Source organism: Nocardia caishijiensis NBRC 108228, assembly GCF_001612825.1.
Lineage (GTDB): Bacteria > Actinomycetota > Actinomycetes > Mycobacteriales > Mycobacteriaceae > Nocardia > Nocardia caishijiensis.
In genome coordinates, this window is sequence record NZ_BDBE01000019.1 from 1 (window position 1) to 46,363 (window position 46,363).

At 68.3% G+C, this 46,363-nt stretch carries 58 protein-coding genes; 42 read left to right on the forward strand and 16 right to left on the reverse strand.

What is annotated here, in order from left to right:
* Positions 1-124: 124 nt before the first annotated feature.
* Positions 125-454 (reverse strand): hypothetical protein, encoded by a 330-nt coding sequence (locus NC7_RS04915; protein ID WP_067979449.1) that lies wholly within the window; start codon positions 452-454, stop codon positions 125-127.
* Positions 455-518: 64 nt separating this feature from the next.
* On the reverse strand, positions 519-1,382 hold the full coding sequence (locus tag NC7_RS04920) for a DUF3109 family protein (protein ID WP_236573118.1): 864 nt from the start codon (positions 1,380-1,382) through the stop codon (positions 519-521).
* 66 nt (positions 1,383-1,448) lie between these two features.
* Here NC7_RS04920 and NC7_RS04925 point away from each other — a divergent pair, with 66 nt between their 5' ends.
* The 9 genes from NC7_RS04925 to NC7_RS04960 all read left to right on the forward strand — a co-directional run bounded on the left by NC7_RS04925 (position 1,449) and on the right by NC7_RS04960 (position 9,835).
* A complete protein-coding gene (locus NC7_RS04925; RefSeq protein ID WP_067979452.1) occupies positions 1,449-2,435 on the forward strand; it encodes a Ppx/GppA family phosphatase in 987 nt (328 codons plus the stop codon).
* Entirely contained in the window at positions 2,425-4,107 is a 1,683-nt protein-coding gene (locus tag NC7_RS04930) for an Rv0497 family membrane protein (RefSeq protein WP_067979455.1), read from the forward strand. The genes NC7_RS04925 and NC7_RS04930 overlap by 11 nt, the downstream gene beginning before the upstream one ends.
* A gap of 31 nt (positions 4,108-4,138) precedes the next feature.
* Complete coding sequence (locus NC7_RS04935) at positions 4,139-4,996, forward strand: sugar phosphate isomerase/epimerase family protein (RefSeq protein ID WP_067979554.1); 858 nt, start codon at positions 4,139-4,141, stop codon at positions 4,994-4,996.
* Positions 4,997-5,079: 83 nt separating this feature from the next.
* On the forward strand, positions 5,080-5,946 hold the full coding sequence (locus NC7_RS04940) for a thioesterase family protein (RefSeq protein WP_067979557.1): 867 nt from the start codon (positions 5,080-5,082) through the stop codon (positions 5,944-5,946).
* Between the two features lie 34 nt (positions 5,947-5,980).
* Positions 5,981-6,799 carry a pyrroline-5-carboxylate reductase gene (gene proC, locus NC7_RS04945; protein ID WP_067979458.1) on the forward strand — a complete coding sequence of 273 codons (819 nt, stop codon included), beginning with the start codon at positions 5,981-5,983 and terminating at the stop codon, positions 6,797-6,799.
* 162 nt (positions 6,800-6,961) lie between these two features.
* The gene (locus tag NC7_RS04950) at positions 6,962-7,225 is read left to right on the forward strand and encodes a helix-turn-helix domain-containing protein (protein ID WP_225278502.1); all 264 of its coding nucleotides are present in this window, start codon (positions 6,962-6,964) and stop codon (positions 7,223-7,225) included.
* 222 nt (positions 7,226-7,447) lie between these two features.
* The gene (locus tag NC7_RS28335; protein ID WP_003402602.1) at positions 7,448-7,549 is read left to right on the forward strand and encodes a 30S ribosomal protein bS22; all 102 of its coding nucleotides are present in this window, start codon (positions 7,448-7,450) and stop codon (positions 7,547-7,549) included.
* 238 nt (positions 7,550-7,787) lie between these two features.
* On the forward strand, positions 7,788-8,822 hold the full coding sequence (locus NC7_RS04955; protein WP_067979461.1) for an NAD-dependent epimerase/dehydratase family protein: 1,035 nt from the start codon (positions 7,788-7,790) through the stop codon (positions 8,820-8,822).
* Positions 8,819-9,835: a lysophospholipid acyltransferase family protein gene (locus tag NC7_RS04960; protein WP_067979463.1), complete on the forward strand. Its 1,017-nt coding sequence runs from the start codon at positions 8,819-8,821 to the stop codon at positions 9,833-9,835. The genes NC7_RS04955 and NC7_RS04960 overlap by 4 nt, the downstream gene beginning before the upstream one ends.
* Here NC7_RS04960 and NC7_RS04965 read toward each other — a convergent pair whose 3' ends face one another.
* The gene (locus NC7_RS04965) at positions 9,836-10,861 is read right to left on the reverse strand and encodes an HAD family hydrolase (protein WP_373861223.1); all 1,026 of its coding nucleotides are present in this window, start codon (positions 10,859-10,861) and stop codon (positions 9,836-9,838) included.
* Positions 10,862-10,948: 87 nt separating this feature from the next.
* Between NC7_RS04965 and NC7_RS04970 the strand changes: the two genes are divergently transcribed.
* The 5 genes from NC7_RS04970 to NC7_RS04990 all read left to right on the forward strand — a co-directional run bounded on the left by NC7_RS04970 (position 10,949) and on the right by NC7_RS04990 (position 16,433).
* Positions 10,949-11,230 (forward strand): glutaredoxin family protein, encoded by a 282-nt coding sequence (locus NC7_RS04970; RefSeq protein ID WP_067979465.1) that lies wholly within the window; start codon positions 10,949-10,951, stop codon positions 11,228-11,230.
* Between the two features lie 206 nt (positions 11,231-11,436).
* A complete protein-coding gene (locus tag NC7_RS04975; protein WP_174550192.1) occupies positions 11,437-12,381 on the forward strand; it encodes a redox-sensing transcriptional repressor Rex in 945 nt (314 codons plus the stop codon).
* Positions 12,378-13,772, forward strand: a complete 1,395-nt coding sequence (locus NC7_RS04980; protein ID WP_067979467.1) for a glutamyl-tRNA reductase — start codon at positions 12,378-12,380, stop codon at positions 13,770-13,772. The genes NC7_RS04975 and NC7_RS04980 overlap by 4 nt, the downstream gene beginning before the upstream one ends.
* Before the next feature lie 58 nt (positions 13,773-13,830).
* Complete coding sequence (gene hemC / locus NC7_RS04985) at positions 13,831-14,865, forward strand: hydroxymethylbilane synthase (protein WP_067979470.1); 1,035 nt, start codon at positions 13,831-13,833, stop codon at positions 14,863-14,865.
* Positions 14,862-16,433 carry a bifunctional uroporphyrinogen-III C-methyltransferase/uroporphyrinogen-III synthase gene (locus tag NC7_RS04990; protein ID WP_067979473.1) on the forward strand — a complete coding sequence of 524 codons (1,572 nt, stop codon included), beginning with the start codon at positions 14,862-14,864 and terminating at the stop codon, positions 16,431-16,433. The genes hemC and NC7_RS04990 overlap by 4 nt, the downstream gene beginning before the upstream one ends.
* A gap of 56 nt (positions 16,434-16,489) precedes the next feature.
* Here NC7_RS04990 and NC7_RS04995 read toward each other — a convergent pair whose 3' ends face one another.
* Positions 16,490-16,771 carry a hypothetical protein gene (locus NC7_RS04995; protein ID WP_067485858.1) on the reverse strand — a complete coding sequence of 94 codons (282 nt, stop codon included), beginning with the start codon at positions 16,769-16,771 and terminating at the stop codon, positions 16,490-16,492.
* A gap of 252 nt (positions 16,772-17,023) precedes the next feature.
* Here NC7_RS04995 and NC7_RS05000 point away from each other — a divergent pair, with 252 nt between their 5' ends.
* From NC7_RS05000 to NC7_RS05070, 17 genes are all read left to right on the forward strand, one after another.
* On the forward strand, positions 17,024-18,202 hold the full coding sequence (locus tag NC7_RS05000; protein ID WP_067979475.1) for a serine hydrolase domain-containing protein: 1,179 nt from the start codon (positions 17,024-17,026) through the stop codon (positions 18,200-18,202).
* A 42-nt stretch (positions 18,203-18,244) separates the two neighbouring features.
* Positions 18,245-19,222: a porphobilinogen synthase gene (gene hemB / locus NC7_RS05005; RefSeq protein WP_067979478.1), complete on the forward strand. Its 978-nt coding sequence runs from the start codon at positions 18,245-18,247 to the stop codon at positions 19,220-19,222.
* Positions 19,219-19,731, forward strand: a complete 513-nt coding sequence (locus NC7_RS05010) for a hypothetical protein (protein ID WP_067979481.1) — start codon at positions 19,219-19,221, stop codon at positions 19,729-19,731. The genes hemB and NC7_RS05010 overlap by 4 nt, the downstream gene beginning before the upstream one ends.
* A gap of 256 nt (positions 19,732-19,987) precedes the next feature.
* Positions 19,988-20,266, forward strand: a complete 279-nt coding sequence (locus NC7_RS05015) for a hypothetical protein (RefSeq protein ID WP_067979485.1) — start codon at positions 19,988-19,990, stop codon at positions 20,264-20,266.
* 84 nt (positions 20,267-20,350) lie between these two features.
* Complete coding sequence (locus NC7_RS05020) at positions 20,351-20,566, forward strand: hypothetical protein (protein WP_067979486.1); 216 nt, start codon at positions 20,351-20,353, stop codon at positions 20,564-20,566.
* A 156-nt stretch (positions 20,567-20,722) separates the two neighbouring features.
* On the forward strand, positions 20,723-22,069 hold the full coding sequence (hemL, locus tag NC7_RS05025; protein WP_067979487.1) for a glutamate-1-semialdehyde 2,1-aminomutase: 1,347 nt from the start codon (positions 20,723-20,725) through the stop codon (positions 22,067-22,069).
* Entirely contained in the window at positions 22,066-22,797 is a 732-nt protein-coding gene (locus tag NC7_RS05030) for a histidine phosphatase family protein (RefSeq protein WP_373861224.1), read from the forward strand. Before hemL ends, NC7_RS05030 begins: the two co-directional genes overlap by 4 nt.
* The gene (locus tag NC7_RS05035; RefSeq protein ID WP_084457974.1) at positions 22,794-23,435 is read left to right on the forward strand and encodes a TlpA disulfide reductase family protein; all 642 of its coding nucleotides are present in this window, start codon (positions 22,794-22,796) and stop codon (positions 23,433-23,435) included. Before NC7_RS05030 ends, NC7_RS05035 begins: the two co-directional genes overlap by 4 nt.
* Entirely contained in the window at positions 23,432-23,659 is a 228-nt protein-coding gene (locus NC7_RS28935) for a hypothetical protein (RefSeq protein WP_133733852.1), read from the forward strand. The genes NC7_RS05035 and NC7_RS28935 overlap by 4 nt, the downstream gene beginning before the upstream one ends.
* Positions 23,659-24,471, forward strand: coding sequence for a cytochrome c biogenesis CcdA family protein (locus NC7_RS05040; protein ID WP_067979490.1), 813 nt, complete (start codon positions 23,659-23,661; stop codon positions 24,469-24,471). The genes NC7_RS28935 and NC7_RS05040 overlap by 1 nt, the downstream gene beginning before the upstream one ends.
* Positions 24,471-26,096, forward strand: coding sequence for a cytochrome c biogenesis protein ResB (resB, locus tag NC7_RS05045; RefSeq protein WP_067979492.1), 1,626 nt, complete (start codon positions 24,471-24,473; stop codon positions 26,094-26,096). Before NC7_RS05040 ends, resB begins: the two co-directional genes overlap by 1 nt.
* 34 nt (positions 26,097-26,130) lie before the next feature.
* Entirely contained in the window at positions 26,131-27,081 is a 951-nt protein-coding gene (ccsB, locus tag NC7_RS05050) for a c-type cytochrome biogenesis protein CcsB (RefSeq protein ID WP_067979494.1), read from the forward strand.
* 142 nt (positions 27,082-27,223) lie between these two features.
* Positions 27,224-27,439, forward strand: a complete 216-nt coding sequence (locus NC7_RS28940; protein ID WP_157101848.1) for a hypothetical protein — start codon at positions 27,224-27,226, stop codon at positions 27,437-27,439.
* 46 nt (positions 27,440-27,485) lie between these two features.
* The gene (locus tag NC7_RS05055) at positions 27,486-27,863 is read left to right on the forward strand and encodes a hypothetical protein (protein WP_157101849.1); all 378 of its coding nucleotides are present in this window, start codon (positions 27,486-27,488) and stop codon (positions 27,861-27,863) included.
* Between the two features lie 268 nt (positions 27,864-28,131).
* Positions 28,132-28,920, forward strand: coding sequence for an ATP-grasp domain-containing protein (locus NC7_RS05060; RefSeq protein WP_067979502.1), 789 nt, complete (start codon positions 28,132-28,134; stop codon positions 28,918-28,920).
* Between the two features lie 194 nt (positions 28,921-29,114).
* Positions 29,115-29,351, forward strand: coding sequence for a hypothetical protein (locus NC7_RS05065; protein ID WP_067979505.1), 237 nt, complete (start codon positions 29,115-29,117; stop codon positions 29,349-29,351).
* A 56-nt stretch (positions 29,352-29,407) separates the two neighbouring features.
* Positions 29,408-29,920 (forward strand): DinB family protein, encoded by a 513-nt coding sequence (locus NC7_RS05070; protein ID WP_067979566.1) that lies wholly within the window; start codon positions 29,408-29,410, stop codon positions 29,918-29,920.
* 30 nt (positions 29,921-29,950) lie between these two features.
* Here NC7_RS05070 and NC7_RS05075 read toward each other — a convergent pair whose 3' ends face one another.
* The 4 genes from NC7_RS05075 to NC7_RS05090 form a co-directional block, all read right to left on the reverse strand.
* A complete protein-coding gene (locus NC7_RS05075) occupies positions 29,951-30,394 on the reverse strand; it encodes an SgcJ/EcaC family oxidoreductase (RefSeq protein WP_067979507.1) in 444 nt (147 codons plus the stop codon).
* 101 nt (positions 30,395-30,495) lie between these two features.
* Positions 30,496-31,146 carry a hypothetical protein gene (locus NC7_RS05080; protein ID WP_067979509.1) on the reverse strand — a complete coding sequence of 217 codons (651 nt, stop codon included), beginning with the start codon at positions 31,144-31,146 and terminating at the stop codon, positions 30,496-30,498.
* Positions 31,147-31,202: 56 nt separating this feature from the next.
* Entirely contained in the window at positions 31,203-31,394 is a 192-nt protein-coding gene (locus NC7_RS05085; protein WP_067979567.1) for a hypothetical protein, read from the reverse strand.
* A gap of 113 nt (positions 31,395-31,507) precedes the next feature.
* Positions 31,508-31,717, reverse strand: coding sequence for a BldC family transcriptional regulator (locus NC7_RS05090; protein ID WP_019049435.1), 210 nt, complete (start codon positions 31,715-31,717; stop codon positions 31,508-31,510).
* 153 nt (positions 31,718-31,870) lie between these two features.
* Here NC7_RS05090 and NC7_RS05095 point away from each other — a divergent pair, with 153 nt between their 5' ends.
* From NC7_RS05095 to NC7_RS05120, 6 genes are read left to right on the forward strand one after another with little or no spacing between them, the layout of a single operon-like run.
* Positions 31,871-32,185 carry a DUF4229 domain-containing protein gene (locus NC7_RS05095; protein ID WP_067979512.1) on the forward strand — a complete coding sequence of 105 codons (315 nt, stop codon included), beginning with the start codon at positions 31,871-31,873 and terminating at the stop codon, positions 32,183-32,185.
* Positions 32,182-33,267: an L-cysteine desulfhydrase Cds1 gene (cds1, locus tag NC7_RS05100; protein ID WP_067979515.1), complete on the forward strand. Its 1,086-nt coding sequence runs from the start codon at positions 32,182-32,184 to the stop codon at positions 33,265-33,267. Before NC7_RS05095 ends, cds1 begins: the two co-directional genes overlap by 4 nt.
* A gap of 52 nt (positions 33,268-33,319) precedes the next feature.
* Entirely contained in the window at positions 33,320-33,862 is a 543-nt protein-coding gene (locus NC7_RS05105; protein ID WP_067979517.1) for a dihydrofolate reductase family protein, read from the forward strand.
* Between the two features lie 54 nt (positions 33,863-33,916).
* Entirely contained in the window at positions 33,917-34,138 is a 222-nt protein-coding gene (locus NC7_RS05110) for a hypothetical protein (protein WP_067484990.1), read from the forward strand.
* Entirely contained in the window at positions 34,138-34,719 is a 582-nt protein-coding gene (locus NC7_RS05115) for a Clp protease N-terminal domain-containing protein (RefSeq protein WP_067979521.1), read from the forward strand. The genes NC7_RS05110 and NC7_RS05115 overlap by 1 nt, the downstream gene beginning before the upstream one ends.
* A gap of 53 nt (positions 34,720-34,772) precedes the next feature.
* Positions 34,773-35,168 (forward strand): phage holin family protein, encoded by a 396-nt coding sequence (locus tag NC7_RS05120; RefSeq protein ID WP_067979523.1) that lies wholly within the window; start codon positions 34,773-34,775, stop codon positions 35,166-35,168.
* Here NC7_RS05120 and NC7_RS05125 read toward each other — a convergent pair.
* The 5 genes from NC7_RS05125 to NC7_RS05145 form a co-directional block, all read right to left on the reverse strand.
* Positions 35,165-36,034: a 1,4-dihydroxy-2-naphthoate polyprenyltransferase gene (locus NC7_RS05125; RefSeq protein WP_067979525.1), complete on the reverse strand. Its 870-nt coding sequence runs from the start codon at positions 36,032-36,034 to the stop codon at positions 35,165-35,167. The two genes, NC7_RS05120 and NC7_RS05125, sit on opposite strands and share 4 nt — an antisense overlap.
* A 22-nt stretch (positions 36,035-36,056) precedes the next feature.
* The gene (locus NC7_RS05130; RefSeq protein ID WP_067979527.1) at positions 36,057-36,521 is read right to left on the reverse strand and encodes an SRPBCC family protein; all 465 of its coding nucleotides are present in this window, start codon (positions 36,519-36,521) and stop codon (positions 36,057-36,059) included.
* 70 nt (positions 36,522-36,591) lie between these two features.
* The gene (menE, locus tag NC7_RS05135; RefSeq protein WP_067979529.1) at positions 36,592-37,716 is read right to left on the reverse strand and encodes an o-succinylbenzoate--CoA ligase; all 1,125 of its coding nucleotides are present in this window, start codon (positions 37,714-37,716) and stop codon (positions 36,592-36,594) included.
* A gap of 259 nt (positions 37,717-37,975) precedes the next feature.
* The gene (locus tag NC7_RS05140; RefSeq protein ID WP_067979531.1) at positions 37,976-38,368 is read right to left on the reverse strand and encodes a VOC family protein; all 393 of its coding nucleotides are present in this window, start codon (positions 38,366-38,368) and stop codon (positions 37,976-37,978) included.
* A 13-nt stretch (positions 38,369-38,381) separates the two neighbouring features.
* Positions 38,382-39,275, reverse strand: coding sequence for a 1,4-dihydroxy-2-naphthoyl-CoA synthase (locus NC7_RS05145; protein WP_067979534.1), 894 nt, complete (start codon positions 39,273-39,275; stop codon positions 38,382-38,384).
* 141 nt (positions 39,276-39,416) lie between these two features.
* Here NC7_RS05145 and NC7_RS05150 point away from each other — a divergent pair, with 141 nt between their 5' ends.
* From NC7_RS05150 to menD, 3 genes are all read left to right on the forward strand, one after another.
* Positions 39,417-39,863 carry a DUF6918 family protein gene (locus tag NC7_RS05150; RefSeq protein ID WP_067485009.1) on the forward strand — a complete coding sequence of 149 codons (447 nt, stop codon included), beginning with the start codon at positions 39,417-39,419 and terminating at the stop codon, positions 39,861-39,863.
* A 379-nt stretch (positions 39,864-40,242) separates the two neighbouring features.
* The gene (locus NC7_RS05155) at positions 40,243-40,518 is read left to right on the forward strand and encodes a hypothetical protein (RefSeq protein ID WP_067979536.1); all 276 of its coding nucleotides are present in this window, start codon (positions 40,243-40,245) and stop codon (positions 40,516-40,518) included.
* Between the two features lie 282 nt (positions 40,519-40,800).
* On the forward strand, positions 40,801-42,432 hold the full coding sequence (menD, locus tag NC7_RS05160) for a 2-succinyl-5-enolpyruvyl-6-hydroxy-3-cyclohexene-1-carboxylic-acid synthase (protein ID WP_067979570.1): 1,632 nt from the start codon (positions 40,801-40,803) through the stop codon (positions 42,430-42,432).
* On the opposite strand, the gene NC7_RS05165 is transcribed toward menD, so the two are convergent.
* Complete coding sequence (locus NC7_RS05165; protein WP_067979538.1) at positions 42,429-42,683, reverse strand: Rv3202a family protein; 255 nt, start codon at positions 42,681-42,683, stop codon at positions 42,429-42,431. The two genes, menD and NC7_RS05165, sit on opposite strands and share 4 nt — an antisense overlap.
* 130 nt (positions 42,684-42,813) lie before the next feature.
* On the opposite strand from NC7_RS05165, the gene NC7_RS05170 reads away from it, so the two are divergent.
* A complete protein-coding gene (locus NC7_RS05170) occupies positions 42,814-43,395 on the forward strand; it encodes a TIGR03086 family metal-binding protein (RefSeq protein ID WP_067979540.1) in 582 nt (193 codons plus the stop codon).
* Between the two features lie 67 nt (positions 43,396-43,462).
* On the opposite strand, the gene NC7_RS05175 is transcribed toward NC7_RS05170, so the two are convergent.
* Complete coding sequence (locus tag NC7_RS05175) at positions 43,463-44,098, reverse strand: TetR/AcrR family transcriptional regulator (RefSeq protein WP_067979543.1); 636 nt, start codon at positions 44,096-44,098, stop codon at positions 43,463-43,465.
* 82 nt (positions 44,099-44,180) lie between these two features.
* On the opposite strand from NC7_RS05175, the gene NC7_RS05180 reads away from it, so the two are divergent.
* On the forward strand, positions 44,181-45,224 hold the full coding sequence (locus NC7_RS05180) for an aldo/keto reductase (protein WP_067979545.1): 1,044 nt from the start codon (positions 44,181-44,183) through the stop codon (positions 45,222-45,224).
* Here NC7_RS05180 and NC7_RS05185 read toward each other — a convergent pair.
* The coding region (locus NC7_RS05185; protein WP_373861225.1) for a diflavin oxidoreductase at positions 45,225-46,363 on the reverse strand (1,139 nt) is incomplete at its 5' end.

The window sequence follows — 46,363 nt, forward strand, 5'->3', positions numbered from 1 at the left end:
GGCGGACTCGAGTGATGCCGTGTGGCTGGGAGTGCGGTAGGTGGCGGACTCGAGTGGCGCCGTGCAGCCGAGAATGCGGTCAGCAACGTCCTCCACCGATCACAACCGCACGGCAATCATCGTGCTAAATAGCACTCCACACAACGCCGAGCGGAGTATCAATCTTCTTCAACGGCACCCAGCCGTAGGCGTCTTCCTGCATGCAGTCATAGATCTCCACATCGACACCATTCCCCCGGCACGCGATCGTCGTGGACGTCCCCTGCGTACTGGCGATGATGTACTTGCCGTTCTTAGTTGCGTCGATGGCCGCAGGATCGGTGTAGCTCACGAAGCTCGAGGTGAAGTCGGCGTACTTCGCCGGGTCCCCGTTGGGCTCGGCGTGGGCGAGCCCGGTCATGGTCATGGTGGCGCCGATCGTCAGCGTCGCCAGGTAGAGCGCTTTCTTGGACATGGGCAGCGATCCAACCCCACCTCGATGACGCGGTGATTGCGCGCAGGTGAACCGGACCCTCGGCTCAGGCGGGATGCTCACCGTGGATGCGTTCGGCTTCGACCGTCGCGGGGTGCACCGCGATCAGGCCGAGGCCCTCGCGGCGGCGGCACAGCTTGGCCAACTCCTCGTACGCGGGGGCGCCCAGGAGTTCACGCAGTTCGGGGGCGTAGGACTGCCAGACCGGCCGCGCCCCGACGTGCGCGTCGGGGGAGCCGGTGCAGTACCAGTCGAGATCGAGGCCACCGGGACCCCAGCCGCGCCGGTCGTACTCGGTGACAACCGTGCGCAGGATCTGCTCGCCGTCGGGCCGTTCCACCCAGTCCTGGGTGCGCCGGATCGGGAGTTGCCAGCACACGTCCGGCTTCACCTCGAGTGGTTCGATGCCTTTGCGCACGGCCATGATGTGCAGCGCGCAGCCGGGCCCCGCCGCGAAGCCGGGGCGGTTGAGGAAGATGCAGGCCCCGTCGAAGCGGCGGGTTCGCAGGGCTGGTTCGTCCTCGAGTTCGTCGAGTTCGAGGTAACCCTTCTTGACGACTTTGCCCTTCTCGGTGGCCTCACCCATCAGCTGCCAGTCCTGGGGCGTGAGCAGCTTCACAGCGCTCGCGAGCCGCTTGCGATCGTCCTTGTCGGCGAGGAAGGCGCCGTGTGAGCAGCAGCCGTCGTCGGGGCGTTCGGCGATGATCCCCTGGCAGGCCGGGGTGCCGAACACGCACGACCAGCGCGACAGCAGCCACGTGAGGTCGGCGACGATCTGGTGCTCGTCGTTTGCTGGGTCGGTGAACTCGATCCACTCGCGCGGGAAATCCAGCTCGACTTCCGGGGCCGGATCGATCTTCCGCCCAGGTCGGAGCCCGGTCTGCGCGGTGGGGCCTTCGCCTTCGGTCACAAGTTCTGACGCTAACAGTTCAGTCGCCTGCCCTGTACTCCCGGATCACCAAGTACCGTATTCGGAGTGCGGCTAGGTGTTCTCGATGTCGGAAGCAATACCGTTCACCTGCTGGTGGTGGACGCGCATCGTGGTGGACACCCGATGCCCATGAGCTCGTCGAAGGCGGCCCTGCGCCTGTCGGAGAACATGGACGGCGACGGGCGGATCACCGAGGCGGGTGAGGCGCGGCTCATCACCACGATCACCGAATTCGCCGATCTCGCTCGCAAGGCCAAGTGTGTGGAGCTGATGCCGTTCGCGACGTCCGCGCTGCGTGAGGCCACCAATTCCGAGGAAGTGCTCACCCGGGTCCGGGCGAGCACGGGGGTCGATCTGCGGGTCCTCTCCGGTGAGGACGAGGCGCGGCTGACGTTCCTCGCGGTGCGGCGCTGGTTCGGCTGGAGCGCCGGACGCATCATGAATCTCGACATCGGCGGCGGTTCGCTCGAGATGTCCAACGGTGGCGACGAAGAACCCGACGTCGCGTTGTCGTTGCAACTCGGCGCGGGCCGCCTGACCAGGGAGTGGCTTGGCGACGACCCGCCGGGCAAGCGCAAGATCGCGGTTCTGCGCGACTGGCTGGAGGCCGAGCTCGTCGCTCCTTCCAAGACCCTGATCGAAGCGGGAAGACCCGACCTGGCCGTCGGCACCTCGAAGACGTTTCGTTCGCTGGCCAGGCTCACCGGAGCGGCACCCTCGGCCGCGGGTCCGCGGGTGCGCCGTACACTGACCAGCTCCGGTCTGCGCCAGCTGATCGCGTTCATCTCCCGGATGACCGCCTCGGATCGCGCGGAACTGGAAGGTGTGAGTTCGGACCGGTCCCAGCAATTGGTGGCCGGGGCTTTGGTCGCGGAGGCGAGTATGCGGGCGTTATCGCTCGACAGCATCGAGATCTGTCCTTGGGCGCTGCGTGAAGGGCTGATCCTGCGCAAACTCGATACCGAACCCAACGGGGGTGGCCCGGTGGCGATGCCGCCGGTGGAACCGGTAGGGAGACAGCATGAGTGGTGAGGATTCCAAACAGCTCTCGGTAGCCGAACTGCTCGCGCGCAACGGTGCGCAGGGCGGGTCGCCGCCGTCCTCCGGTGGCGGCAGGCGGCGCCGCAGCGGTCGCGGGGTGTCGGTCACCGACCTGACCGGCGAGAACGCGGTGATCCGACCCGGCGGCCGCTCGCACGCCGCGCCCACCGAGACCCCGCCCGAGCCACCCGCCTACGAACCGCCAGCGAGCCAGGAGCCCGCGCCCTACCCACCGCCCGGCCCGGCCGAACCGGCGTATTCGCCGCCCTCGGGCCCGATCACCCGCCTCGATCCGACCGCCGACCCGCTCGGCCTGTCGACTCCCCGGTCCGGCTCCGATCCGTTCGGCCCTTTCCGCGCCGAGGCCCGCGACTCCACCCGCCAGAACGGCAGGCTCGGTGTGCCCGGCGGCGCGGCCCAACCTGTCGACCCCGGTATCGCCGAGATGTTCGGTTCGGGCGCGCTGCCCGCGGTCGGTGGTGGGCGTCGCCGTAAGCCCGACGACGAACCCCAGCATCCGGAATCGCCCGCGCCGCCGCCCCCGGTCACCGGTGGCAGGGCCGCGCGTCGTCGTGCCGCCGAGGCCGCCGAGGAAGCCGTCGAACCGCCCGCACCGAGCGGGTACGCGGCCTCCCTGCACGAGTCCGGGATCGACGCGCCGCGCGCGTTCATGGGTCGCCCCGGCCAGACTCCCGGTTTCAACGCGTTCCCGGATCTCGGGTTCGAGGATCATCCGAGCGTCGGTCCGGCGCCGTACGAACCGCCCGCCTACGAACCGCGGGCGTTCGACAACGGATACGCGGCTCCGAACGGTTACCCGCCACCGACGCAGGCCTTCAGCCCCGCCCCCGAGGCGCCCGCCGACCCGAGGCCCTCGCTCGAGCGCAGACGCGACGCGGGCAAGGGCGGTCTGCCGTCGTGGTCGGCGCGCAGGCATCGGCCCGCGCCGGAGCCGGGGCCGGAGAGCGGCGGCCTGCCGACGGCGGCCTGGTCGCCGATCAGCCAGGAACAGCCGCTGCTCGCCGGTGACTCCGTGGCCGCCGATCTGCTGCGTCAGCGTGCCGAGATCGACGCGACCGCCGACGCGCGCACCGAGGTGTACCGCCTCGACGGTGTCGAACCGGCGACCGACGACTACGCCGAATCCGACTACACCGACCGCGACTACGCCGACAACGACTACTCCGACAACGATTACGGCGACTACGACGAGTACGAGGACGACGACTACGAACCCGAGCCGAAACCGAGCCGGGCCAGCAGGCGGGCCGCGACCGCGGCGGCAGCGGCGAAGGTGGCGGGGCGCGCGAAATCCCGTGCGAAGAAACGGGTTTCGTCGTCGCGCGCCCGCACGGGCGCAGGGGGTCTCGCCCGGTTCGCCCCCAAGGGTGCCGTCGACGATCACCGCCGCGAATGGATGATGCTCGGCGCGCAGAGCGTGGGCGCGGCCATCGCCGGCATGTTGCTGTTCAAGGGATTCGAGACGATGTGGGAGACGCTGCCGTGGGTGGCGCTCGCCCTCGCGATGGTGGTGATCCTCGGTCTGGTCGCCCTGGTCCGGGTACTGCGCCGCACCGACGACATCTTCAGCACGGTGATCGCCGTCATCGTCGGCGTCTTCGTGACACTCGGACCGCTAGCCTTCCTCCTCAGTACCAGCTGAATACAGGGAGTGGGCCGTGGGGAACATCGAGATCGGGCTGTCGACGGCGTCGGTCTATCCGGAGAACACCCAGGCGGCGTTCCGCTATGCCGCCGAATTGGGCTACGACGGAATCGAATTGATGGTGTGGGCCGAACCGGCCAGCCAGAGCATCGATACCGTGCAGTCCTATGCCAAGCGCTACGGCGTCCGGGTGCTCGCGGTGCACGCGCCGTGTCTGCTGATCTCCCAACGGGTCTGGGGCGCCGATCCGGTGGCGAAACTGGAACGCAGTGTGCGCACGGCCGAGGCGCTGGGCGCCGACACGGTGGTGGTGCATCCGCCGTTTCGCTGGCAGCGCCGCTACGCCAGGGGTTTCGCCGAGCAGGTCGGTGAGCTCGAGGCGCACCACCCGGTGAAGGTCGCGGTGGAGAACATGTTCCCGATGCGGGCCGACACGCTGTTCCGTGAGGGCGCGGTGCGCAGACTGGAAAAACGCGCGGGACCGGGGCGCGCGCTGAGCGCGTTCAGCCCGTCCTACGACCCGACCGATACTGGATTCGACCACTACACCCTCGACCTCTCGCACACCGCGACGGCGGGCACCGACGCGCTGGAACTGGCCCGGCGGATGGGTGACGGCCTGGTGCACCTGCATCTGGCCGACGGCCGCGGCGCCGCCCACGACGAGCACCTGGTCCCCGGCGACGGCACCCAGCCCTGTGCGCAGCTGTGTGAGCACCTGGTGCACACGGGTTTTCGTGGTCACGCCGTGGCCGAGATCAACACCCAGAACGCACGGACAACGGCCGCTCGGTCGGCGCTGCTGGCGCGCACGCTCGAATTCGGGCGCCGACACCTCACGGGCGCCACACCCGATCCGCAGCCCCGCCACGCCGACCTGCCCTGATCCGAATGTGACGAACTCGGGAATAGGCCGAGCCGCGCCATGCTTGTACGCTGTACGAAAGTGCACCGCGACCAGGAGTGACGATGACGCGAGAACTCGCGACCGATGCGCCGTTCAGTCAGGTCGTCGACCTGACCGAGCTCACCACCACCGATGCCGAGACCGGCCACTACGCCGGTGTCATCGACCCCATCTGGACCATCGGCCCCAAGGTGCACGGCGGCACGATGGTCGCCGCCAGCGCCGCCGCCGCGACCAGGTGGCTCACCGCGGCCGACGCCTCCTTCGCCCGGATGGCACCCATCGCGGCCAGCTCCGACTTCCTCGGCGCCCCTGATCCCGGCAAGGTCGAATACGCGGTGCACATCCGCAAGAAGGGCCGCCAGATCTGCCTCGTCGACGCCGAACTGGTCCAGAACGACCGCACCCTGGTGCGCACCGCGTTCACCTTCGGCCACCTCGACGCCACCGCCACCCGGTGGAGCGGCCCGGACACCGACATGCCCGCCGAGCCGACCGACGACGCGCTGCTGTACACCTCGGATTCGCCGATGGGCAAGATCGTGCACGTCAGCCAGGGCGCGCACGTGCTGCTCGACCCCACCTGGGGCGAATTCCTGCGCGGTGAGACCGGTGATCCCCGGCTGCGGCTGTGGATGCGCCCCTTCGACGGCGACGAAGCCGACCCCCTGGTCCGCGCCGCCTTCGCGATGATGGCCGCCGACATGAGCCCGCCGGTCCCGATGAACCTCGGCCACTTCGGCTGGTCGCCCACGGTTCAGATGACCACCTACCTGCGCCGCGTCCCCGCGCCCGGTTGGTTGCGGGTCATCGCGACCTCCCGCGAGGTGGGCGAGCGCATGTTCGACGAGGACCAGCTGGTCCTCGACTCCACCGGTGCGGTGGTTGCCCAGAGCCGTCAGCTGGCGCTGATCCCCGCCGCCAAGTAACAACCCGGGCCGCCGCCCCACTAACCTTGGCACCATGACGAGAATTGCTGTTGTCGGTGGTGGGCGGATCGGTGAGGCGCTGGTCGCCGGGTTGCTGGAAGCCGGTCGGGCGCCCAAGGATCTGGTCGTCGTCGAGACCCATGCCCCCCGCGCCGCGCAGCTGGCCGAGCGGTTCAAGGTGCGGGTCACCGGATCGACCGCCGACGCCGTCGTCGGCGCCGACATCGTCGTCATCGCGGTCAAGCCGAACGTGGTGGACTCGGTACTCGCCGACCTGTCCAAGGCCGACCTCGACACCGGCCGCGAGCAGGTACTCGTCTCGCTGGCCGCGGGCATCACCACCGGTCACCTGGAGTCGAAGCTACCGGCCGGTTTCGCCGTGGTGCGGGTCATGTCCAACACCCCGATGCTGGTCGGTCAGGGCATGTCCGTGCTGTCGCCCGGCCGGTATGCCGATGCCGAACAGCTCGAGGTGGTCGGGGAGATGCTCGAGGCCGTCGGCAAGGTCGTCACGGTGCCGGAGACGCAGATGGACGCCGTCACCGCCGTCTCCGGGTCGGGTCCGGCGTATTTCTTCCTGGTCGTCGAGGCCATGATCGACGCGGGCGTCGGCCTCGGTCTCACCCGCGAGGTCGCCACCGAGCTGGTCGTGCAGACCATGATCGGCTCGGCCGCGCTGATCGACGAGAGCGGGCAGAACGTCGTCGATCTTCGCGCCGCCGTCACCTCGCCCGGCGGCACGACCGCCGCGGCCCTGCGCGAACTCGAACGCGGTGCGCTTCGCTCGACTTTCATCGAGGCATTGCAGGCCGCCAAGCGTCGATCGGTGGAACAGGGCGCGTCCAGCGAATGACACGCGGGTACCCGGCGTGATAACCGATTTCTCACACCCGTCGCAGTAATCCCACTGGCACCGCTAAGCTCGTAGAAGCACGTGCGTGTCTGTTCCGCCGGTGGGGAAGCCGGCGGCGCGGACGTGCCGGAGGTCAATGGTGCCATGATGTCTGCGAACAGAATGTCCAGTAATTCACCGGCGTCCGGCGGTGGATCGGGGTCACCCGCTCCACGAGTCGGTGCCACTCCGCAACCGGTGATCGGCGGTGGCACGCAGTTTCTCACCGTCGCCGAAGTCGCCGATCTCATGCGGGTCTCGAAGATGACGGTGTACCGGCTGGTGCACTCGGGCGAGCTGCCCGCGGTGCGGGTCGGACGCTCGTTCCGGGTGCACGCGAAGGCGGTGCACGACTATCTCGAGACGTCGTATTTCGACGCTGGTTAGGTTCTCGGCCACCGCGATCCCGGACTGACCGGAAGGGATCGGGGCGGCCGAGAACCCGCGGCACGCGTGCCGCCGACGGCGCTGTAGCATGAACAATCGGTTCGTGTCCGCCTGCCGGTGGCACCGCTTCGTGGTGTCCGGTGCGCCCCGGCGGCGCGGGCACCAGACGACGCACGCGACACCGCGTGTGTATGCCGAGTAGAGAGAACGCGAGGAAACCCTATGGGTTCTGTGATCAAGAAGCGCCGCAAGCGTATGTCGAAGAAGAAGCACCGCAAGCTGCTTCGCCGCACACGTGTTCAGCGGCGCAAACTCGGCAAGTAAGCCTGCGTGCCCGCGCGAGCCCGTCACCTTTTCGAGGTGGCGGGCTTTCGCTGTGAAATGGCCCGGTTTGTAAATCTCGCTGTGCGATAACGGGTCGTCCTCGTTAAAAGCTGGTAGATCGTGTCGGCGGGTGGCGCGAATGCGGCTACTCTGGTACGCGGAAATCATGAGAAGCAGGGGGCTTTGAGTGGGGTCAGGTCCGGGTTCCGATACACGGGAACGTCATGAACCGAAAGTCGTGCTGGTCACCGGGGCCAGCCGCTACTTCGGTAGCAAGATCGCGTCCCGGCTCGCCGCCGATCCCGGTGTCGAACGGATCATCGCCGTCGACACCATGCCCCCCGGCCGTGAGGTGCGCCGCCGGATGGGCCGCACCGAATTCGTGCGGGCCGACATCAGGAATCCGCTGATCCGCAAGGTCGTCGAGAACAACGCCGTCGACACCGTCGTCCACGCGGCCGTACTCACCCGCCCACCCGCGCGCGGTGGTCGCGCGGTGATGAAGGACCTGAACGTGCTCGGGTCGATGCAGCTGCTCGCCGTGTGCCAGAAGGCGCAATCGGTGCGCCGCGTGGTCGTCCGTTCGTCGTCGGCGGTCTACGGGTGCAGCGCCAAGGACCCGGCGAGATTCACCGAGGAAATGAGCGCGCGCACGCCACCGGCAGGTTGGTTCGCCCGCGACATGATCGATATCGAGGCGCTCGTGCGCGCGATGGCGCGGCGCAGGCCCGATATCTCGGCCTCGATTCTGCGCTTGGCGCCGATCGTCGGTCCTCGCCTGGCCGACGGTGGCGTGCAATATCTGCGTTCACCGATCACCCCGACCGTGCTCGGGCGTGAAGCGCGGATGCAATTGCTGCACGAGGAAGACGCGGTCGCGGTGCTCGTGCACGCCGCCTCGCGTGCACACGGTGGCACCGTCAACGTGGCCGGAGACGGCGCGCTGGCGATGTCGCAGGCCATTCGCCGGGCCGGGCGCATCGCCGCCCCGGTACCCCTCTTTGTTTTCCGCACCGTCGGCCGGAGCCTGATGGGCCCGGTCATGCGTGGATTCAGCGGCGAACAACCCGACTACTTCTACTTCGGTTGTGGTCTCGACACCACCCGCATGCGAACCGAACTCGGCTTCACCCCGCGCTGGACGACGGTCCAGGCATTCGACGACTTCATCGCGGGCGCAGCGTTGCGGCCCGTCTTCGATCCGGCATGGATCGACGCCGCGGAACACAAACTGCTCGGCCTCCTCGGGGCCGGTTCAGGAGCGCACACATGAACGAAGGAGCGAAAGTCATCCGTCTCGACGTGAATGTCGAGACCCGACACCGGCCGCCGACCCGGCGCAAACCGGACGTACCGGTCCAACCCGCCCCCGTCACCGCACTGAGCGATCACCGGCCGGGCATGCCGACCCGGCCGCCGAGGTCGCTGTCGGAGACGCTGCGCGACGCACTCGGCAAACAGATCGAGAGCACCGCGGAGTTCGCGCGGCGCAGGCTCACCGGTGACTACCAGATCGACGAATTCGGCTACGACGAGCATCTGCTCGAATCGGTGATCCTGCCCGCGCTGCGGCCGCTGTCGGAGTACTGGTTCCGGGTGGAGACGTCCGGCATCGAGAACATCCCGACCACCGGCGGCGCGCTGCTCGTCGCCAACCACGCGGGCACGGTCCCGCTCGACGGGTTGATGCTGCAGCTGGCCGTGCACGACAAGCACCCCGCCCACCGCGCCCTGCGTCTGCTGGCCGCCGACCTCGTGTTCGAGCTGCCCGTCCTCGGCGCGCTCGCCCGCAAAGCGGGCCACACCCTCGCCTGCCATCCCGACGCCGAACGACTGCTGCGCTCCGGGCACATCGCCGGGGTGTTCCCCGAAGGCTTCAAGGGCGTCGGCAAGAACTACGCCGACCGGTACAAGCTGCAGCGTTTCGGTCGCGGCGGATTCGTCTCGGCGGCGGTGCGCACCGGTGTGCCGATCATCCCGGTGTCGATCGTCGGTTCGGAGGAGATCTACCCGAAGCTGGCCGATATCAAGCCGTTGGCGCGGCTGCTCGGCCTGCCGTACTTCCCGGTGACCCCGCTGTTCCCGCACCTCGGCCTGCTCGGCGCCGTTCCCGTGCCGTCGAAGTGGTACATCGAGTTCGGCGAACCCATCGCGACCACCGCCTTCGAGCCGGAGGAAGCCGACGACCCGATGACGATGTTCGAGGTCACCGACCAGGTCCGCGAAACCATCCAGCAGACGCTGTACAAGTTGCTCGCGAAGCGCAGAAACCCCGTTCTCGGCTAGCTAGTTCTCGCGGTGGCGGGCGACCGCCGCCGCGACCGCGCCGCCCGCCGCGCCGAGCGCCAGCGCGGTCGGGACGCCGATCTTGGCGGCCTTGCGTCCGGTGCGGAAGTCGCGAATCTCCCAGCCCCGGTTCTTGGCCACCTCGCGCAGGTCGGAATCGGGGTTGATGGCCACCGCCGTACCGACCAGCGAGAGCATCGGCACGTCGTTGTGGCTGTCGGAGTACGCGGTGCACCGCTTGAGATTCAGGCCCTCGCGAATCGCGAGAGTGCGCACGGCATGCGCCTTGCCGAGACCGTGCAGGATGTCACCGACCAGGCGGCCGGTGAACTTGCCGTCGACACTCTCGGCGACGGTACCGAGCGCGCCGGTGAGCCCGAGCCGCTTGGCGATCACATTCGCCAGCTCCACCGGCGTCGCGGTGACCAGCCACACCTGCTGACCGGCGTCGAGGTGCATCTGCGCGAGCGCGCGAGTACCCGGCCAGATCTTGTCGGCGATGATCTCGTCGTAGATCTCCTCACCGAGCATCGCCAGCTCGGCGGTTGGGCGACCGGCGATGAAGCTGAGCGCCTTCTCCCGGCCCGAGGCCATGTCGGAGGAGTTCTCCTTGCCGGTGACCCGGAACTTCACCTGCTTCCAGGCGACATCGACCAGATCGGAGGTCTTGAAGTACTTGCGGGCCGCGAGACCCCGCGCGAAGTGCACGATCGAGGCGCCCTGCACGAGGGTGTTGTCGACGTCGAAGAAGGCGGCCGCGGTGAGGTCGCGCGGCACTTCCGGGCCCGCGTCGGTGCCCTGCTCGGCCAATTCCGCGTCGTGCAGCGTGAGGGCGGCGTCGGCGCTGGCCTCACCGGCCAGATTCGCGCGCAACTCCTCCTCACTCGGCCCGAACGGGCTGCGCGGCAACCGCGCGAACTGTTCCTGCAGTTCTTGGCCGAGGCGGCTGGGCTGCCACCGCGCAGGGAACTCGCCGAATCGCCCTGCGACGAATCCGGCCCTAGTCACCTTCGAACGTTCCGGCACCAGTACCCTCCGCTAGTCGCGCGAACATGTCCACAGTAACCGGATTCACCGACATGCCGCGGCGAGCCCGGGGATTAAATAAGAGCCATGACTAATCCCACACCAACCGTGACCCTGTTGACGCGCGCCGGTTGCGGAATGTGCACCATCGCACTGGCCCAACTGGAGACCATCTGTGGTGATTTCGGTCTCCCGGTACAGACCGTGGACGTCGACGAAGCCGCGGCGACCGACCCCGCATTGCGTGCCGAATACGGCGATCGGCTGCCCGTTGTGCTGTTGGACGGCCGTGAACACAGCTATTTCGACGTCGATGAGCCACGTTTGCGGGCCGATCTGAGCCGTTTCGCTGGTCGCGGGGGAAAATGAGGCCAAATTCACCGACTTTGTGAACGCCTGCACAAGCGGTTACGGTGGTGGCACGCATTCCGCACCGCCGCTGACAGCAGCGGTGGTGATCGAGTTTGTACGCCCCCCATGGCACCGGTCGCTGCCTCGAGACGCAGCGGCCCACAACCGGTGAAGCAACGACAGGTACCGGACCGCGATCAGGCCCGGAACGAGGAGCCGACGACGTGACAGAGCAGCACGAGACGCCGACAGGCGCCTCCGGCAAGGCTCTCGGGCGGGATATCCCGCAAGCCACGGTGACTCGTCTTGCTACCTATCTTCGGGTTCTGGCCGGCTTGGCCGACTCCGGTGTTGCCATCGTATCGAGTGAGGAACTGGCTGTCGCGGCGGGTGTCAATTCGGCGAAGCTGCGCAAGGATCTTTCCTTCCTCGGACCCAACGGTGTGCGGGGTGTCGGCTATGACGTAGCCAAGTTGCGCACCAGGATCGAAGACGTGCTCGGTTTGTCGCAGGGACATCGGGTGGTGCTGATCGGCGCGGGCAACCTCGGCCGCGCCCTGGTCGGCTATGGCGGTTTCGGGGTACGTGGCTTCACCGTGGTCGGCATCTTCGACAACGATCCGGCGGTGATCGGCCAGTCGTACGCCGGTCTCGTCGTGCGCGATGTCGACCTGCTCGTCGCCCAGATCCCCGCCCTCGACCCGACGATCGCGCTGCTCGCGGTCCCCGACGAGGCCGCGCAGGACGTGTGCGACCGCCTCGTCGACGCCGGGGTGCTGTCGATCCTGAGTTTCGCCCCGTGCGAGTTGCGCGTGCCCGCGCACGTGCAGATCCGCCGGGTGGACCTGGCGATGGAACTGCAGATGTTGTCCTTCGACGCCGCCCGCAACGACGCGCCGGTACTGCCCGTGGTCGCCCACGCGAGCTCCGGTCGGGTCGCGCGCCGGGTGCCGCCGCAGAACCATCCCGCCCTCAATCACCCCGCGCCGGTCGAACCGGCGCGCGGCAGGCCGCCGCGTCGCACCGCGCCGCACTCGGCCAACCCGCATGCGGCAACGCCAGCCAAGCACCCAGGGATCGGTGATCACCCCATGAGCGAGCGTCAGCGAGCGAACCAACAGGCAGGCGCGCGTGCGCGTGTGACCGAACCGGGCGAGGTGCAGTCATGAGCATTCTGCTGGTCGGGATCTCCCATCGCAGTGCCCCCGTTTCGGTGCTGGAGAAGGTGGCCGTGAGCGAGGCCGACCGGCCCAAGCTGGTCGACCGGTTGCTCGAGTCGAGCCATGTGTCCGAGGCGATGATCGTGTCCACCTGCAACCGGGTGGAGGTGTACGCGGTGGTCGACGCCTTCCACGGCGGCCTCGACGTGGTGGGCGGGTTGCTCACCGAGCATTCCGGGATGGCCTTCGCCGACCTCACCCGGCACGCCTACGTGCGCTACAGCGAGGCCGCCGCCGAGCATCTGTTCGCGGTGGCCAGCGGGCTGGACTCGATGGTCGTGGGTGAGCAGCAGGTGCTCAGCCAGATCCGTAGCGCCTACGCCAGCGCCGACAACCAGCAGGCCGTCGGGCGCACCCTGCACGAGCTGGCCCAGCACGGGTTGCGCGTCGGCAAGCGGGTGCACGCCGAGACCGGCATCGACCGGGCCGGTGCGTCGGTGGTGTCGGTCGCGCTCGACCGGGCGCGTGGCGTGATCGGTGACCTCACCGGGCGCACCGCCGTCGTGCTCGGCGCGGGCGCCATGGGCGGGCTCGCTGTCGCGCATCTGTCGCGGGCCGGCATCGGCCGGATCGTGGTGGTGAACCGCACGCTCGACCGCGCGCAGCGACTCGCCGAGACCGGGCGGACCATGCACGGTGTCGACGCCCTCGCCGTCGAGGCGGGCGGCCTCACCGACGCCATGGCCGGAGCCGACGTCGTCATCACCTGTACCGGCGCGGTCGGGGCCGTGGTGACCCTGGCCGACACCCACCGGGCCCTCGCTGGCCGGGCGGCCACCGGTGCGGCCGAACGGCCGCTGGTGTTCTGCGATCTGGGCCTGCCCCGCGATGTCGACCACGCCGTGGCCGGGCTGCCCGGAGTCGTCGTGATCGACATCGAATCGCTGCAGCGCGATCCGGCCGCCGGTGCCGCGGCCGACGACACCGCCGCCGCCCGCGCGATCGTCGCCGACGAACTCACCAAATACCTTGCCGGGCAACGCATGGCCGAGGTCACCCCAACGGTGGCCGCGCTGCGTCAGCGTGCCGCCGAGGTGGTCGAGGCCGAACTGCTTCGCCTCGACTCGCGGCTGCCCGACCTGGCCGACCCGACTCGCGACGAGGTGGCGCGCACCGTGCGCCGCGTCGTTGACAAGCTGCTGCACGCGCCGACGGTGCGCGTGAAGCAACTGGCGTCCACGCCGGGCGGTGACAGCTACGCCGAGGCGCTGCGCGAGCTGTTCGAACTGAAACCCGGTGCGGTGCAAGCGGTTGCCGCGCCCATGGAGGTCGCCGCGGCCGAGCCCGCGCTGGCCGACGACTTCACCGCGGGACACCTCGGCGACGGGCAGTCGGCATGACCGCCCGCGCCGCAACACACCACCAGCCGAAGCCCGGACGTGCGAAGAAGGGCACATCATGACCACGACAGTGCAGGAAGAGGACACCGTGACCGCAGGAAGCGCTCGTGCGCCCTGGCGGATCGGCACGCGCGGCAGCCTGTTGGCGCTGACCCAGGCGGGTACCGTGCGTGACGCCCTGATCGCGGCGGGCCAACCCGCCGAACTGGTCGTGATCAAAACCCCCGGCGATCTGTCGTCGGACCCGGTGCAGAAGATCGGCGTCGGCGTGTTCACCTCCGCCCTGCGCGACGAGCTCGCTCTCGGCGGTATCGATATCGCGGTGCACTCGTACAAGGATCTGCCGACCGCGCAGGACCCGCGCTTCACCATCGCCGCGATCCCGCCGCGCGAGGACCCGCGTGACGCGCTGGTCGCCCGCGACGGGCTGGTGCTCGGTGAGCTGCCCGCGGGCGCGAAGGTCGGTACCTCCGCACCCCGACGCGCCGCCCAGCTGCGCGCGCTCGGTCTCGGCCTCGACATCCTCCCGCTGCGCGGCAACATCGACTCGCGCCTGCGCAAGGTGAGCGAGGGCGAACTCGACGCCATCGTCATCGCCAGGGCGGGCCTGTGCCGGATCGGGCGTACCGAGGCCATCACCGAATCGCTCGAGCCGGTGCAGATGCTGCCCGCTCCCTCCCAGGGCGCGCTCGCGGTGGAGTGCCGCAGCGACGACCCGCAGCTGATCGAGGTGCTGTCCGGCTTGGACGACGCGCCGACCCGGTACGCGGTGGAAGCCGAACGGTCGCTGCTCGGCGAACTCGAGGCGGGCTGCACGGCCCCGATCGGCGCGCTGGCCGAGGTCGTCGAGTCGATCGACGAGGACGGCCGGATCTTCGAGGAACTGTCGCTGCGCGCCTGCGCGGCCGCGATCGACGGTTCCGACGTGCTGCGGGCGTCGATCGTCGGGGCGCCGGAGGACGCCGCCGAACTCGGGCGCACGCTGGCCCGCGAACTGCTCGACCTGGGTGCCCGCGCCCTGCTGAGCGTCGCCGATGAGCCAGCGCCCGCCACAGACTTCCCTAATTCCAGCCCGATGGAGAACAACCGATGAGCAGCCGAGCCACCAAGAAGCAACCCGGGCGGATCCTTTTCGTCGGATCCGGCCCCGGCGACCCGGCCCTGCTGACCGTGCGCGCTCGTGAGGTGCTCGAGCGGGCGACGTTGGCGTTCACCGACCCCGACGTGGACAAGGGCGTGCTCGCCCTCATCGGTGCCGCGGTGGAACCGGGTGCGGACGGACAGCGCCCGGTGGACGTGCGTCCGGCGCTCGGCGAACCCGCCGAGGTGGCCAAGACGCTGATCGCCGAGGCCCGCAACGGCCACGACGTGGTCCGCATCGTCACCGGTGACCCGCTCACCACCGATTCGGTGATCAGCGAGGTCAACTCCGTCACCCGTTCGCACATGGTGTTCGAGGTGTTGCCCGGCCTGCCCAACGGTTCGGCGGTGCCGAGCTACGCCGGTATCGCCCTCGGCTCCGGGCACACCGAGGCCGATGTGCGCGGGGAAGTGGACTGGGCCGCGCTGGCCGCCGCCCCCGGCCCGCTGGTGCTGCACGCCACCTCCGGGCACCTGGCCGAGACCGCGAGCGCGCTGGTGGAGCACGGGCTCGCACCGCAGACCCCGGTCGCGGTGACGGTGCGTGGCACCACTCGTCAGCAGCGCACCATCGAGGCCACGCTCGCCTCGCTGAACAATGCCGCTTCCGAGCTGGTCGGCCCGCTGGTCGTCACGGTCGGTAAAGAGGTGGAGAAGCGTTCGAAGATGTCGTGGTGGGAGTCGCGGGCGCTCTACGGCTGGACCGTGCTCGTGCCGCGCACCAAGGACCAGGCCGGTGAGATGAGCGAACGGCTCGTCACCCACGGCGCCATTCCGATGGAGGTGCCGACCATCGCGGTCGAGCCGCCGCGCAGCCCCGCGCAGATGGAACGCGCGGTGAAGGGCCTGGTCGACGGCCGCTACCAGTGGGTGGTGTTCACCTCCACCAACGCGGTGCGCGCGGTGTGGGAGAAGTTCGCCGAGTTCGGGCTCGACGCGCGGGCGTTCTCCGGTGTGAAGATCGCGTGTGTGGGCGAGGCGACAGCCGAGAAGGTGCGCTCCTTCGGCATCAACCCCGAGTTGGTGCCCAGCGGTGAACAGTCCTCCGAGGGTCTGCTCGCCGACTTCCCGCCCTACGACGACGTGTTCGACCCGGTGAACCGGGTGCTGTTGCCCCGCGCCGACATCGCCACCGAGACCCTCGCCGAGGGCCTGCGCGAACGTGGCTGGGAGATCGACGACGTCACCGCCTACCGCACGGTGCGTGCCTCGCCGCCGCCCGCGGAGACCCGCGAGATGATCAAGACCGGCGGTTTCGACGCGGTGCTGTTCACCTCGTCCTCTACCGTCCGCAATCTGGTCGGTATCGCGGGCAAGCCGCACGCGCGGACGATCGTGGCCTGCATCGGCCCGAAGACCGCCGAGACGGCGATCGAGTTCGGGCTGCGCGTGGACGTGCAGCCCGAGACCGCGCAGGTCGGTCCGCTGGTCGAGGCACTGGCCGAGCACGCGTCGCGTCTGCGCGCCGAGGGCCTGTTGCCGCCGCCGCGCAAGAAGAGCCGCCGCAGCAGCAGCCGCTAGCCGTCGCAGATACCCCGAAAGCCCGCCCGCGAAGGCGGGCTTTCGGCGTATCCGGATCATCGGCTGTAGCGCAGCAGTGTGCGCACGAGCCGACAGGTGGCATCCGACGGCGCGCGCAGATCGATCTTCTCGGCGGTGCGCCGGATCGTGTCGTTGGTCGCTTGATTCGGCAGGTACACACCGGAATCGAGCAGGGCGATGGTCAGCCGCATGGCCTTGAGCCTGCGGTTGTGCGCGATGTACCACCGGCGCGGCCGACCGGCGGGCAGGCGCTTCTTCTCCAGCGGAACGTAGGGCTCGGTGATGAAGGTCTTTCGTTGTGCGGCAATGGCGTTCATCGGCGTCCTCCCTCGCGAACGGATCACACCGTGTGCGGCGCGATCCTCGAACACGCTTTCGATTGTATCGGGAGGTACCGACAAGTTTCGCCGCCTGCGACCGGAAGTTGTTGTGCTCCTGAATGATTGGAAGTTATCCACAGGGTTGCCGAGGGCGGTTGTGTGCGGTGCGGGTGCGCTGCCGGAGGTGATTCGGCAATTGCTGTCGGACCGCTGTGGTCTAGTGGCGTCACACGAACGGGAGGAGACGCGATGACGCTCGACCCGATAGACCAGCGCCTCGGCGCCCATGTTGGGGCCGACGAACTGCTCGGCCTTGCCTGGCTCGTCGACGATTCGAACACCGTGGCCACCGGTGCGATCGGTCATCTGGATGCCGCGCGCACGACGCCGGTGCGGACCGACACGATCTTCCGGATCTCCTCGATGACCAAGCCGCTCACGGCGGTCGCGGCGTCGATCCTGATCGAGGACGGCGTCATCGACCCCGCCGAACCGGTCGACCGCTTACTCCCCGAACTCGCCGACCGGCAAGTGCTCACCCATCCGGCCGCCGAGATTACCGACACGGTCGCGGCCCGACGGCCCATCACGATCGACGACCTGCTCACCTTCCGGCTCGGGTGGGGCATGGATTTCACCGACTTCTCGCCGAAGCCGTTCGACGCGGCCTGTGCCGAGCTGGGCCTGGGCGCTGGTCCGCCGACCCCGGCCGAGATGCCGCCGCCGGACACCTGGCTCGCCCGGCTCAGCATGCTGCCGTTGCAGTTCCAGCCGGGGGAGCGCTGGCTGTACCACGTCGGCTCGGCGATCCTCGGCATCCTGATCGCCAGGGCGACGGGCAGACCGCTGTCGCGGTTCCTGGCCGAACGGGTGCTCGACCCGCTCGGCATGCCCGACACCGGTTTCAGTGTCGCGCCCGGCAAGCTCGACCGCTTCGGCCCGCACTTCGTCGAGGTCGACGGCGAGCGTGTGGTCTTCGATCCGGTCGACGGCCAGTGGAGCCGTCCTCCGGCGTTCGAAGGTGGCGGCGACGGGCTGGTCTCCACGCTCGCCGACTTCCACCGATTCGCCCGGATGCTGCGCGGCGGCGGCGAACTCGACGGCACCCGGATCCTGTCCGAGCAGTCTGTCGCGGCCCTCACGACCAACCATCTGACGGCCGAGCAAATAGCGCGCGGCGGGCCGGAGCCCGACGGCAGCGCCGGGTGGGGGTACGGCGTCGGTGTCCAGCTGACCGACCGGCCCGAAGGCCCCCGCGCAGGTGCTTACGGCTGGGCGGGCGGCTTGGGCTCCACCTGGTCCAACGACGGTCCGGTGACCGGAATCCTGCTCACCAACCAGATGTGGAATTCGGCCGGACCGTTACCGGTGTTCGCAACCTTCGAGCAGCTTCTCGGCGAACGCGGCCGCCGATCCGACGGGGTGTAGGCGCCGGTGCGGGCGGTATAGCGCAGGCGTATTCTGCGGGCTATGACCGCTTTCGACCGCCCGCGGCGGTTGCGCAGGACACCCGCGTTGCGCCGACTCGTCGCCGAGACCACGCTCGAGCCGCGTCACCTGGTGCTGCCGATGTTCGTGGCCGACGGCATCGACGAACCGCGCGCGATCAGCTCGATGCCGGGTGTGTACCAGCACTCGCTCGACTCGCTGCGCAAGGCGGCCGTCGAGGCGGTGGCCGCCGGTGTGGGCGGCCTCATGCTGTTCGGTGTGCCGCTGCCCGAGGACAAGGACGCCACCGGCAGCCAGGCCAGCGACCCGGACGGCATCCTCAACCGCGGCCTGCGCGCGCTGGCGGAGGAGGTCGGCGACTCGACGGTCGTCATGGCCGACACCTGTCTCGACGAGTTCACCGATCACGGTCACTGTGGTGTGATCGGAACCGACGGCGCCGTCGACAACGACGCCACCCTGCACCGCTACGTGGAAATGGCGCTCGCTCAGGCCGAGGCGGGCGCGGACCTGCTCGGCACCAGCGGCATGATGGACGGCCAGGTCGGCGCGATCCGGCGTGGCCTCGACGCCGTCGGCCGCACCGACACCGCGATCCTGGCCTACGCCGCGAAGTACGCCTCGGCGTTCTACGGTCCGTTCCGTGAGGCCGTCGGTTCGTCGCTCGAGGGCGATCGCCGCACCTACCAGCAGGATCCGGCCAACCGCCGCGAGTCGCTGCGCGAACTCGATCTCGACCTCGCCGAGGGCGCCGACATCGTGATGGTGAAACCGGCGATGTCCTACCTCGACATCCTGCGCGACGTGGCCGACCGTTCGACCGTCCCGGTCGCGGCCTACCAGATCTCGGGCGAGTACGCGATGATCACCGCCGCCGCCGAGCGCGGCTGGATCGACCGCCGTGCCGCCGTGCTCGAATCGCTGGTCGGCATCCGGCGGGCGGGCGCGGACATCGTGCTCACCTACTGGGCGACCGAGGCCGCACACTGGCTGTCGTGATCGTTCCACCGAACAACCCGCAATCCCCGCCCGTTCCCGAGGACGTGGGCACCGCCAAGCAGCTGTGGTTCGCCGTCGCGGGCCTCGGCGTCGTGTACACGGGCGCGAGCGTGGCCGCCATGGCCGGGCAGCGCGGCGAGCTCAGCAAACAGTTCCTCGACGAAATGCACAAGACCGACCCGAATATCCCCGCCTCGACGGTGGATCTCCTGGTGACGGCCGCCCTCGTGCTCACCGTGATCATCGGGGTGCTGTTGGCGGGTGTCACCGCCGCCGTCGCCCATCAGCTGGGGCGCGGCAAGAGTTGGGCGCGCACGGTGCTGACCGTGGTCGCGGTGTGGCTCGGGATCGGTGCTGTGGCCACCATGTTCAGCTTCACCGGCGACACCGGCGTGGCTGTGATGGTGAGCGGTGGCACGTCCATCGTGCAAGGTGTGCTCGCCGTCGGCGCCGCCTACCTGTGTTTCCGACCCGACTCCATCGGGTACTTCCAGAAGAACCGGAGATGAACAACAGGTCTCATTGGCCGCCGCCGCGCCGCCGTGTATCGTGAGGATTGTCACACAGTGGCAGTAACGGTGCTGCCAGGGGAGCGGAGGCAACGATGCGCGTGGTGATCGAGCAACCCCACAGTCTGCGACGCGACTGTTTGGTGATCGGCCTGCTCGTACTACTCGCGCTGACCACCATCGCCCTGGTCCTGCTGCCGAGCGTCGTCTGACCTGTCGGCCGGTGATCGCTCGCGATCCTGGCAGGATTGCCCGTATGAAACCCTGGATCGTCGCGGTACTGGTCGAAATCGGCCTGGCCGCCGTGTGCTTGGCCGGGACCGTCGCCAGCTGGGGAAACGCGCGCCGGGCCACCGAATTCGTCGGTAGCGGTGAGCAATTCGAGTTCGAGGCGGTGCGGTACGTGCCACCGATGTTGGCGCTGTCGACCGGGCTGGCGATCCTGGCCGGACTACTCCTCATCGACGCGGTCGCACGAACCCTTTCGGCTCGCGAACGACGTGTAGCGTCGCACACCGCGCCTCCGATGCTCTGAGGGAAGTCGAATTCCGATGTGCGCGTTGGGATTCGAACACCCGATGCCGGGTCCGTCGACGCGGGCCCACCAGGAGGAAACTCGATGACCAAGTTCACCGCAGGGATATTCGCCGTCGCTGTCGCCACCGTCGCGCTGGCCACGCCCGCCCAGGCCGCCACGGGTCTGCCGCTCACCCCGATGGTCGCCGACCCCGCCGCGGGTGGCTTCGCCCCGGAGACCGGTTCGAGCGGGATCTACAACGGCATCATGTGTCAGCTGCACACCCTGTCGGCCGACGTGCCCTGCATGTACACCTAGTGCCCGCACGGCTGCCGCGACCTGCGCAGCGGGGCGCGGCAGCCGTTGGCAGCATCGCGGCGTGTCGGGCGTGTCGTCGGTGGGTCGCTGCGGTCTGGGTCACTGTGCTCCACCCTGTCGTCCGGCGTGCCGAGGCGAGCTGAGACACTGGAATTCGTGAGTTCTTCTCCGCGCGCGACCACGGCCAGTTCGTCGCAGGTACCGATTTCCGCCCAGCTCTTCGAGCGGGCGGCCTCGGTGATCCCGGGTGGTGTCAATTCCCCGGTCCGTGCGTTCAATTCGGTCGGCGGCACGCCCCGGTTCATCGCGTCTGCCAGCGGCTACACCCTCGTCGACGCCGACGGCAAGGAGTACGTCGACCTGGTGTGTTCGTGGGGTCCGATGATCCTCGGACACGCCCACCCCGCGGTCGTCGAGGCGGTGCGGCGCGCCGCCACCGGCGGGCTGTCCTTCGGTGCGCCGACCGAGGCCGAGATCGAACTCGCCGAGGCCATCGTGGCCCGCGTGGAACCCGTGGAGCGGGTGCGTCTGGTCAACTCCGGCACCGAGGCCACGATGAGCGCGGTCCGGCTGGCGCGCGGCTTCACCGGCCGCACCAAGATCATCAAGTTCTCCGGCTGCTACCACGGCCACGTCGACGCCCTGCTGGCCGACGCGGGCTCGGGTGTGGCGACGCTCGGCCTGCCGACCTCGCCGGGCGTCACCGGCGCCCAGGCCGCCGACACCATCGTGCTGCCCTACAACGACCTCGCCGCCGTGGCCGCCGCCTTCGAGGCGCATCCGGGCCAGATCGCCTGCGTCATCACCGAGGCCGCCGCGGGCAACATGGGTGCCGTCGCCCCGCTGCCCGGTTTCAACGAGGGCCTGCGCACGCTGGCGCACGACAACGGTGCGCTGCTCATCATGGACGAGGTCATGACCGGTTTCCGGGTGAGCGCGTCGGGGTGGTACGGCCGTGAGGGCGTGGCCGGTGACCTCTACACCTTCGGCAAGGTGATGAGCGGTGGTCTGCCCGCCGCCGCGTTCGGCGGCCGCGCCGAGATCATGAACAACCTCGCGCCGCTCGGCCCGGTGTATCAGGCGGGCACCCTGTCGGGTAACCCGGTCGCGGTCGCGGCGGGCCTGGCGACGCTGCGCGCGGCCGACGACGAGGTGTACGCGGCGCTCGACCGCAATGCCGATCGGCTCGGCGGACTCTTCGCGAAAGCGCTCACCGAAGCCGGGGTGGAGCATCAGGTGCAGTTCGCAGGCAATATGGTGAGCGTGTTCTTCGCCGATCGCCCGGTCACCGACTATGCCGCCGCCAAGGCGAGTCAGACCTGGCGTTACCCCGCCTTCTTCCACGCCCTGCTCGACGCGGGCGTGTACGCGCCGCCGAGCGCGTTCGAGGCATGGTTCGTCTCCGCGGCGCTCGACGAGGACGCGTTCGACCGTATCGCCGCCGCTCTGCCCGCCGCCGCCCACGCGGCCGCGGCCGCAACCCCCGAAGGATCGCAAGCGTGAGCTCCGACCAGCCCGACGCACTCCCCGCCCCCGTCGCCGACGACGCGCCGAATCCGGCGCCTGCCGCCGCCCCGCCCGGCCTCGACCACGATCCGTCGAACGTGGAAACCATCGTCCACGTGCTGCGCCACGGCGAGGTGCACAACCCCAACGGCATCCTCTACGGTCGGCTGCCCGGTTTCAGCCTGTCGGTGACCGGTCGTTCACAGGCCGGTGCGGTGGCCCGTTCGCTGGCCGACCACGACATCTCCCTGGTGATCGCGTCGCCGTTGCAGCGCGCCCAGGAGACGGCCGCCCCGATCGCGGCCGCTCACGACCTCATCGTGCGCACCGACGAGAACCTCATCGAAGCGGGCAACACCTTCGAGGGCCTGCGGGTGTCGGTCGGCGACGGCGCGCTGCGCAAGCCCAGGCACTGGTGGAAGCTGCGCGACCCCTTCACCCCGTCCTGGGGTGAGCCGTACCTGCAGATCGCGCACCGCATGCTGGCCGCCGTGAACAAGGCGCGCGTCGAGGGCGCCGGGCACGAGGTGGTGCTGGTCTCGCACCAGCTGCCTGTGTGGACGCTGCGCCGTTTCCTGCAGGGTCAGCGTCTGTGGCACGACCCGCGCAACCGCCAGTGCTCGCTCGCCTCGCTGACCTCGCTGGTCTACCACGGCGACACGCTGGTCGACATCGTCTACTCCGAGCCCGCCGGTGCGTCGGATCCGTCGGTTCACGGCGCATGAATCGTCGCACCGCATCGGGTGACGCCCGCGGCCATCGGCTGCGGGCGCTGACCGCCGTTCTGTCCGCTCTCGTGGTCGTTCTGGCTGCCGTGGGTTGTTCGGTAGGTACCGATGCGGTGGCCACCGGCGGCGGCACGTTCGAATTCGTATCGCCCGGTGGTAAGACTGATATTCGATACGATCCGCCCGCCTCGCGCGGCACGATCGGTAAGCTCGCGGGGCCCGATCTGATGAACGAGGGAAAGACCGTTTCGGTCGACGATTTCCCCGGTCAGGTCGTGGTCGTGAATCTGTGGGGACAGTGGTGCGGCCCGTGCCGCGCCGAGTCGCCCGCGCTCGAGAAGGTGTACGCGGCGACCAGAAACAAGGGCGTCGCATTCCTGGGGATCAATGTGCGCGACCACCAGCGTGACAAAGCCCAGGACTTCGTAGTGGACAACAAGATCGAGTATCCGTCCATCTACGACCCGTCGATGCGAACCTTGCTCGCCCTCGGCGGAAACTTCCCAACCAGTGTTATCCCGACCACGTTGATCCTGGATCGTCAGCACCGGGTCGCCGCGGTCTTCCTTCGCTCGCTACTGGCCGAAGACCTGCAGCCCGTGGTCGAGCAACTCGCCCTCGAGGAGAAGCAGTGAGTCGTCGTCGTCCCGGAAATCTGACCGCGTGCCGCCCCCGCCAGGGTGCCCGCCGCATGGGAGCGGGGTGGACCGTCGACGATCGTTGGGCGGGCATCGCCACCGTCCCGCGCAGCGTCGCCGGTGCAGGCCTGTTCGAGTTCGGTCCGGTCGAACCGGCCGAGACCGAGCGCACCCTGTCGTTGCCCCGCGACGAGCAGCGTGACGAGGACACCAGCGAGTGATGGTGCTCGCCGCAGTCGGGGATTCCTTCCAACAGACCGCGGCATCGGGACCGTTGCTGTTGGCGCTGGGTGCCTGCCTGCTGGCGGGCCTGGTGTCGTTCGCTTCACCGTGTGTCGTGCCGCTCGTGCCCGGCTACCTGTCGTATCTGGCCGGGCTGGTCGGGGCCGAGGCGCCGCCCTCCTCGACCGCCCAGGTGGCCACGCTCACCGAGCAGCGCCGTAGCGCGAAGCTGCGGGTCGCCGGTGCCGCCGGGCTGTTCGTCGCCGGTTTCACGGTGGTGTTCGTGCTGGCCACGGCCACTGTTTTCGGTGTGATCCAGACGCTCAACGTCAACCGCGAACTGCTGCAGCGCATCGGCGGGGTGGTGACGATCCTGATGGGTCTGGTCTTCATCGGCCTGGTGCCCGCCTTGCAGCGCGATACGCGGATGGAACCGCGCCGGTTCACCAGCATCGTCGGCGCGCCGCTGCTCGGCGGCGTGTTCGCGCTGGGCTGGACGCCGTGCCTCGGACCGACATTGTCGGGGGTGATGGCGGTGTCGGCGGGAACCGAGGGCACCACCGCGGCGCGCGGTGTGGTGCTGATCGTGGCGTACTGCCTCGGTCTCGGGTTGCCGTTCGTGGTGTTGGCCTTCGGGTCGGCGGGTGCGTTGCGCGGCGTGGGCTGGTTGCGGCGCAATTCGCGCACCATTCAGGTAGTCGGGGGTGTTCTGCTCGTCGCCGTCGGCGTCGCACTGGTCACGGGGGCGTGGGATCAGTTCGTCGGCTGGGTGCGCGACGGGTTCGTCTCCGAGGTGACCCTGCCGATCTGATGACTGACACACTCACTCCCCCCACCGCTTCCGCCCCGCCCCGCCAGTCGTTGCCCGGTCGCGCCTTGGCGCTGCTCCGCAACACCTGGCGTGGTCTGACCAGCATGCGCACCGCACTGGTTCTGCTGTTCCTGCTGGCGCTGGCCGCCATTCCCGGTGCGCTGCTGCCGCAACGGTCGCTGAACGCGCAGAAGGTCGACCAGTACATCGCCGACCGCCCCACGCTCGGCCCGTGGATGGACCGGTTCGAACTGTTCGACGTGTTCGGCAGTTTCTGGTTCACCGCCATCTACGTGCTGCTGTTCATCTCGCTGGTCGGCTGCATCCTGCCCCGCTGCTGGGACCACTACAAGGCGCTGCGAACCCCACCGGTCGCCGCCCCCCGCAACCTCGGTCGGCTGCCGCATCACTTCGACGAGACCGTCGACCGTGATGCCGACGCCGTGATCGAGCAGGCCCGCGAACAGCTGCGCGGTTGGCGCACCGAGGTTCGCCCAGGCAAGCGCGAGGGCGAGATCACGATCTCCGCCGAGAAGGGCTACCTGCGCGAATTCGGCAACCTCGTGTTCCACTTGTCGCTGGTCGGGCTGCTGGTCGCGATCGCGCTCGGGAAGCTGTTCGGGTACGAGGGCAATGTCATCGTGATCGCCAACGGCGGTCCCGGTTTCTGCACCACCTCGCCCGCGGTCTTCGACTCGTTCCGGGCGGGCAATGTCAACGACGGCACCGGGATGACCCCGCTGTGCGTGAAGGTCAAGGACTTCAAGGCCGATTACCTGCCGACCGGTCAGGCCGAGATGTTCACGTCGAACATCGACTACCAGGCGGGCGAGGACCTGACCACCGACACCTGGCGCAGCACCGAACTGCGGGTGAACCACCCGTTGCGCGTCGCCGGTGACCGCGTCTACCTGCAAGGACACGGTTTCGCGCCGACCTTCACCGTCACCTTCCCGAACGGGCAGACCCGCACCGAGACCATCCAGTGGCGCCCCGACGACGCGCAGACCTTCCTGTCCAGCGGTGTGCTGCGCATCGACCCGCCCGGCGGCATGTACGCCACCGACGAGGAACGCCGCCAGAATCAGATCGCCATCGAGGGTCTGTTCGCGCCGACCGCGATGTTCCACGGCAGCCTGCTCACCTCGTCGTTCCCGAAGATGGACGACCCGGCCGTCGCCGTCGACATCTACCGGGGCAATACGGGCCTGGACACCGGCCGTTCGCAGTCGCTGTTCGCGCTCGACCCGGAGATGGTGAAGCAGGGCAGGCTCACCAAGGAGGCGCGCGTCAATCTGCGGCCCGGTGAGTCGACCACCCTGCCCAACGGCACCAAGGTGACCTTCGACGGGGCGGAGGAATTCGTGAACCTGCAGGTCTCGCACGATCCCGCCCAGCAGTGGGTGCTGGTGAGCGCGCTGACCATGATGGCCGGTCTGCTGGTCTCGCTGCTGGTGAAACGGCGCCGGATCTGGATCCGGGCGTACCCCGTCGAGGCCGGGGCGGGTACCGTGGATCAACGACGAACCGTAGTAGAGATGGGCGGCCTGGCCCGAAGCGATCAAGCGGGCTGGGGCGGCGAATTCGATCGACTGCGGGCACGGTTGCTTGGAGCGGAGAAGTGATGCGGAGCGCACGCGATATCGGGGTGGATTTCTGATGCCGATCGACGACACGCTGGCACGCTACAGCGACTACTCGTTCATGTCGGCGATCGCCGTGTACACCCTGGCGACGGTCCTGCTGATCGTGCAGTACGCCTCGGCACGCGCCAAGCAGGTCGCGGCCCGCGAACACGGCCCCGTCGACCCGTCGCTGCCCGGCCGGATCGCGACGGACGGGAAGACCCGCGCCGAACGCTTCGGCGACATGGCCTTCTCCGTGCTGTCGGTGGGCGCCGTGCTGCACATCGCCTCGATCGTGCTGCGCGGTTTCGCCACCCACCGCTTCCCGCTCGGCAACATGTACGAGTTCACCACCATGGCCACCGCCGCCGCCGTGGTGATCGGCCTGATCTTCCTGCGTGACCAGCGCTTCCGCGCGATGTGGGCGTTCCTGCTCGTCCCCGTGCTGATCCTGATGTTCCTCGCGGGCACCGTCCTCTACGCCGACGCCGCCCCGGTGGTCCCCGCCCTTCGCTCGTTCTGGCTGCCCATCCACGTCACCATCGTCAGCGTCGGCAGCGGCGTCTTCCTGGTGTCGGGCGTCGCCAGCCTCCTGTACCTGTACCGCATGCGCCAACCGGCAGGCGAAGAGTCCTCGAACATCTTCGGCACCATCGCCCGCCGCCTCCCCGACGCCCGCACCCTCGACCAACTCGCCTACAAAACCACCATCATCGGCTTCCCGCTCTTCGGCGCGGGCGTCATCCTCGGCGCCATCTGGGCCGAAGCCGCCTGGGGCCGCTTCTGGGGCTGGGACCCGAAGGAAACCTGCTCCTTCATCGCCTGGGTCCTCTACGCCGCCTACCTCCACGCCCGCGCCACCTCGGGCTGGCGCGACACCAAGGCGGCCTGGATCAACATCGCCGGTTTCGTGGCCATGCTGTTCAACCTGTTCATCATCAACATGGTGATCTCGGGTCTGCACAGCTACGCGGGTCTCAACTGAGGGGCTCTGTGCGGCGTCTGGGGAGACGCAGTTCGAGCTGCGGACCACGGAAATCGGGTCTGTTCGTCGGGCCGCTGTCTCAATAGCCTGGCTCTCGACTCGGGCTTCGGCGGCCCGTGATTCGAGGCAGTAAGGGGTCCCGATGAAACGCTCATTTGCTGTAGCCGCTTTGGCTGGTGCGCTGGCGCTTGCTCCGCTCGGCTCCGCACAGGCGGCCACTGCGCAGCCTGCTGCCCCTGTTGCGGGGTGTGTCGAATTCCCGATCGGCGCACCGGGCGGGTGCGACTTCATCCAGAACATCCTGCAACTGCTGAGCCTCGGTTCGTCCACGTTGAGTGCCGACCCGACAGCACCCTGAAATGCGTTGACTATCCGATCGGGCGCAGCCGCTAGGGTTTTCGACCGTGGAGCATGCGGTCGAATTGGATCGGCGTCGTCGTACCTGTGACGGTTGGTTGCATGAGTGGGACGTTTCGCTGCTGCTCGAGTTCGGGTATATCGACGAGGTTCGACGGCGGGCCGAGCGGGGCGATCGGTTCTGCGCGCACGGTCTGGCGACGATGGAGCAACGGGGCGGGCGCCATAACGCGGCGCTGGGCCATTGTGCTGTAGCGGCCACATATCTGTCCGACCTTCTCGTCTCGATCGGGCGGACCGAGGAAGCGATCACCATCGTGGAACCCGGTTTTCGCCAGGGAGAGAACCTCGAGGTAATGGCAAGGTTGATGATTCGCGCGAGGACGGGTCAGCGAAGGTGTGGCGCTCCTGGATGCCGCTCGTGACGACCCGTGGTCGACGCGGTGAGTGCTAGCCTCCCGTTGGCTCGAAAGGGGTTGTGGCGTTGCTGCGTTGGAGTTGGGATCAGGCTGTCATCTGGACGATTCTGGGTGCCGGAGCAGCCACCGTCGCCATTATCTTTCTCGTACCGATCAGGTCGCGAGCGACTTCGGCCACGGGCAAAATGGTCGGCCGTGGTCGGCGTGAACCCCGCCCACTCGAAACCCTGCCCATCCCCGGTCTGCCCACACCCGGAATGGATGACCTGTAGCAATGCCGACCCTGATCCTGTCACCTCGCTACTCCGAGGATTCCCGCGTCATGCGCACGGCTGCTATTCGCGCCGGGTGGAATGTCACTCGGTTGACGAGTTGGCGTGTTCCCGACAACGCGATCGCGACAGCCATCTACGGCGAAACGATGTTTGCCGAGGTGATCGCGGCACAACTCGGTATCACCTTGCTCGACGCCCCGGACGACTGGCTTCCGAACCTGCCGAAATCACTTCTGCGGCGTCATATTCGGATTTCCACACTGGGTGAGGCTCGACGCCATCCCGATCCGGTGTTCGTCAAACCGGCCGATGGTCGCAAAGGATTCGCGGGTGCGGTCTACCGCGAGGGTATCGGCCTGCCATCACCGGAGGCGTGCCCCGACGACACGTCGGTGTTCATGGCTGAACCGGTCGAATGGCGCTCGGAATTCCGCTGCTTCGTCGAAGACGGCGTGATACTGACAATGTCGCCCTATCTGCGCGACGGCGAGCCCGCCCGCACCGACGATGGTGACTGGCCGACCACACCATCGGAAATCGCCGCCGTCCATGCGTGTATCGAGGAGTTGGTCGCCGAGGCATCTGTCCCGCCGTCGATCGTCATCGATGTGGGCCTGATCGAGGGACGCGGTTGGGCAATCGTGGAAGCCAACTGCGCATTCGGCGCCGGGATATACGGTTGTGACCCACACAGCGTCCTCGACGTTCTCGAAAGAGGTTGTATCCCAAGCGCCGAACTGACCGGCGGCGATGCTCTCTGGGCCAGACCTACCGCTCACCTCGAGTGAGCGATAAAGCCTGAGTACGAGTCCACACGCCTACATCCACGGTTCGAACGTCGCGGATTTCATCACCGCGATGAAGCCGAGGTTACGGCCAGGGCGTCGGTATTGACGCGGGCCCACGGAAGTATGGGCGTTTCACTTCCGCTGATCAGCATTACCGTCTGCGGTATCCGTCCGTGGTTCGAAAGGTTGAACAAATGCGTCGTCTGAGTGTGGTCGCGGCTGTCGTGATGTCGTTGGGTTTGGGTCTGGCGGGTGCTGCGACGGCCGAGACCGTCGCAACGCCCGGTCCGGTCGCCACCGATTCGGGCTCGGCAGGCCCCTTGACAGCTTCCGCTGACCCGGATTCGGGTTCGGCCGCCCTCCCGGGCCTGCTGCTGCGGTGCCTGTCCACAGGAACAAGCCTGTCCATGGGCATGCCGACCTGCGTCTGAGCACTCCCGCGTCTCGGGACGAGATGTTGTCGGTCCGGGCTGGCACCATGTCGTCCGTGACGACGATCGAGCGGCCGACGCCGCCCATGAATGCCGATGAGCGAGCCACTTTGGAAGGGTGGCTCGACTTCTATCGGGCGACGCTCGCGCTCAAGTGCGCGGGGCTCGACGACGCTCGCGTGCGTATCGCCGCCGCTGCTCCCTCGCCGATGACCCTGCTCGGCTTGGTGCAGCACCTGGCCGAGGTGGAACGCAACTGGTTCCGTCGGGTCCTCGCCGGGGAATCCGTCCCGCCGATCCATGATCGAGGCGCCGAAACCGCCGGGCACGACGGTGGATTCGAGGTATCCGAGCACGCCACCCTCGACGCCGCCCTCACCACCTGGAACGCCGAGATCACCCACGCCCGCCGCAACTGCGCCGAACGCCGATTGGGCGACACGAGCCCCTTCATGGGCGGCGAAGTGAGCCTGCGCTGGATCTACACCCACATGATCGCCGAGTACGCCCGCCACTGCGGCCACGCCGACCTGATCCGCGAACGAATCGACGGCACCACCGGCGTCTGAGCTCGATGACTGTGAAGGGAGGCGAGTAGCTCAGTCGGGAACCGGAACGAGGGTGTTCTGCCGTGCCGAAACCCACCAACGGTCGTTTTCCTTGACCAGCACGTACAGGGCGATCATCGCGGGGTCTGTGTCGATCAGGGTTCCGTCGGCGGTCGTGGCCCGGGCCTCCTTGTGGGCGATGGCGACATCGGGCCGAAGGAAGGTGATGTCGGTGACGTCGTAGCGGACGTACTCGTTCGCGAGAAACCCGGCTAAGCCGCGGCGGTTGGCATCAGCGAGGGTGTCGCGCCCACGCAGTACCACGCCTGCCGCGTTGCCGACGACCGCGTTCGCGGTGAAGGGCGCGGTCATCAACTCGGCGTCATTGGTGTTGAACGCGGTCTGGGTATCGGCGACGATCCGGCGGATCGCGGCGATGTCGGCGGTGTGATCCACGGTGTCGTCCTCGACCACCGGTGGTTGCGTCGTGCTCATACGTCCGGACGCTAATCGCTCAACTCAGGTTGAGGTCAAGGGTGCCGAAGACGACTGTGCCCGGGTGCTCGCGTGAGCATCCGGGCAGCGGGCGGCAGCGATCAGCAGTAGTAGCAGATCTTGTTGGCCGGGAGTTCCACGTGGCAGTTCAGGCAGACCGGTTTGCGGACCGGTTCGGGCTTGGGGGTCGTGACGCTGGGGCGGGAGGTGGCGGTGCGCTTGGCTTCGGCGGCTTCCGCCGCCTCGGTGGTCGCCAGATCCTGGGAGGTGCGCTGGCGGATGGCGGCGACCTTCGGGGGGAGGGTCGGCAGGCCACCGTCGGCGGGGAGGTCGGTGGCGTAGTGCTGGTAGCACTGCCAGCGGGCGGCGGCGGCGTGCATCTCGAGGTCGTCGGGAATGGGCAGACCCGCGAGTTCGAGGATGTAGCGGTAGCCGGTGCCGACGGTCTGGTTGCGGCGCACACACAGCGCGCTCAGCGGCGGCTCGTTGTTGTTGTGACAGAACTCGGCGACCCGGTCGAGCACGACCGGCAACCAGTGCTGCCACTTCACCTGGGTGCGGATACCGGACTCTTCCTGCACCAATTCGGCCAGCTCGGTGTTGACGATGAAGTTGTTGAAGCGCGACGCGGTGGCGGCGAGCACGTCGTGTGCCGCGCGAGTCCACGCCGACCGTGCCTCGGTGAACGTCACGGCGCTGCCGTCGGCCGCGCGCCAGGTGGTCGGGATGGAAGCCTGCTGCACATCGATCACCGGAATACGTTATCTACCCAGCTGTTTCGTGCGCAATGGGGGGTATGTGGGTCAGCTCACGCCTCGGGACCGGAATCGTCGCGATGTTGCTTGCCGAGTCGCCACAGGAATTCCGGGTCGTCGTCGGGACCGAGGATCGGCCTGCGTGTGGCGGGGCCGGGATTCGGGCGCTGGCGTTCGGGGCCGAACGCCTTCCAGCACAGCACCGCGATGGCCACGATCGCGATGAGTGCCAACAGGTACGTCACGTCGCTCACCTCCTGCTATCGAGGGTAGCCGTGTCCGCACCGTGTGCACATCGGCAACGGAAGGGAAATTCCCGGCAAACGCGAGCCGGACGGGCTCGCGCTGCCGGTGAGGATCAGCGGGGGGCTGCCTCGGTGGTGAGCGATTTGAGCAGCTGCAGAACCTCGGACTCACGGAATCGGCGGTGTCCACCCGGCGTGCGCAGCGAACCGAGCCTGCCCGCATGAGCCCACCGAGTGACGGTCTTCGGGTCTACGTGGAACATGGCGGCCACTTGGCCTGGTGTCAGCAGAGTGTCCTGGCCGCCGACGGTGATCGCAGTCATAGCTAACCTCTCCGTTCTCGACAGTTCCCTCATCAGATGGCGCCATCGTCGCACTGCGACCCCCACGTAGTCGAACCACCTACTGTTGGTAAAGGGGAAGTAATAGACAAATGCCGCGAACGGGGCCGCGCGCGCCGGGGTTACCCTGTCAAGGTGAGTGAAGCAACTGGTCAGCAAGGTTCCGCGGGGAAGCGGCTGGCCCGCAACCTTGCCCTCTACACGCTGGCCCGACTCGGGCTCGTCGTGGTGATCGCCGCGTTGATCGTCGGCGTCGCCAAGCTCATCGGGGTCGAGGTGCCGATCATCGTAGCGGCCCTGTTCGCCCTGATCGTCGCCATGCCGCTGTCGCTGACGCTGTTCAAGAAGCTGCGCACGAAGGTGAACGAGGACATCGCCGTGGTCGATGAGCGCCGCCGCCAGGACAAGGCGCAGCTGCGGGCACGCCTGCGGGGTGACGACGAGGCGTGAAGTACCTCGACCGCAGCGCGCCGCGTGACTGGGTCGACAACGCCGTGCGGCTGATCGACGCCGACGCCCAGCGTTCCGCCGACACCCACCTGTTGCGGTACCCGCTGGCCGCCGACTGGCCGGTGCAGCTGTACCTCAAGGACGAATCCACCCACATCACGGGCAGTCTCAAGCACCGCCTCGCCAGATCGCTGTTCCTGTACGCGATCTGCAACGGTTGGGTCACCGAGGGCACGACGGTGGTCGAGGCGTCGTCGGGGTCGACGGCGGTGAGCGAGGCGTATTTCGCCAAACTGCTCGGGCTCGATTTCGTGGCGGTGATGCCCGCGAGCACCTCGCCGCAGAAGATCGCGTTGATCGAAGCCCAGGGTGGCCGTTGCCATTTCGTCGAGCGGCCGCCGGAGATGTACTCCGAGGCCAAACGTCTGGCCACCGAATCCGGCGGACACTTCATGGATCAGTTCACTCACGCCGAACGGGCGACGGACTGGCGCGGCAACAACAACATCGCCGAATCCATCTTCCAGCAGTTGGCGCTGGAACAGCATCCGGTGCCGGAGTGGATCGTGGTCGGCGCGGGTACCGGCGGTACGAGCGCGACCATCGGACGCTACATCCGCTACCGCAGGCATCCCACGCGCCTGGCCGTCGTCGACCCGGAGAACTCCGCGTTCTACGGCGGATACGAGACCGGTGACGCCGGATACGAGACCGGAATGCCCTCGCGCATCGAGGGAATCGGCCGTCCACGGGTTGAGCCGTCGTTCATCGGCCAGGTGGTGGACCGCATGATCGTGGTGCCCGACGCCGCCTCGATCGCGGCCGCCCGACACGCGAGCGCCGCACTGGGTCGCCGGGTCGGTGGCTCGACGGGGACGAATCTGTGGGGCGCGTTCCACCTGGTCGCGGAACTGCTTGCGGTCGGTCGCAGCGGCAGCGTGGTCACCCTGCTCTGCGACGGCGGCGATCGCTACGCGGGCACCTACTTCGACGATGCCTGGGTGGCGGCCCAGCACCTCGACCTGAGCGGCCCGAGCGCTGTTCTCGCCGAGTTCGACGCGACGGGTCGCTGGACCGGCTGATATCGAAAACCCTGACCGAGGATGTCAGGTTTCGCTGTCAAGCTCGGTATCCATGACGACCAGCTACTACACCGCTTCCAGTCTCGACGGTTACATCGCCGACCCCGACAACTCGCTGGATTGGCTGATGGCGGTGGTCGACGCCGATCCGGCCACCGATGATGTCGGGGTCTTCCTGCGGGGCATCGGCGCCCTGTGTCTCGGGTCGACGACCTACGAGTGGATGGTGGCCAACAACCCGCCCGAGACCTGGCACGACAACTACGGCGACCTGCCGACCTGGGTATTCACCCACCGGGAGTTGCCCCGGCTGCCGGGTGCGAACCTGCGTTTCGTCGCGGGTGAGGTGGGTCCGGTCCACGAGCAGATGACCGAGGCGGCCGCGGGTCGCGACATCTGGGTCATGGGTGGTGGCGACCTCGCCGGACAGTTCGCCGATGCCGGGTTGCTCGATGAGGTGATCGTCGGCGTCGCACCGGTGACCCTCGGTGGCGGCGCGCCCCTGCTCCCGCGCCGCATTCTGGCCGACCGGATGCGGCTCGTCGAAGTGGAGTGCTTGGGGCAGTTCGCCAAGCTCGTCTACCGATTGAGCTGACCTTGTCGTCAATTTTTGTTGACAATATTCGAAACGTCAATCAAAATTGACAGCATGACCGATGCAACCACGCTCGCCGCGGCGGCGGGCAATCCCGATCCCTCGGTCGGTCTGCGCGCGGTGCTCGCCCTGCGCAGACTGGCCGACCGGCTCGAAACCATCCAGGTGGCCAACGCCCGTGCCAACGGCTGGTCGTGGCAGGCGATTGCCGACGCGCTCGAGGTGAGCAAGCAAGCGGTGCATCAGAAACACAACCGGAAGGGTGGCACCCGCTGATGTTCGAGAAATTCACCAAAGGCGCCAAGGTGGCCGTCGTCGTGGCACAGGAGGAAGCCAAGGAACTCGGCGCGAAACGGATCGGACCCGAACACGTCCTGCTCGGCGTGCTGACCAACGCCGAGCCGCCGTTACGTGCGGTCCTCGACGCCGACGGCATCACCGCCGAGGGCGTGCGCTCGACACTCACCGCCCGCGCGCACGAGACCCCGCTCGGCGACACCGACGCCGAGGCACTGCGCTCCATCGGCATCGACCTCGACGCCGTGCGGGCCAGCGTCGCCGAGAACTTCGGTCCGCAGGCGTGGGAGCAGGCCGAACCGGAGGTGAAGCGGGGAATCTTCGGGCGGGTGAAGGGCGCGAACTGGGGGCACATCCCGTTCTCGCCGCCCGCCAAGAAGTCGCTCGAGCTGGCGCTGCGCGAGGCACTGCGGCGTAAGGATCGCGAGATCGGCAACGCCCACCTGCTGCTCGGCATCCTGCGCGGCGCCGACCCCGCACAGGCCGATCTATTCGGCGGCAGCGACGGCATCACGACATTGCGCGACGACATCAACCGGATGCTCGACCGCGCCGCGTGAACTTGCCGCGCCGGACCCACCGCGATGTCCGATTTCGGGCCTAGCATGGGTCTATGCAGCTAGCCATACGGTTGGTCATCAACGCCATAGCCATCTGGGCCGCGGCGGCGTGGATCGACAAGATCACAATTTCCGTGCCGCCGGAATGGTCCGACGAATGGGGCAACTGGGGCAAGGCCCTGGTCATCCTCATCGTCGCGGTCGTGTTCACCGCCGTGAACGCCGTCATCAAGCCGGTCGTGAAACTTCTGTCCCTGCCGTTCGTGATCCTCACGCTCGGCTTGTTCCTGCTGGTGGTGAACGCGGCGATGCTGTGGCTCACCGCCAAGATCACCGAGCTCACCGACTACGGCCTGCGGGTCGACGGTTTCTGGGCGGCGGTGCTCGGCGGTGTCATCATCACGCTGGTCAACTGGGTGCTCGGCATCATCGTGCCGGACGGCGACTAACCGAACCCGACGGCCAGCGCGCTGAGTGCCGACCACGCCAGCAGCGCCAGACCGGAATCGCGCAGGGCGGGAATCAGTTCCAGCCCGCCCTTGCCCGCACGCACCGGGGCGTTGGCCCGTACTGCCAGCGGAATCGCGAGCAGTCCGGCCAACGCCAGGGGTGTGCGCGCGATCAGCGCGAGACTGACGACGAACGGCACGGCCAGCAACACCAGATGCAGCGTGCGGGTGCGCGCGTCACCGAGTTTCACAGCGAGGGTGACCTTTCCGGATTCGGTGTCGGTGGGAATGTCGCGCAGATTGTTGGCGACCAGCACGGCACTGGAGAACGCGCCGACACCGATCGCGAGCAGCAGCCCGACCCAGTCGACCCGCTCCGCCTGCACGAACTGAGTGCCGAGGACGGCGATCAGCCCGAAGAACACGAACACCGCGATCTCACCGAAACCGCTGTAGCCGTAGGGCTTGCTGCCACCGGTGTAGAACCACGCACCGGCCAGGCACAGCGCGCCGAGGAGCACCAGCCACCAGGCGGTCGTCGCGGCCAGGACGAGCCCGGCCACCGCGCCGACCGCGAGACTCACGACAGCCGCGGTGCGAACAGCACTGGGGGAGGCCAGTTTCGACCCGACCAGCCGCAACGGCCCGACCCGCTCGTCGTCGGTGCCCCGGATGCCGTCGGAGTAGTCGTTGGCGTAGTTCACCCCGACGATCAGGGCGAGCGAAACGAGCAGGGCCAGGAGTGCTTTCCACCAGACGGCACCGTCGATCGAGGCGGCGGCGCCGGTGCCCGCCAGGACCGGGGCGATCGCGTTGGGCAGCGTCCGCGGCCGGGCGCCTTCGATCCATTCCGCAGCTGTAGCCATGAATCGAAGCCTAGTCGCGTGTTCAGGACCCGGCTGATTCGGCGACCGTCTTCAATCTGGCCAGGCCCTTGTCGAAGTCCTTGCCGATCATGTTGTCGATGGGGAACACCTTGCCGAGCACACCCATCAGGCCCGAGTGGGTGCCGGTCATCCGCCAGGTCACCTCGGTGCCGCCGGGCACCGGTTCGAGGGTGAAGGTGACGGTATTGGTTGCCTTGAACGGTTTCTCGAATTCGAGCCGCACGCCGACCTCGCGTTCGGCGTCGGCCTCGATCTCCATCACCCCGGCACCCGCCTTGCGGTTGCCGCGCCAGGCGTAGCGCGCGCCGACGCCGGATTCGGGACCGCTGTAGGTGCGGGCCAGCTGCGGGTCGGAGTCCTCCCACGGCGACCACAGCCGCCACTTCCGGAAGTCGTCGATGAAACCACGGATGCGTGCCGGTTCGGCGGCGATGGTCGCGCGCCTGCTCACCTCGAAGTCGCCCATGGGAGTGAGCCTAGAACCCGGTACCGACAATTTCGCGCCGGACGGCCCGGTGTCATCGAGGTCGGGGCGCCTACCCGGCCAGCAGGTGTGCTCGCACGGCCGCGCGGTCCGGCTTGCCCGGCCCACGCAGCGGAATCTCCGCCAGCACCACCAGTTCCCTCGGTGCCGCGATGGAATCGAGCTCGGCGACGACGTGCGCCCGGATCTCCTCCAGCGTGGGGGCGGCGTCGGAATTCGGCACGATCGCCACGGCCACCCGCTGACCCAGCCGTTCGTCGGGCAACCCGAGCACGATGCACTCCCGGATGCCCGGGTGATTGGCCAGCACGGCCTCGACCACCTGCGGAATAACCAGCAGACCACCGGTCATGATCGCCTCGTCGAGACGACCGCTGATCGAGAGCTTGCCGTCGTCGAACGAACCCGCGTCCTCGGTGCGGAACCAGCCTGGTTCGGCGAAGGCGGGATGGTCGGGCAGGTTGCGGTACCCGCGCGCGATCATCGCGCCGCCGAGCACCACCCGGCCGTCCTCGATGCGCACCCGGGTGCCGTCGAGTGGAACGCCGTCGTAGACGCAACCACCACAGGTCTCGCTCATGCCGTAGGTGCGAACGACATTGATCCCGGCGTCGCGGGCCCGCTCGTACACCGGCGCGGGCGTCGCCGCCCCGCCGACCAGCACGGCGTCGAGCTCGGCGAGCGCCTTGGCCGCGATCGGTGAGTCCAACGACTTGATGAGCTGGGTCGGGACCAGCGCGGTGTAGCGACGCGGTCCGCGCATCGCGCCGACCGCCCCGGCCAGTGCCTCGGGCAGGAATCCGCCCGACACGTCGAGCACGGTCGGCTCGGTACCCGCGAGGATGCTGCGCAACAGCACCTGGATGCCCGCGATGTGGTGCGTCGGCAGGGCCAGCAGCCAGCTGCCGGGACCGCCGAGTCGGGCGTGGGTGGCGTTTCCGCTGGCCCGCAGCGCCTCGGCGCCGAGCAGGGCGCCCTTGGGGATGCCGGTGGTGCCGGAGGTCGTCACGACGAGGGCGACATCGTCATCGATCGGGTCGCCCGGCTTGAGCGCGTCGGAGAGTCTGCGGGCCTCGCGACGGTCGGTCGTCGGGATCGGCAGCCAGGCCGGACCGCTCCCGTCGAGGGCCTGCCGCAGATGGGGAAGTACTTCGCCGACACCGGAACCGGTGGGCATCTGCAGCGTCCGAAGGGTTCTGCTCACGCCACCACCTCCGGAAACAGCAAGCTGTGCGACCTCACGACTTCGATCGTGTCATGCGCGCGACAAGACCCGGCCAACGGGTCGGTTTGCTGTACGGGAAAAAGCCAGGCATAGCGTCTGCGATTCAGTAGATGGACAGAACTCGCTGCGCGGTCCGGACGACGGCGGTCGGGCGCTTGCTCCCCGCCATCGTGCTCGGGCGCGCGCGCATCGGCAAATCGGACGTGCCCGCTCACTCCGGCGACCAGCGCTGGTCCCGCCGGATCGGATGTTCGGCAGGCACCTCGACCAGCACGATCGGCACACCGTCCGGGTCGCGCACCCACATCTCCCACAGTCCCCACGGCTCGAGCACGGGTTCACGGTCGATGGGAATTCCCTTCAGCGCCAGTTCGGCCGCCGCGTCGGACACATCGCGCACCTGCAGCCAGATGGCGCCGTCGAAGGTGCCCGCCTGCCCGCTACCGCCGTGCGCGGCGACCTCGACCAGCGACTGCCCGGCGAAGAACACCGTGCCGCCCGGGTACTCCCTGGCGATCGCCAGGCCGAGCCCGTCGCGGTAGAACGCGAGGGTGCTCGCATAGTCGCTGGGTCGCACGATGATCCGGCTGTTGAGAATTTCCATCGCCCGTCCGTTCTCAGAAGTACCAGGGGTAGGGCGTCCAGTCGGGCTCGCGCTTCTCCAGGAAGGCGTCGCGCCCCTCCACCGCCTCGTCGGTCATGTAGGCCAGCCTGGTCGCCTCACCGGCGAACAACTGCTGACCGACCAGACCATCATCGAGCAGATTGAACGCGTACTTCAGCATGCGCTGGGCCTGCGGCGATTTGCCGTTGATGTCGGCGGTCCACTCCAGCGCCACGGTCTCGAGCTCGTCGTGGTCGACGACCTTGTTCACCGCGCCCATCTGGTGCATCTCCTCGGCGGTGTAGGGCCTGCCGAGGAAGAAGATCTCGCGCGCGAACTTCTGGCCGACCATCTTCGCCAGGTACGCGCTGCCGTAGCCACCGTCGAACGAACCCACATCGGCGTCGGTCTGCTTGAACCGGGCGTGCTCGCGCGAGGCGAGCGTCAGGTCGCACACCACGTGCAGGGAGTGCCCGCCACCAGCGGCCCACCCGTTCACCAGGGCGATCACCACCTTCGGCATGAACCGGATCAGCCGCTGCACCTCGAGGATGTGCAACCGGCCCGCGCGCGCCTTGTCCACGGTGTCGGCGGTCTCGCCGTCGGCGTACTGGTAGCCGCTGCGGCCGCGGATGCGCTGGTCACCGCCGGAACAGAACGCCCAGCCACCGTCTTTGGGGCTCGGCCCGTTGCCGGTGAGCAGCACCGCACCCACGTCCGACGACATCCGCGCGTGGTCGAGCGCGCGGTACAGCTCGTCGACGGTGTGCGGGCGGAAGGCGTTGCGCACCTCGGGCCGGTCGAAGGCCACCCGCACGGTGCCCTGCTCGACGTGCCGGTGATAGGTGATGTCGGTCAGGTCCTCGAACCCGGGGACGGGCCGCCACAGCTTCGGATCGAAAGTCACGACACCGATTATTGCCCTACCGGATCGGGCGAGCCTACGAGGCGGTAACACCGCAGGTCGAGCGGTCGCGCGGTGGTCTCGCACGGGGGTGCGTATAGTTGCGCCTGCTCGTTCATCGAACCGATCCGGAGGAACCTGAAAGTGGTTGCAGCACTGTCTGAATCCCTGCTCGACGACGCCAAGCGTCCGGCTTTCCTTGCTGACGCCGTCGAGGTTCTCGACGCCGAGGTCTCGGACAAAGGTGGTGCGTCCGGCCTGGCTGTGAAGGGTGGTTACGCGGCGGTCAAGAAGATCAGCCCCACCATCGTTCCCGACGCGCTTGCCTCGCTGGCGCCGAAGCTGCTCGACCAGCTCCAGCCGTACTGGGCCGAATTCACCGCCTCGGGCACCGGCACCTTCGCCGATCTGCTGAGCGCCAAGTCCGACGAGGTCGCCGAGTCGCTGCTGGCCGTGACCGACGCCCGCGCCGAGGCGTCGACCCGTCCCGCGCTGCAGAAGGTGTACTCCTCGATGCGCGGCTCGGCCAAGAAGCACGTCATCGAGGCGCTGCCGCGCGTCGGCGACCTGGTGCAGAAGCACGCGGGCTGAGTTTTCCCCGCACCACCGCACACCGAGGGCCGGTGTGGTTCGTCCGCGAACCGCACCGGCCTTTCGCATGTCTGTGACCACTGTCACCACGATGGGTCCGGCCGAGGGGGCGATACCGGCCACGCCCGGTCGCGGGTAAATTCCGCCGCTCGAAGTGTGAGCGAGGTAACCGCGCCGGTGAACGGCGGGAAAATTGCGGGTTGCCGTGAATTCCATCGCTCGCGCGAGCGCCGCGAACGATTGGCTACTGCCGGTCGGAATCGATTACCGTGCCTGTCGAGCGGTTCGGAAAGAGGAATTGCTCGCTGCGGAAATCGCATCTTCCGCTGGGTACAGATGAAATGACTGCATTGCGCAGGTCGAAAGGAAGTCCGGTCACATGATCTCTCGTAAGGCCCTCGTCGCCACCGGTGCCGCCGCCGTCATGTTCTTCGGTCCGGCCGCTCTGGCGAACGCCGAAGACACCGGTTCCGCCAGCGGTTCCGCCGAGCTCGCCGAGCTGTCCACCGGTTCGGCCGACCTGCTCGAAGGTCCCGCCGCCGGTTCCAGCGTCCTCGGCTCGGGTAGCGGCGCCATCGCCGACCTCACCTCCGCCGTCCTCAACATCGTCGACGCCGTCACCGGCATCAAGGACCTCACCGCCCCCGCCGAGTGAGCTGATCGCACCGTCGGCCCTTGTGCCGAAACGAAATCCGGCGACCTGGCATCAGCCTCGTCGCCGGATTTCTTTGTCTTGACGACTTGTTTGCGAACCGATGTATCTCGAACTGATAAACATAGCTATAGCCGTACCTTTCGGGCACTCGGTAGCTAATTATCCGGAACCGCTGAGGAATTGGTCTGTGGCACCAAGACGGCGCCGCAGGGCTGTGGCGGTGACGTAACCAACGCGGGCCGGAGGCAGACGCGCCCCGTCCCGTCTGACAGGCTGGTGATTGTGAATCCGTCAACTGCGCAGGCACGAGTGGTCGTCGACGAGTTCGTGCGCGGCGGCGTTCGCGAAGTGGTGTTGTGCCCCGGATCGCGCAACGCACCGCTCGCCTTCGCCCTGCAGGCCGCCGACGCGGCCGGTCGGCTGCGGTTGCACATGCGCATCGATGAGCGCACCGCGGGATTCCTCGCCGTCGGGCTCGCGGTGTCGTCGGGCCGTCCTGTCCCGGTGGTGATGACCTCCGGCACCGCCGTCGCCAACCTGGCCCCCGCCGTGCTCGAGGCGAACTACGCGCGGGTGCCGTTGATCGTCGTCAGCGCGAACCGGCCCTACGAGATGCTCGGCACCGGCGCCAACCAGACTGTGGAACAGCTCGGCCTGTTCGGCAGCCAGGTGCGCGCGACCATCAGCCTCGGGCTGGCCGAAGCCGAGGCCGGTGAGGCGAACTATCCGAGGCAGAACAGTGTGTGGCGCTCGGCCGTGTGCCGGGTGCTCGCCGCCGCGCGCGGCACCCGCTCGGGCAATGCGGGACCGGTGCAGTTCGACATCCCACTGCGCGAACCCCTGGTCCCGGAGCAGTCCGACGACGCGATCCCCGTCGGCCGGGAGGGGGACAAGCCCTGGACGGCAACCCAGTACGCCACCCTCGACGTGCCGCTCGACATCGACCTCACGCCCGACACCGTCGTCATCTCCGGCCACGGCGCGGGCCTGCGCCCCGAGCTCGCCGCATTGCCGACGGTCGCCGAACCGACCGCGCCCGCGCACGGCCCGGCCCTGCATCCGCTCGCACTGTCGCTGCTGTCGCCGAAGCAGGCGATCATCACCGGTCGCCCCACCCTGCACCGGCAGGTGTCGCGTGTGCTCGCCGATCCCGACGTCACGGTTTACGCGCTGACCACCGGCCCACGCTGGCCCGATGTCTCCGGCAATGTCGTCGGGACCGGCACCCGCGCGGTCACCACCGGAGCTCCCGACCCGGCCTGGCTTGCCCGCTGCGCGGACCTGAACAGCCAGGCCGAAGCGGTCGTTCGCGCCGAACTGGTGAGTCATCCCAAGGCCACCGGTCTGCACGTCGCCGCCGTGGTCATGGACGCGCTGCGCGAGGGCGATCAGCTGCTGCTCGGCGCATCCAACCCGGTGCGCGACGCCGCGCTGGTGTCGAGCCCACGCCCGGGCGTGCGGGTGCTGTCCAACCGCGGCGTCGCGGGCATCGACGGCACCGTCTCCGGCGCGGTTGGTGCCGCGTTGGCCCACCCCGGCCGCACGATCGCCCTCATGGGCGACCTGACCTTCCTGCACGACGCGTCCGGCCTGCTCATCGGCCGCGGCGAACCGCGCCCGACCAACCTGACCATCGTGGTCGCCAACGACGACGGCGGCGGCATCTTCGAACTGCTCGAACAGGGCGACCCGCAGTACGCGGGCGTCTTCGAGCGGGTGTTCGGCACACCGCACGGTATGGACCTGGCCGCGTTGTGCGCCGCCTACCGCATCCCGCATCGTGGCGTCGACCCGGCCGAGCTCGCGGAGGAACTCGCCTCCGACGCGCACGGCATGCGGGTGCTCGAGGTGGCGACCGAACGGTCGAGCCTGCGTGAGCTGCACGCCACCGTGCGCTCGAAGATCGCGGGCTAGAGCTCGTCCTCCTCGTCGACGAACGCGTCACCGTCGTCGAGCGGCACCTCGATGCTCTGCTCGATCACATCGGCCGGGTTGGCCCGGTCGGCGTCCAGATCGACCCGTGCCGCCATCTCCTCGGTGTAGTCGGCACTGTCGACGAAGGCCGGATCGTCGGGGGTGTCGTCACGGAAGGCCAGCTGCTCCTGTTCCACGCGATCGGCCTCGGGGACCTCGTCGAGCGGGCGAGCGGTGTCGTAGTCGATCATCGGTACTCCTCGATCGTCGTCGTTGCCTCGGACGGGTGTCGCTGAGCGTGCGATGTCCAGGGTGCGCCGTTCGCCGGTTCTCGGCAACCCGCGCCGATGATTCCGGCGGCGTCGGGTCGTCTCGTTCTGTATGGAGCCGCACTTCGATTTCGCCCCCGCCGCCCGTTCGTTGGCCACTGTCGTCGCCGGGATCACCGACGACCAGTTCACCGCCCCCACCCCGTGCGTCGGCCTCGACGTTCGCGATCTGATCCGCCATGTCGTCGAGCTCACCGAAGCGTTCCGCCAGGCCGCGACCAAGGAGTCCGTCGGTCGGTCCACGCCACCCGGTGTGGTCGACGACGAACTGTCCGCCGATTGGCGCACCAGGATTCCCACGCAGCTCGACGCGCTCGTCGAGGCATGGCGCGTACCCGAGGCCTGGGACGGTGAGACCGAAGCCGGTGGGGTGGTGATGTCTGCTGCGGCGATGGCGGTGGTCGCGCTCGACGAACTCGTCGTCCACGGGTGGGATCTGGCGGTGTCGACCGGTCAGGTACTCGAGGTCGACCCCGGTGATCTGGGGATTCTGCTCGAGTTTCTTGGGGAGACCGATCCGGAGGGGACGCCCGGGTTGTTCGGGCCGGTCGTCGCTGTCGCCGAGGACGCGCCCGCACTCGACCGGCTGTTGGGGCTCACCGGTCGTGATGCGGGATGGAAGCCTCCGGCCTAGCGCGGCGGGGAGGAAGCCGGGGCTCAGCGCTGCGGGGCCTGCCCGACCTCACCGGTCGGACGCGGTCCTACGACCGTTGGTCGGCGTAGGCCGCGTCGACGAAGGTGCCTGCCATCGTCGCCACGGTCGCGGCGCGCGCGGCCCGGTCGGCTGCCTCCCGATCGATCGGGTCGCCGCTGGCCAGGAGGCGGTAGTAGAGCGGTGCGGAGACCGCTGACAGCACGGCGCGGGCATCCGTGCCAGCGGGTGCTTCGCCGCGAGCGACCGCGTCGTGGACGCAGGGCGCCCACTCGTCGAGGCGGGTGTCGTAGAAGGCGTGCAGCGCGTTCGCGGTGTCGGCGTCGACGGTGGCGGCCGCGATCACGGCCCGGAACAGGTTGCCTTGGCGTGGGTCGGTGAGGGTCTCGGCGACCAGGCGGGCGTTCGCGGTCAGGTCGTCGAGCAGGGCGCCGGTGTCGGTGCGGGGTAGCGACTGCTCGGCCATGTCGATCAGGAGGTCCGCGACCAGGCCGGCGGGTGAGCGCCATCGCCGGTAGACGGTGGTCTTCCCGACGCCCGCCGTCACGGCGACTTCGGTGAGATCGAGTCCGCCCAAGCCGCGTTCGGCGAGCAGATCGCCGGTCACCTGCAGGACGGCTTCACGGACCCGTGCGGTGCGCCCACCTGGGCGAACGGACCCGGGCCAAGCGATATCGTGCTGCATAACGGAACTCCTGTTTCATTTATGGCGAATCGGGTGTAGTGTCCGAGGTGTTAACGAAACTATAGACCCTTTAGGAGTTCTCATGGAGTATCGGCGGCTCGGCGCTTCGGGTCTGCATGTTCCGGCTCTCGGCTTCGGGGCAGGCACCTTCGGTGGGCGTGGTCCCCTGTTCAGCGCGTGGGGCGATACCGACGCGGCCCAGGCCAGGCGGTTGATCGACGTCAGCGTGGAGGCCGGGGTCACCCTGTTCGACACGGCCGACGTCTATTCCGACGGTGCGTCCGAGGAAGTGCTCGGCGCCGCGATCAAGGGCAGGCGCGACAAGGTGCTGTTGTCCACCAAGTCGGCGCTACCCACCGGGCCCGGCGCCGACGACGCCGGTGCGGGCCGGGCGAGGCTCATCCGCGCGGTCGACGCTTCGCTGCACCGCCTCGGCACCGACTATCTCGACCTGTTCCAACTACACGCCTTCGATGCGGGCACGCCGCTGCTCGAAACCCTCTCGACACTGGGCGATCTCGTGCGAGCGGGCAAAATCCGCTATGTCGGTGTCTCCAACTTCGCCGGTTGGGAGCTGATGAAGACACTGGCCACCTCCGAGGCGCACGGGCTGCCGAAACCCATTGCGCACCAGGTCTACTACTCGTTGGTCGGCCGCGACTACGAGTGGGAGCTCATGCCACTCGGTGCCGACCAGGGCGTCGGCGCGGTGGTGTGGAGCCCACTCGGCTGGGGTCGGCTCACGGGGAAGATCCGTCGCGGACAACCACTTCCGGCGGGCAGCCGCCTGCACGACACCGCACAGGCCGGACCACCGGTCGACGACGAACACCTCTACGACATCGTCGACGTGCTCGACACCATCGCCGCCGACACCGGGCGCAGCGTCCCACAGATCGCCCTGAACTGGCTGCTCACCCGACCCACCGTCGCCACCGTCCTGATCGGCGCCCGCAACGAGGAACAGCTGCGCCAGAACCTCGGCGCCATCGGCTGGCAACTCGATCCCGAACACCTCGCCGCCCTCGACGCGGCAAGCGCCACCACACCCCCGTACCCCTACTACCCGTACCACCGCTTACCGGACTTCACCCGGCTCAACCCGCCCGTGGTCCGCGCGGCCTGATCAGTACACGTCGCGCACGTAGCGTTTCTCGGCGACGAGTTGCTTCTTGAAGGCCAGTGCGCCCGCCTCGTCGAGCTTGCCGTGGATCCGGGCGATGCGCAGAAGGGTGTCGTCGACATCCTTGGCCATGCGGGCGGCGTCACCGCACACGTAGAAGTGGGCGCCATCGCACAGCCACGACCACAACTCGGCGCCGTGCTCGATCATTCTGTGCTGCACATAGATCCGCTCGCGCTGGTCGCGGGAGAAGGCCAGGTCCAGCCGGGTGAGGAAACCGGAGCGGAACATGTCCTCGAGCTCGGTGCGGTAGTAGAAGTTGTGTGCCGCGTGCTGATCGCCGAAGAACAACCAGTTGCGTCCGGTCGCACCGACGGCCCGGCGCTCGTGCAGGAACCCACGGAAAGGAGCGATCCCGGTGCCGGGGCCGACCATGATCATCGGCACGGTCGGGTCGAGCGGCGGGCGGAAATGGGGGGCCCGCTGCAGGAAGATCGGCACCTCGGCGTTCGCCCGGTCGGCGAGGAAGGTCGAGCACACCCCGCCTCGGCGCACCGAGTCACCCACGGGGTCGCCGTAGCGCACCACACCGACGGTGAGCTGGACCTCGTCGGGGGTGGTGAGCGGGCTCGAGGAGATCGAATACTGGCGTGGTTGCAGCTTTTTGAGAGCGCCGAGCCAGTCGACGAGATCGGTTCGCACGGGGAAGTCGCGCAGGACGTCGACGGCCTGGCGGTCCCACAGGTAGCTCGCCAACTCGTTGCGGTTGTCGCGGCGCAACAGTTTGGCCAGCTGCGGGTGCGGGTTGCGTTCGGCGATGAACCCGAGCAGATCGGTGCTCACCTTGGTGATGTCATAGTGGGTGCGCAGTGCCTCGGCGAGCGGCACTTCGCGCTCATCGATCGCTACCGCGCGTCGCCCGTCGAGGCCGGTGGCCGCGAGCCATTCCGCCACGAGATCGTCACCATTGGTCGGCAGTACGCCCAGGGAATCGCCCACCTCGTAGGCGGCGTCGAGGTTGTGCAGATCGAACCCGAAGCGCCGCACCTCTTTCGACGATCCCGGCGCGCTCAGGGTCTCGTTGCGCATCAGAGTGGCGAGGACGGGTGACTGGCGGGTGAAAGGTGCGGCGGGCGCCCGCC

What these genes read in the sequence shown, in the direction of transcription:
- NC7_RS04915 (WP_067979449.1), bottom strand. Translation starts at nt 454, where the DNA reads ATGTCCAAGAAAGCGCTCTACCTGGCGACGCTGACGATCGGCGCCACC.
- NC7_RS04930 (WP_067979455.1), top strand. Translation starts at nt 2,425, where the DNA reads ATGAGTGGTGAGGATTCCAAACAGCTCTCGGTAGCCGAACTGCTCGCG.
- NC7_RS04940 (WP_067979557.1), top strand. Translation starts at nt 5,080, where the DNA reads ATGACGCGAGAACTCGCGACCGATGCGCCGTTCAGTCAGGTCGTCGAC.
- proC (WP_067979458.1), top strand. Translation starts at nt 5,981, where the DNA reads ATGACGAGAATTGCTGTTGTCGGTGGTGGGCGGATCGGTGAGGCGCTG.
- NC7_RS04950 (WP_225278502.1), top strand. Translation starts at nt 6,962, where the DNA reads ATGTCCAGTAATTCACCGGCGTCCGGCGGTGGATCGGGGTCACCCGCT.
- NC7_RS28335 (WP_003402602.1), top strand. Translation starts at nt 7,448, where the DNA reads ATGGGTTCTGTGATCAAGAAGCGCCGCAAGCGTATGTCGAAGAAGAAG.
- NC7_RS04960 (WP_067979463.1), top strand. Translation starts at nt 8,819, where the DNA reads ATGAACGAAGGAGCGAAAGTCATCCGTCTCGACGTGAATGTCGAGACC.
- NC7_RS04970 (WP_067979465.1), top strand. Translation starts at nt 10,949, where the DNA reads ATGACTAATCCCACACCAACCGTGACCCTGTTGACGCGCGCCGGTTGC.
- NC7_RS04980 (WP_067979467.1), top strand. Translation starts at nt 12,378, where the DNA reads ATGAGCATTCTGCTGGTCGGGATCTCCCATCGCAGTGCCCCCGTTTCG.
- hemC (WP_067979470.1), top strand. Translation starts at nt 13,831, where the DNA reads ATGACCACGACAGTGCAGGAAGAGGACACCGTGACCGCAGGAAGCGCT.
- NC7_RS04990 (WP_067979473.1), top strand. Translation starts at nt 14,862, where the DNA reads ATGAGCAGCCGAGCCACCAAGAAGCAACCCGGGCGGATCCTTTTCGTC.
- NC7_RS04995 (WP_067485858.1), bottom strand. Translation starts at nt 16,771, where the DNA reads ATGAACGCCATTGCCGCACAACGAAAGACCTTCATCACCGAGCCCTAC.
- NC7_RS05000 (WP_067979475.1), top strand. Translation starts at nt 17,024, where the DNA reads ATGACGCTCGACCCGATAGACCAGCGCCTCGGCGCCCATGTTGGGGCC.
- hemB (WP_067979478.1), top strand. Translation starts at nt 18,245, where the DNA reads ATGACCGCTTTCGACCGCCCGCGGCGGTTGCGCAGGACACCCGCGTTG.
- NC7_RS05015 (WP_067979485.1), top strand. Translation starts at nt 19,988, where the DNA reads ATGAAACCCTGGATCGTCGCGGTACTGGTCGAAATCGGCCTGGCCGCC.
- NC7_RS05020 (WP_067979486.1), top strand. Translation starts at nt 20,351, where the DNA reads ATGACCAAGTTCACCGCAGGGATATTCGCCGTCGCTGTCGCCACCGTC.
- NC7_RS05035 (WP_084457974.1), top strand. Translation starts at nt 22,794, where the DNA reads ATGAATCGTCGCACCGCATCGGGTGACGCCCGCGGCCATCGGCTGCGG.
- NC7_RS05040 (WP_067979490.1), top strand. Translation starts at nt 23,659, where the DNA reads ATGGTGCTCGCCGCAGTCGGGGATTCCTTCCAACAGACCGCGGCATCG.
- resB (WP_067979492.1), top strand. Translation starts at nt 24,471, where the DNA reads ATGACTGACACACTCACTCCCCCCACCGCTTCCGCCCCGCCCCGCCAG.
- ccsB (WP_067979494.1), top strand. Translation starts at nt 26,131, where the DNA reads ATGCCGATCGACGACACGCTGGCACGCTACAGCGACTACTCGTTCATG.
- NC7_RS28940 (WP_157101848.1), top strand. Translation starts at nt 27,224, where the DNA reads ATGAAACGCTCATTTGCTGTAGCCGCTTTGGCTGGTGCGCTGGCGCTT.
- NC7_RS05060 (WP_067979502.1), top strand. Translation starts at nt 28,132, where the DNA reads ATGCCGACCCTGATCCTGTCACCTCGCTACTCCGAGGATTCCCGCGTC.
- NC7_RS05065 (WP_067979505.1), top strand. Translation starts at nt 29,115, where the DNA reads ATGCGTCGTCTGAGTGTGGTCGCGGCTGTCGTGATGTCGTTGGGTTTG.
- NC7_RS05075 (WP_067979507.1), bottom strand. Translation starts at nt 30,394, where the DNA reads ATGAGCACGACGCAACCACCGGTGGTCGAGGACGACACCGTGGATCAC.
- NC7_RS05090 (WP_019049435.1), bottom strand. Translation starts at nt 31,717, where the DNA reads ATGACTGCGATCACCGTCGGCGGCCAGGACACTCTGCTGACACCAGGC.
- NC7_RS05105 (WP_067979517.1), top strand. Translation starts at nt 33,320, where the DNA reads ATGACGACCAGCTACTACACCGCTTCCAGTCTCGACGGTTACATCGCC.
- NC7_RS05110 (WP_067484990.1), top strand. Translation starts at nt 33,917, where the DNA reads ATGACCGATGCAACCACGCTCGCCGCGGCGGCGGGCAATCCCGATCCC.
- NC7_RS05115 (WP_067979521.1), top strand. Translation starts at nt 34,138, where the DNA reads ATGTTCGAGAAATTCACCAAAGGCGCCAAGGTGGCCGTCGTCGTGGCA.
- NC7_RS05120 (WP_067979523.1), top strand. Translation starts at nt 34,773, where the DNA reads ATGCAGCTAGCCATACGGTTGGTCATCAACGCCATAGCCATCTGGGCC.
- NC7_RS05125 (WP_067979525.1), bottom strand. Translation starts at nt 36,034, where the DNA reads ATGGCTACAGCTGCGGAATGGATCGAAGGCGCCCGGCCGCGGACGCTG.
- NC7_RS05130 (WP_067979527.1), bottom strand. Translation starts at nt 36,521, where the DNA reads ATGGGCGACTTCGAGGTGAGCAGGCGCGCGACCATCGCCGCCGAACCG.
- menE (WP_067979529.1), bottom strand. Translation starts at nt 37,716, where the DNA reads ATGCCCACCGGTTCCGGTGTCGGCGAAGTACTTCCCCATCTGCGGCAG.
- NC7_RS05140 (WP_067979531.1), bottom strand. Translation starts at nt 38,368, where the DNA reads ATGGAAATTCTCAACAGCCGGATCATCGTGCGACCCAGCGACTATGCG.
- NC7_RS05155 (WP_067979536.1), top strand. Translation starts at nt 40,243, where the DNA reads ATGATCTCTCGTAAGGCCCTCGTCGCCACCGGTGCCGCCGCCGTCATG.
- NC7_RS05165 (WP_067979538.1), bottom strand. Translation starts at nt 42,683, where the DNA reads ATGATCGACTACGACACCGCTCGCCCGCTCGACGAGGTCCCCGAGGCC.
- NC7_RS05170 (WP_067979540.1), top strand. Translation starts at nt 42,814, where the DNA reads ATGGAGCCGCACTTCGATTTCGCCCCCGCCGCCCGTTCGTTGGCCACT.
- NC7_RS05175 (WP_067979543.1), bottom strand. Translation starts at nt 44,098, where the DNA reads ATGCAGCACGATATCGCTTGGCCCGGGTCCGTTCGCCCAGGTGGGCGC.
- NC7_RS05180 (WP_067979545.1), top strand. Translation starts at nt 44,181, where the DNA reads ATGGAGTATCGGCGGCTCGGCGCTTCGGGTCTGCATGTTCCGGCTCTC.